Origin of the sequence: Ancylobacter lacus (genome assembly GCF_018390635.1) — a bacterium.
GTDB lineage: Bacteria > Pseudomonadota > Alphaproteobacteria > Rhizobiales > Xanthobacteraceae > Ancylobacter > Ancylobacter lacus.
This window is the reverse complement of record NZ_JAHBGE010000034.1, coordinates 1-57,627: the sequence shown is the minus strand read 5'-3', so window position 1 is coordinate 57,627 and position 57,627 is coordinate 1. Positions and strand designations below refer to the sequence as shown.

Below are 57,627 nucleotides of genomic sequence, written 5' to 3'. Positions count from 1 at the left end.
CCGGCCCGGCCGGGGCGGTCGCCGCCGCCTCGTCCGCGGCGGGCGCGGCCTGCGCCACCGCGACCGGCGCGGCGCGGGCGGGGGCCGGCGCGGCCGGGGCGCCCTCCTCCTCGTCCTCGTCCTTCCCGCCGAACAGCGCGGCGAAGATGTTCTTCTTCGTGCCCTTCGAGCCAAGGCCGGCAAAGGCGGCGCCGGCCCCACCGGGCTCGCTGCCCCGCGCCTCGATCTCGGCCAGCGCCAGCGCGTAGCCCGGCATCGGCTTGCCGTCGGCGGGGATGTGCACGGTCTTGCCGGTGGGGAACACCCGCGCAAGCTGGTCACGGGTCATGCGCGGCCAGTGCCGCACGCCGCCGGTGTCGAGATGGACGAAGGGCGAGCCCGAGGTGGGGTAGAAGCCGACGCCGCCGCGCTGCAGCCGGAGGCCGGCCTCGCGGATCTTCGCCAGCGGCACGCCGGGGATGTAGAAATCCATCGCCTTGCCGCGCATGTGCTGGCTGGTCTGGGCGACGCCGCGCGAGCGGGCGCGGAGCATGGCGTTGGTCTCCGGCGAGCGATAGCCGCCGATCACCTGGATCGGCCCGGACGCGTCGACCTCGCGGTAGACCTCCCAGATGATGTCGAACAGCGCCGGGTCCATCCGGGTGGATTCCTTCCGGCGCCAGTCCTGCAGCAGCACGTTGAGCTGCTGCAGCGCGGCGGGATCGTAGCGGCCGTTGCGCTTGAAGGTGATGGTGGCGCTTTCGCCGGAATGCACATGGTGGAGGCTGATCGTCCGCGTGTCGCCATTGGCGACGGCGTCCTGCAGCATGCTGGTGCTGCCGACCGAGCCGGTCACCGCGAGGGCGAAGGCCGCCAGCCGACGATGCCTGAGGAGCGTCCTGATGATGCGCACAACCTTCAACCCGCGACCAATCGTTTCCTTGAGGCGGCACGGCCCGGCCGGGTCGTGACGGACATGGTCAACTTAGTCTTGCCGGGTTTGGTTAAGGCAGCGTTAGCGAGCCAAACCCCCATCCCTGAAGGATTGGCTAAAGGTCGAGTGTGGCGGAATAGTGCCTCACGATAAAAAACGCGTCATCCACATGTTCAGCGCGATATCTTGGAATTGCCGTGGTTTTTACGCAACGAACCTGCAGCAACGATCCACGGTGAAGGCGGCCGCCTGCGATGAGGCGCGCGTGAATACCACCACGCACCGCGACAGCCGGCCGCGACCGTTGCGGCAGCCCGAAAATACCGCGCCCGCCGGCAGGGCGCAGGGCGGGCGGGAACGACGTCAGCGGGATGGGGCAGACGGGCGCGGCGCCCGGTCCATGGCATCCTCCCGGACACACGGACCACACCGTCACGCCCGCAGGAGAGGCCCGTGGCTCAGGGGCGCACCGTCTTGCTGCCGCGGTCGGCAACCTGGCGGGCACCTTCCAGCCCCAGCATGCTCTGGGTCTGGGCGTCGATGCCGTAGATGTCCTCGCGCGTGACCAGAGCGCCGGCCTCGTTCACCCAGGCGTTGAAATAGGCGAGGTGCACCGGGAAGCGCTGCTTGAGGTTCACATAGCGCTCGCTGCCGCCGAGCAGCTTGGAAATGCGGGCCTCGTTCCAGGTGTCGGCCGGCATGCCGAGCTCGAAAATGACCTCGGCGAATTTGAGCGGCTCGAACACCCGCACGCAGCCATGGCTGAAGGCGCGCCGGTCCTGCGCGAACAGCGCCCGGCTGGGCGTGTCGTGCAGATAGACCGAGTGCTTGTTGGGGAACATGAACTTGATCTTGCCGAGCGCGTTTCGCTCGCCCGGCGGCTGGCGGAACGAATAGCCCTGGGTGCCGCGGCTCCAGTCGACGGCGCCGGGATCGACCACCTTGCCGTTGCGCACCACGTCGATGCCCTGGCGGGCGAGGAAATAGGGATCGCCGGCCAGCCGGGGCAGATATTCCTTCCGCGCAATGCCGGGCGGCACGTTCCACGAGGGGTTGACGACGAGATACTCCATGTCGTGCGACAGCAGCGGCGTCGGGTTCTCCGGCTTGCCCACCACCACCCGGGTCTGATGCACCACATTCCCGTCCTTGTAGATGCGGACGAGGAATTCCGGGATGTTCACGAACACGTAGTTCGGCGCGACGTCGTGGGGCAGCCAGCGCCAGCGCTCCATGTTGGAGATGATGAGGTTGATGCGCTGCTCGCCGGTGCCGTTCAGCGCCGCGATGAGGCCCTTGCCGACGATGCCGTTCGGGGTCTGGCCGAGCTTTTCCTGCATGGCCTTCACCGCGTCGACCAGCTCCGCGCCGTAGACGAGGTCCGCCGGGTCGCCCTTCACGCCCAGCCGTGCCCGCAGCAGCGGCACCCGGGCATCCCTCATGTTGGGCCGCAGCACCGGGCCCGAGGGCACCTGCAGCGTGGGCGGGCCGTCCTGCTGGCCGCGCAGCTCCGCGAGCTTGGCCTTGAGCGCGGCATAGCCGGGATACTGCGGCGCGTGGGCGGCGAGCGCGGCGCGGGCGTCCGGCCCGGCGGCGACGGCCGCCAGCACCGCCGCCGGGTCCGGCGGGGTCAGCAAAGGATCGACATCGTCGGAGATGCGGCCGGGCCGGAAGCGTCCGGTCTGCAGGTGGCGGGCATAGAGCAGGGTCGCCGCGGCGATGCGCAGCTCGGCATCGGCGAGCGCCGCGGGCGCCGCCCCCGCCGCCGGCGTGGCGACGGCATAGTCCGAGGGGGTGAGACCATCCTGCGCGGCCGTGGCGAGCTGGGCCATCACGGCCGTGCCCACCGGCGAGAGCGCCCCGCCCGCGGTGAAGACGGGCCGGTCGGCGCGGCCGGCGTAGAAGGCGATCACCGCCTCCTGCTCGGCCTTCACCGGGAGGTAGCGCGAGAGATCGGGGCCGCTCAGAAGCGCGGCGAGGCTCTGGGCCACCGGGTCTTCCGCCGGCTGCACGGCGACCGCCGGGGCGGGCTCCCCGGCGGGGGAAGGCGCGGCCGAGGGAGCGGGCGCGGCGAGAGCCGGGGCCGGGGTGGTGGCCTGCGAGGCGGGCGTCGCCGGCTCGTCGTGGCCGGCACCAGGGCCGGGGTCCTGGGTCAGCGGCGCTTCCAGCACGTCGTCCGGCCTGGCCGGGGTTGCGTGGGTCGCGACCGGCGCCATCCCGCCATCGTCGGGGCCGAGGCCGTCGCCGGTGCCCATGCCGGCCTGGGTCCGCGGGGTATCGGCGGGAATCGTGCTCACCGCCAGCTCGGTCGGCGCCGCCGCGGCGAGGGTGGGAAGCGCGGCCATGCCCGGCAGCAGCAGCGCCAGCCCGAGGCCCCGCGCCGCGCCGGCCATCAGCGCCGCGCGCAGTGTCGCCTGCAGGGCGCCGCGATGATCGCCGTTCCGCTCGTGAAGCCGCTTGGTCATGGCCGTCTCGTTCCCGTTGCGCACGCCTGGAAAGCCGCCCACGAATCCGCGCTCCATCCTGCGGGGCGGAAGGGGTCGACATCAATTCAAGAAGAGACGACCCGCGCCGGTTCCTTCCGCACGCGGCACCGATGCCACAGGCCGGCGGGCCTGCGGCGCGACGACCGCAAGAGGGGAAGAACCGAAGCAGCGACTCTGGCCTACAGTGTCCCCGGCGACGAATTAATGTCTGATTAACGAAACAAAAGCCGGCTGGGGACACCGTGGACGGACCTTCCGGCCTTGCCGCGGAGGCGGCGATTCCTATAATCCGCGCCTCTTTTTCCAAGCGAAGGACGCGAGATGAACGCCTCGACGACCGCCGGTGAGCGGCCGGTGGCCATCATAATGGGCAGCCAGTCGGACTGGGAGACGATGCGCAACGCCGCCGAGACGCTCGACGCGCTGAACATCGGCTACACCGCCCGGATCGTGTCCGCGCATCGCACCCCGGACCGGATGTACGACTTCGCGCGCGGCGCCCGTGCCGCCGGCCACCGGGTGATCATCGCCGGGGCGGGCGGCGCCGCTCACCTTCCGGGCATGGTGGCCGCGCTCACCTCGCTTCCCGTCTTTGGCGTGCCGGTGGAGAGCAAGGCGCTGTCGGGCCTCGACAGCCTGTATTCCATCGTCCAGATGCCGGCCGGCATTCCCGTGGGCACGCTCGCCATCGGCAAGCCCGGCGCGGTGAACGCCGCCCTGCTCGCCGCCGCCGTGCTCGCCACCACCGATGACGCGCTGGCGGCGCGGCTCGACGCCTGGCGCGCGGCCCGCACTGCCGCGGTGACGGAGTTCCCGGTCTGATGTCCCACGCCGCCATGCTGCACCCCGGCGCCACCATCGGCATTCTCGGCGGCGGCCAGCTCGCCCGGATGATCGCGCTCGCCGCCGCGCCGCTCGGCCTCAAGGCCCACATCTTCGCGCCGGAGCGGGAGAGTCCCGCCTTCGACGTCGCCAGCGCCCACACCTGCGCCGCCTATGACGACGCGGCCGCGCTGGACCGCTTCGCCGCCGCCGTCGACGTGGTGACCTACGAGTTCGAGAACGTGCCCGTCGCCACCGCCGAGCACCTCGCGGAGAAGGTGCCGGTGCACCCCGGCACCCGCGCGCTCGGCATCACCCAGGAGCGGCTGGTCGAGAAGAGCTTCGTCGCCGGGCTCGGCATTGCCACCGCCCCCTTCGCCCGCGTCGACACGCTGGAGGAGCTGGAGGCCGCGCTCGCCACGATCGGCACTCCGGCGGTGCTGAAGACCCGCCGCTTCGGCTATGACGGCAAGGGCCAGACCCTCATCCGCCCCGGCGACGATGCCGCCGCCGCCTTCGCCGCCATCGGCCGTCACCCCGCCATCCTCGAAGGCTTCGTGCCGTTCCTGCGCGAGGTGTCGGTGGTCGCGGCCCGCCGCGCCGACGGTGCCTTCGCCGCCTATGAGGTGACGGAGAACGAGCACCGCCACCACATCCTCTACCGCTCCACCGTGCCGGCCGACGTGACCCCGGCGGGCGAGTCGGCGGCGCAGGACATCGCCCGCCGCATCGGCGACGCGCTGGGCTATGTCGGGGTGTTCGCGGTGGAGCTGTTCGTGGTCGGCGAGGGCGAGGACCAGCGCATCGTCGTCAACGAGATCGCCCCGCGGGTCCACAATTCCGGCCACTGGACGCTGGACGGCGCCGAGACCAGCCAGTTCGAGCAGCATGTCCGCGCCATCGCCGGCTGGCCGCTCGGGCTCACCGCGCGGCGCGGACGGGTGGAGATGACCAACCTCATCGGCGACGAAGCCGGCGCGTGGCACCGCCTTCTCGAGCAGCCCGGGGCGCATCTGCATCTCTACGGCAAGGCCGAAGCCCGGCCCGGCCGCAAGATGGGCCACTGGACCCGCATCCTGCCGGAATGACCGGCCGCGGCGCCCGGCGCACCGGGCGTTCACGGGAAGTTGCGCGCGGGCGGCGTGACGCCGGCGCGGGCGGGAACGAAGAAGGCTCGTCTGTCCTCCCACCCGACCCGCGATGGCCATGACCTTCCTGCGCGAACGCTCCGGGCGCCTGAGCCCGGAAAAGATCCTCGCCCTCCTCCTCGCCCTGCTGCCGCTCGGCTGGCTGCTGTGGCGCGCGCTCTCCGGCGATTTCGCCGGGGTCCGCTTCGGCGGCGGGCTCGCCGCGCCGGACGGCGCGGGGCTCGGGGGTGCGGGGCTAGGTGGCGCCGGCCTCGGTGGCGCCAGCCTTGGCGGCGCCGGCCTTGGCGGCGCGGCGGCGCTCGGTGCCCGCCCCCTCACCGAGGTGATCCGCTTCATCGGCGACTGGACGGTGCGGCTGCTGCTGGTGACGCTCGCCGTCACCCCGGCCCGGCGGCTGTTCAACGCGCCGAAGCTGCTGCTCGCCCGCCGCACCCTGGGCCTGGCGGCGCTCGGCTATCTCCTGCTGCATGTCGGGCTGTACGTCGCCGACGTGGGCGGCGACCTCGGCCTCGTGGCGCGGGAGATCGTGCTGCGGGTCTATCTCACCATCGGCTTCGTCGCGCTCCTCGCCTTCCTCGCGCTCGGCGCAACCTCGACCGACGCCGCCCTGCGCCGGCTCGGGGCCGAGCGGTGGAACCGGCTGCACGCGCTGGCCTACCCCGCCACCGCGCTCGGCATCCTGCACTTCTTCATGCAGCAGAAGCTGGACGTGACCCAGCCGACCCTGATGGCCGGCCTGTTCGTGTGGCTGATGGGCTGGCGCTGGCTGCAGCGCCGCGCGCTCGGCACCAGTACCCTCGCGCTGCTCGGCCTCGCCGCCGCCTCGGGCCTCGCCACCGCCGCGATCGAGGCGGGATGGTATGGCCCTCGCCACCGGCATCGACCCCGCCCGGGTGCTGGCCGCGAACCTCGCCTTCGACTATTCCATCCGCCCGGCGTGGTGGGTGTTCGGCGCCGGCCTTGCCGTCACCGCCGCCAGCGCTCTCGTGCTGCGGTTCCGGCCGTTGCCGGCGCGGCGGCCCGCCCGGGCCTGACCGCGCAGCGGGTGCTCGAAGGATCGCCTCAGCCGAACGCCGCGCGCAGCAGGCCCGCCGCTTCCGCCGGCGTGGCCACCTGCCAGCCGGCGAGCTGATGGCGGAACCAGGTTTCCTGCCGCTTGGCGTAATGCCGGGTGTCGAGGATGCCGCCCTCGGCGGCGGCCTCCAGCGTGATCTCCCCGGCGAGATGCCGCGCCAGCCACGGCACGCCATGCGCCTTCAGCACCGGCCGGTCGGCGGCAAGCCCACGCGCGAGAAGGCGGCGCGCCTCCTCCAGCGCGCCCTGCGCCAGCATGGCGTGGAAGCGGGTGGCGATGCGGGCGCGCAGCGCCTCCCGGTCGGTGGCGAGGAACAGCCGGACCGCCTCCACCCCCGCCAGCACCGGCGGTGCCGGCGGCTGCTCCTGCCAGCGCGCCAGCGGCCGCCCGGTGGCCTCGAACACCTCCAGCGCCCGCAGGATGCGCTGGGTGTCGGAAGGGCGCAGCCGGCCGGCGGTCTCCGGGTCCAGGGCGGCGAGGCGGGCGTGCAGCTCCGGCGCGGTCTCCGCGCTGGCGCGCACGCGCTCGCGGATGTCCGCCGGGATGGCCGGGATCGGCGAGAGCCCTTCGGTGAGGGCGCGGAAATACAGCCCGGTGCCGCCGATCACGATGGGCAGCCGCCCCTCGCGGCCGCAGGCGGCGATCACCTGCCCCGCTTCCTCCGCCCAGCGGGCGGCCGAATAATCCTGCGCCCCGTCGACATGGCCATAGAGCCGGTGCGGGGCGCGCGCCTCCTCCTCCGGGGTGGGGCGAGCGGTGAGAACGCGCAGGTCGGCATAGACCTGCATCGAGTCGGCATTGATCACCACGCCGTCGGCGCGAGCCGCCAGATCGAGCGCTAGCGCCGACTTGCCGCTCGCCGTCGGCCCTGCAATAAGCACCACGCGCGGGGCCACGCACCGCCTCCTCTGCCGGGCGCCGGCGCCGCGCGCCCGATCGCCTCTCCTCCCCTTCTTGCCCGCCCGCGCCGGCGCGGCAAGCCCCCGCGGGATGCGGCCGCCCGGCCGCGCCCAGGCCAGGCCGGAACCCGATGTCGAACACGCCCTCCCCCGCCTCCCATGTCGCCGTGCTCATCTGCGATCCCGCGCGCCCGGCGCTGGACCACGCGGCGCTGGACGCCGCCCGCAGCGCCCTGCCGGCGCCGGGCGCGACGCGCTGGCTGGCGGAGGGTATCGCCGCCGAGATCGACTGCGCCGCCGGCGCCGACGTCAGCGCGCTGCGCGCCGCGCTCGGCGGAGCGGCGGTGGATGTGGCGGTGCTGCCGGCGCAGGGCCGGCGCAAGCGGCTGTTCCTCGCCGACATGGATTCCACCATGATCGGGCAGGAATGCATCGACGAGCTCGCCGATTTCGCCGGGATGAAGCCGCGCGTCGCCGAGATAACCGAGCGCGCCATGCGCGGGGAAATCGCGTTCGAGCCGGCGCTGCGCGAGCGGGTGGCGCTGCTTCGCGGGCTGCCGCTCTCCGTGGTCGACGCGGTGATGGCGGAGCGCATCCGCCTCACCCCCGGCGGCACCGCGCTGGTGCGCACGCTGCGCGCGAGCGGCGCGGTGACGATGCTGGTGTCCGGCGGCTTCACCGTCTTCACCAGCCGGGTGGCGGCGATGATCGGCTTCCACGACCAGCGCGCCAACCGGCTCGACATCGAGGACGGGCGCTTCGCCGGCACCGTCGCCGAGCCGATCCTCGGCCGGGAGGCGAAGCTCGCCACGCTGGAGGAACTGCGCGCCCTCCATGGCCTGCCGCATGAAGCGACGCTGGCGGTCGGCGACGGCGCCAACGACCTCGCCATGATCGGCGCCGCCGGGCTCGGCGTCGCCTACCACGCCAAGCCGCAGGTCGCGGCGGCGGCGCAGGTGCGGATCGACCACGGCGACCTCACCGCCCTGCTCTACCTGCAGGGCTTCCGCCGCGACGACTTCGTCGAGAACTGACAGCTCCCGCGCCGCCGCCCGATGTCAGGGCGCGGCGGGCTGGGTCAGCGCGTCGGGCTGCATCAGGAAGGGCGGGACATAGGGAGTCTCGCTCGCGCCGGACGGCGCCGCCGGGGTCGTCGTTGCGGGCGGGGCGAGCTGCGGCACTGGCTGGGTGCGCAGCGGCGCCGGCTGCAGGATCAGCGGCGAGGTGGTCTCGGTGGAGCTTCCCGCGCCGATCCGCGGCGTCTCGGTGCGGGCCGGCGAGGCTGGCGCGGGGGTCGCCGGCTGCGCGGGCGCGGGCTGCGGAGACGCCGCCGGTGCGGCCTGCTGGGGAACGACGACCGGCGATGCCGCCTGCGGCGAAGGATCGGCCGGCGCGGCCGGGCGAGGGGCGCGGCCATATTGCTGTTCCAGCCGCTTGGTCTCCCGCTCCAGCGTGCGCATGTTGATCGCGGCGTTGAGGGCGGTGATATCCAGCCGGCGCTCCGGGCTGGCGAGCGGCCCCCGCCAGCTCACCACCGCACCGGGCGGGGCGGTCGCGGCGGGATCGGTGGCGTCGTCGAGATCGACGGTGGCGTCGAAGGCGAGGCGCGGCAGGTCGAGACTACCGTCCAGCGCGACACGCTGGCCGCCCTCGGCATAGCGCGCGGTGCCGGTGCGGACCACGCCGTTCAGCACGCTCAGCGACACGTCGAGCCGGGGGATGCGCAGCGGCCCGCGCGCGAGGCCCTGCTCCAGCATCTCGGCGATGCGGGCGCTCTCCTGCGGCGGCAGGCGGTCGGTCGCCAGCATGGTCTGGCGCAGCGCGGCGGGGTCGAGCCGGCCGATCTCCAATCCCTCCACCGCGAGGCTGCCCTGCCCCGCCAGCGTCTGCACCAGCGCGGCGACCGAGCGGCCGCGGCCGGCGAGGTCCAGCCCCAGCGCGATGCGGCCGCGCAGCGCCGGTGCGGCGACATAGGGCGCGAGAAGCTGCGGCAGGTCGGCACCGGTGAGGGTAAGGTGCCCTTCCATCTCGGCGACATCGCCGCGGCGGCGCAGCTTGCCGCTGGCGTTCAGCCGGCCGCCGGCAAGGCCGCCGGCGATCTCCTCGATCACGGCCTGCCCGTCGGCCATGCGGGCGCGCAGCCGGGCGTCGGTCAGCGATGTGCCGTTCGGCAGGTCGAGCCGGCCGAGGGTGAGCGCCGCGCTGCCGGCGATGCCGGCCAGCGGCGCCGGGGCGAAGCGCGCATCGGTCCAGGCGACGCCGGGGCCCGGCAGCACCCGCCCCGCCACCAGCGCCAGGGCCCGGCCGAGGCTCCAGCGGTCGAGCCGCAGCTCCAGCGAGACCGGGTCCGGGCGATCGGCGCCGTAGAGGGCGCTGCCCTCGATCCGCTGGCCCGCGAGGGTGCCGGCGAGGCCCGCGAGCCGCCAGGCGCCGTTCGCCTCCGGCGGCCGGGTGAGCGTGCCGGTGAGGGCGAGCGGCACCGCCGTGCCGGGATCGGCCGCGTCCGCCACCAGCGGCAGCAGCCGGGCGAGGTCGTCCGCCTGCGCCTCGATCTGCAGGTTCGGCCGCGGCCCGCCCTCGGCGTCGAGACCGGGGTCGCCGCGCGCCGCGACATGGGCGCCGCCCAGCATGAGCTCGGCGTCGAGATCGGGGGTGAGGCGCAGCAGCAGCCGGGCCGGGCCGAGTCCGGCGCGCAGGCCGGGAACGCCGAGCCGGGTCAGCACCGCCGCGCCGTCCGCCATGTCCAGCGTCGCCGAACCCGTGGCGGCACCGGCGCCGAACGCCATCTGCGCCTGACCCGACAGCGGGCCGGCGCTGCCCTCCAGCGTCAGGCTGGAGCGGTCGTCGGCGCCCTCGAGCTTCAGCCGCACATCGAGCGGCTGAAGCAGCGGGGCGAGCCGGACCATGGCGGTGTCGGCGGCGTCGGGGCGCAGCAGCCGGGCCAGCGCCGCCAGCCCCTCGCCGGCCGCGCCGGTGAGCCGCGCCTCGAAGCTGCCGTCGCGCAGCGTCTCCGCCCCCGCCAGCCGCCCGGCGCCCTCCACATCGAGCCCGCCGAAACCCTTCAGCGCCAGCCGCTCCACCGCCACGCCGGGCTTGGCCGGGCCGGTGGCGAGCTTCACTTCCACCTGCTGCACCGGCAGACCGGAAAGCCGGGCATTGCCGGCCGAGAAGGCCAGGGCGACATCGAAGGTCTGCCCGCCCATGGCGAGCAGCCGCCGCGCCGGGGCGACCAGCGGATCAAGCTCGGCGCCGTTGGCGGCGAGGCGGGCCTCGATGCGCGTCGGCGCGCCCTCCGGGCTCGCCACGCTCAGCCCGCCGGACAGGGCGAGCCCCGCCGCGCCCGCCGCGACGGGGGGCAGGACCAGCCGGGCCTCGTCGAGCGAGACGAGGCCGGGCGTGGCGGCGACGGTGCCGCGCAGGCTCGCCGCGCCGGGCGGCAGGCTGGCCACCAGCCCGACCGCCCCCGGCAGCGCCCAGCTCGCGAAGGCCGGCACGTCCTCGGTGTCGAAGGCGAGCGTGCCGGCGAAACCGGCGGGCGCCGCGGCCGCAGCCGCGGCTGCGGCAGCCGGACTCATCTCGCCGGAGAGCCGCAGCGACGAACGGCCGGGCAGCTTGGCCTGCAGCGCCTTCACCTGCCAGAGCGGGCCATCCCAGCCGAGCTCGGCGCGCAGCTCGCGCATCTGCGCGCCGCCGACCAGCACGGTGTCGCTGGCGAGCCCGATGCTGCCCGAAGGGGCGACGCCCGCCAGCGGCGCCAGCGCGCCGCCGATCTCCATCATCACCGCCAGAGGCGCCCCGCCGGCGGTGGCGGCGTTGAGGTCGATCTGCCGGGCGGATAAGGCGAGGTCCAGCCGGGAACGCCCGCCGGCATAGGCGAGCCGGCCGGAACCGGTGAGCTCGACCGGGCGCTCGGCATTGCCGAGGCTGAGCGCCAGCTCGCCCGCCTCCACCAGCGTCCGGCGCGCCCGCACCGTACCGGTGAGATTCCAGCCCGCCCGGGCGAGCGGCGAGGCGGCGGTGGCGTCGGCCCGCATGGCGAGGCTGGCGCGGCCGTCGAAGCCCGGCGTGCCGCCGGCGAGCGAGAAGGTGCCCTCCGCCGTGAAGGCGCGGGGCGAGGACAGCCCCTGCAGCGAAAGCCGCCCGCGCGAGACCCCGCCGGAAAAACTGCCGAGCGAGAGCCGCACCCCCTCGCGCACCCCGCCCTGCGCGACCTCGCCCTCCAGCCGGAACGGGCCCTGCGGTCCGCCGACCTCGCCGCGCAGGTCGACATCGTCGAGGTGGAACAGAACGCCGCTCGGGTCCACCAGCTCGACCGTGCCGTCCTCCACCTCCAGCGCGGCGATGGAGAAGCCGCCGGGCCGGACGGCGCCGCGCGGGGCCTGAACCGTGCCGTCGGCCCCCAGCACCAGCCGGGCGCGCGGCTCGACGAGGCGGATGTCCTCGATGGCGATCTCGCCGCGGATGAGCGCGCCCAGCGACAGGCTGCCGCGAAGCTCGCCCACGATCATGCCGGTGCCCGCGGGGTCGCGGCCCACCACGACGTTGCGCAGCAGCACGCGCGGCACGGGAAGGATTTCGGCCTCGATCGACCCGCGCAGCGCCACCGGCGCGCCGATGGCGCGGCCGATTTGCTGCTCGAAATGGCCGCGCCACTGCCCCCAGTCGACATAGGCCGGCGCCGCGAACGCCGCGACGATCGCCAGGATGACGGCGGTGGCAAGGGTGAGCAGGAAGGTCTGCACGCATCCTCTCCGGCAGGCGGCCCCGCGCAACCGAGCGCGGGAAGCTCACGCCGAATGCGGCATCCGGGCGAGCAAGTCCAGATGTTACGGCAGAATCTTGCCGGGGTTCATGATGTTCTGCGGGTCGAGCGCCGCCTTGATGGCCCGCATCGCGTCCAGCGTCTCGCGGCCGTGCTCGGCTTCGAGATATTTCTTCTTGCCCTGGCCGACGCCATGCTCGCCGGTGGCGGTGCCGCCCATGGCGAGCGAGCGGTGCACCATGCGCTCGATGAAGATCTTCGCCTTGGCGACATCCTGCGGGTCGTCCATGTCGACCAGCGTGACGGTGTGGAAATTGCCGTCGCCGACATGGCCGACGATCGGCGCCAGCATGCCCATCTCCTCGATGTCGCGCTTGGTCTCGTCGACGCAGTCGGCGAGGCGCGACAGCGGCACGCATACATCGGTCGCCAGCGCCTTGGCGCCCGGCTTCAGCGGCAGGCAGGCCCAGTAGGCATCGTGGCGGGCCTGCCAGAGCCGGGTGCGCTCCTCGGGCCGCGCCGTCCAGGTGAAGGGCCCGCCGCCGAATTCGGCGGCGATCTCGCCGAAGCGCTCGGCCTGCTCGTGGACGCCGGCCTCGGTGCCGTGGAATTCGAGGAACAGCAGCGGCTGCTCCGGCAGGTCGAGCTTCGAATAGGCGTTGCAGGCGCGCACCTGCACCTCGTCCAGCAGCTCGATGCGGGCGACCGGCAGCCCGGACTGGATGGTCATGATCACCGCGTCGCAGGCCGAGCGGATGGTCGGGAACGGGCACACCCCGCCCGAGATCGCCTCCGGCAGGCCGGAGAGCCGCAGGGTCAGGCTGGTGATGATGCCGAGCGTGCCCTCGGCGCCGACGAAGAGGCGGGTGAGATCGTAGCCGGCGGAGGATTTCTTCGCCCGCCGCGCGGTGGTGATGACCTCGCCATTGGCCAGCACCGCGGTGAGGGCGACGACATTGTCCTTCATGGTGCCGTAGCGCACCGCATTGGTGCCGGAGGCGCGGGTCGAGGCCATGCCGCCCAGCGAGGCATCGGCGCCCGGATCGATCGGAAAGAACAGGCCGAGATCGCGCAGGTGCTCGTTGAGCTGCTTGCGGGTGACGCCCGGCTCGACCACGCAGTCGAGATCCTCGGCGTGCACCGCGAGCACCCGGTTCATGCGGGAGAGGTCGATGCAGATGCCGCCCTTCGGGGCGTTCACCTGCCCCTCCAGCGAGGTGCCGGTGCCGAAGGCGATGACCGGCACGCCGTGGGCGGCGCAGGCACGCACGACCTGCTGCACCTCGGCGGTGTCCTCCACGAAGACCACCGCGTCCGGCGGCTCGTTGGCGAGCCAGGTGATGGTGTTGGCGTGCTGCTCGCGCAGGGCGCGCCCGGTGGAGAGCCGGGCGCCGAAAGGCTCGGAAAGCGCCTCGATCACGGCGGCGACACCGCCGCTCGCGGGCAGCCCTGCCCGCTCCGCCCCGATCGCTCCGCCCATCGCTGCCTCCCTGTTCGCCGTCACCGCACCGTCGTTCCTCCGGGGTATACTCCATCCATGGCGCCACCGTCTCCCCCGATGCCGCCATGCCCTTGGCGGCGGCATCGGCCGGCCAGCGCGGGCGGGCGGAAAGCCGCATGAATCTTAATTTTTGCGTAATTCTAGGCTTTCTTTTGCTGCCATTCTGGGAGACGATTGCTTGTCAAAACGGCAGAGTGCTTCTGAATAAGGCAATACCATCTCCGGCAAAATCAGCGGGGTCGCGTCATGCTGGACGGGATCGATTTTGAACCCGTGTTTTTTGCCCCCTTTGTCTCGTCCGTTATGACGGTCGAAGCGAGCTGGGTGGACTATAACGGGTTTCTCAGTGCGGCCAGTCACGGGCTGCTGTTCGACCGTGCGGTGGACGAGGCGGTATTCCTCGTCGGCCTCGCCGCGCTCGATCCGCGTCCGCGCACCACCGGCTTCCAGACCACGGAATCGCACCAGCGTTTCCTGCGCGAGCTGCGCGCCGGGCACGAGGTGCGCGTCACGCTGCGGCTCATCAATTATGACGAGCGTCGCGTGCACCTGTTCCAGGAGCTGCACCATGCCCGCGAGGGCTGGACCGCCGCGACACGCGAGCAGATGGCGACCCATGTGGATGCCGTCTCCCGCCGGTCGACCCCGTTTCCCGACGAGGTGCTGGAGCGGCTGGCGCTGATGCGGGCGGCCCATGGCGCCCTGCCCGAACCGGATGGCCTCGGCCGCCGCGTCGACATGCCGGTAAGGCTTTCCTGAATCGGGGAGCCTGACCCCGCGGCGCCGGGCTGCGGCCCGCCGCCGGCCTCACGGGCCATGCCCAGCCGCCGGCAACCCGCCGGCTGACGTCAGAGGCGGCATTTGCCTTGTGCGGCTGCCCGCCCCCCGCCCGGCCTCAGCGCCGGGCCTGCGGCGCCTTGGGTCGGTGGACGCGGGCGGCGAGTTCCAGCGTGGTCCAGCCGGCGATGCTTCGCCGCCGAACGAGGCGCAGCCCCTGCGCGCGATAGGCCGCCAGCGCCGCGTTGGCATGGCTGTCCAGCAGCCCGGAAAGCACAACGCGCCCCTCCCGCGCCAGCAGCGGCCGCATCGGCTTGGCCAGCCCCTTCAGCGGCGCCAGCAGGATGTTGGCGAGGATGAGGTCGAACGGCGCCCCGGCGCGGAACGGCCCCGCGCCCAGCCCGGGCGCATGGAGGAAGCGGATTTCCGGCGCAGCCTTGTTGGCGCGCGCATTGGCCCGCGCGGTCGTCACCGCGACCTTGTCGATGTCGCTCGCCAGCACCGGGCGGTGGAACAGCCGCGCCGCCGCCATGGCCAGCACGCCGGTGCCGGTGCCGACATCCAGCGTGCGGGCCGGCCGACTGCGCTTGCCGATGGAGTCGATCGCGGCGAGGCAACCCTGGGTCGTGCCGTGGTGGCCGGTGCCGAAGGCCAGCGCGGCCTCGATCTCGATGCCGATCGCGCTCGGGCCGACGCTGTCGCGGTCATGCGCGCCGTGGACGACGAAGCGGCCGATCCGCACCGGGGCGAGCCCCTCCAGCGAGGCGCTGACCCAGTCCTTCTTCTCCAGCGTGGAGAACACCGCCGCCGCGGCCGCGGCCGGCGAAACCAGCGCCACCAGCTCGCGCACCTCGTCCTCGTCCGGCGGCTCGCCGAAATACACCTCCACCGCCCAGCCCGACCCCTCGGCCCGGTCCTCGATCTCGAAAGCGGAGGTGGCGACCTCGGCGGGATCGAAGGTCTCGCCCAGAAACTCGGCAATGGCGCGCGCCTCCGGCTCCGGCGCGTCGACGCGCATCATGTGCGATGCGCCATTGGGCGGCAGACCTTCAAGCATGGCGACCTTGGGTGAAAACAGGATGGCGCGCTGGTTTACGCAAGCACGCCGCAGAATGCCAGCCTCACCATGGCCGTGTCATTCGACGAGGGCAGGCCGTCGGGCTTCGAATGGGACGAGCGCCACGAGGTGGTTGCGCAGATCGGCGGTGACATCTGGGTCGTCCCGCAGCGTGGCAAGGCTGCGGGGTGGCGGCAATGTACGGCCCTCCGCCGCGAGCGCATCGGCGAAAGGGCGACCGCTTCCGCCGCATTGCGCAACGCCTCGTCGAGATCGTCTCCAGCGGAAAAGCAGCCCGGCAGGTCAGGAAACCACGCCCCCGCCGCTGTCGTGGGGCCGGCATCTTCGACGATGGCGATGTAGTGCGTCATGCAGGTTCCGCTTCGTCCACTGCCCAGCCGGCCGCCTTGTAGATGGCCCGCACCAGACCCGCGCCAAGGTCCTTCTTGGGATCATGAATCACCGGCCTGCATCGGACATATCGTCAGCTGATGCATACCGTTGGCGCAGCGCAACAGGGTCGTGGCAAGAGCCGCTGACGGGCAATCAGCTGCTAACAGGCCCCAAGTCCTTGTCGCAAGCCAATGACGTTCCCCATGCACGTTCCTGCATTTATCCCCAGCAAAGGATCACGTCGCCTGCAGGAAACTGTCCAGCACGTGCTTCTCGCCGGCCTTGTCGAACTGCACGGTGAGCTTGTTGCCTTCCACCGCCATCACCTCGCCATAGCCGAACTTCTGGTGGAACACCCGCTCGCCCTGCCGGAAGGGGGACGGCGCGCCGGTGGACTTGGCGATGAGCTGGCCCTCGATGACCGGGCCGCCGCCGCGCGTGGGGGCATAACGGCCGGCCGGCTCGGAGAAGCCGCCGCCCCGGCCGGAGCCGCCCGGCGAGCCGCCGCCGGACGAGCCGGACCGCGCCGCCTGCGCCCGCTGCCAGCCCGGGGTGGAATAGGACGAGCCGAAGGTGCCGGCGCTGTCGAAGCGGCTGGGGCCGTAACCGTAGCGCCCGGCCTGGCCGCCGCCCCAGCCCTGGCCGCCGCGCGATTCGGTGACCTCGACATGGCCGTCGGGCAGTTCGTCGAGGAAGCGGCTCGGCACGCTGGACTGCCACATGCCGTGGATGCGGCGGTTGGAGGCGAAGAACACCTTGGCGCGGAAACGGGCGCGGGTGAGGCCGACATAGGCGAGGCGACGCTCCTCCTCCAGCCCGGCGCGGCCCTGCTCGTCCAGCGCGCGCTGGTGGGGAAACAGCCCCTCCTCCCAGCCCGGCAGGAACACCGTGTCGAATTCCAGCCCCTTGGCCGAATGCAGCGTCATCAGGCTGACCGCGTCGCTGCCGGCGCCGCCTTCGGCGTCCATCACCAGCGCGACATGCTCCAGGAAGCCGGTGAGGTTCTCGAACGGCTCCATCGAGCGCACGAGTTCCTTGAGGTTGTCGAGCCGGCCGGCGGCATCGGCGGAGCGGTCCTTCTGCCACATCTCGGTGTAGCCGCTCTCATCCAGCACGATCTCGGCGAGCTGGCTCTGCGCCATGCCGTTCATCTGGCCGCGCCAGCGCTCGAAGGACTGCACCAGCTCGCGCAGGGCGAGCCGCACCTTGGGCTTCAGCGCATCGCCCTGGGCGAGCTGGCGGGCGGCTTCCTGCAGCGGCAGGCCGAGCGCCCGGGCATGGTCGTGGATCTGGCGCAGCGCGGCATCGCCGAGGCCGCGCTTGGGCACGTTGACGATGCGCTCGAAGGCGAGGTCGTCGGCGGGCTGGGAGATGCAGCGCAGATAGGCCAGCGCGTCGCGGATCTCCGCCCGCTCGTAGAAGCGCGGGCCGCCGATGACGCGGTAGCTGAGGCCGAGCGTGACGAAGCGCTCCTCGAACTCGCGCATCTGGAACGAGGCGCGCATCAGGATGGCGACCTGGTTGAGCGGGTGGCCGTGGTGCTGGAGCTGCTCGATCTCCTCGCCGATGGCGCGGGCCTCCTCCTGGCTGTCCCAGGCGCCGGTCACCGTCACCTTCTCGCCGGCGACGCCCTCGGAGAACAGGGTCTTGCCAAGGCGCCCCTCATTATGGGCGATGAGATGGCCGGCGGCGCCGAGAATGTGCCCGGTGGAGCGGTAGTTGCGCTCCAGCCGGATCACCTTCGCGCCGGGAAAATCGCTCTCGAACCGCAGGATGTTGTCCACCTCGGCGCCGCGCCAGCCATAGATCGACTGGTCGTCGTCGCCGACGCAGCACACATTGTGCGAGCCCTGCGCCAGCAGCCGCAGCCACAGATACTGCGCGACGTTTGTGTCCTGGTATTCGTCGACGAGGATGTAGCGGAAGCGGCGGTGATACTCCGCCAGCACGTCCGGGTTCTCCCGCAGCAGGCGGATGCCCTCCAGCAGCAGGTCGCCGAAATCGGCGGCGTTCAGCGCCTTCAGCCGGGCCTGATAGGCGGCGTAGAGCGCCTTGCCGCGGCCATTGGCGAAGGTCGCGCCCTCGCCCGCCGGCACCGCCTCCGGGGCGAGGCCGCGATTCTTCCAGCCGTCGATGGTGTTGGCCAAGAGCCGGGCCGGCCAGCGCTTCTCGTCGATCTGCTCGGCCTGCAGAAGCTGCTTCAGCAGGCGTATCTGGTCGTCGGTGTCGAGAATGGTGAAGCCGGACTTCAGCCCCACCAGCTCGGCGTGGCGGCGCAGCATGCGCACCCCGATCGAGTGGAAGGTGCCGAGCCAGGGCATGCCCTCCACCTCCTCGCCGACCATGCCGGCGATGCGCTCCTTCATTTCGCGCGCGGCCTTGTTGGTGAAGGTCACCGCGAGGATCTGCGAGGGCCAGGCGAGGCCGAGATGCAGGATGTGGGCGATGCGGGTGGTGAGCACGCGCGTCTTGCCGGTGCCGGCGCCGGCCAGCACCAGCAGCGGGCCTTCGACCGTCTCCACCGCCTCGCGCTGCTCCGGGTTCAGCCCGGCGAGATAGGCCCCGCCCGGGGCGCGGCGGGGGCCGGCCATGGCGCGGGCGCGCTCGGCGATGCCGCCGGCGCGGGGCACGTGGCCCGCCCGCACGTCGTCGCCCACGCCGGAGGGCGCGTCGGGAAGTGCGGAGTGGGGCTGCTTGACGGGTTCGGCCAAAGGTTCGCTCGGTTCTCGCTCGGGGATGTGCCGGTCGCGCCCGCAGGCGCGCGCCGATTCTGACGCGAACAAAATGGCATCGGCATGGTCGTTTGGCGAGGGCGGCGGCATTGGCCGGCCTCGCGCGGCGGCGGCGCGGGAGGCGGCACGCCGCGGCTCAGAAGCGGGGCATGACCCGCCGGGTGGAGGATGCCGGGTCCGGTGGCTGGCCGAACCAGCGCTCGTGGATCGCCTCCAGCGTGCCGTCTTCCTTCATGAGGCCGATTGTCCGGTCGACCGGCCCGGTCAGCGGCGATCCCTTGGCGAGCACCATGCCGTAGCGGTCACCGGTTTCGGTCCGCGCGATCACGGCCAGTTCCGGCCGCTTGAGCAGGGCGTAAAGCAGCGCCGGCAGGTCGCCGAAATAGGCGTCCGCCACGCCCCGCGAGAGATCGTCCAGCGCGTCGGCGACCCCGTTGGCCTCGACCGTTCCGGCGAAGCCGTAGCGGCTCGCATTCTGCCGCAGCCACGCCTCGTTGGTGGTGCCCGGCGTCACCGCCACCACGCGCCCGCGCAGCCCCATCAGGCTGTGGATGCCCGCGGTCTTGAGCACCGCCACGCCTTCGGCGGAATCGTAATAGGGCTGGGTGAAATCGAAGTCGCGCTGGCGCGCCGCCGTGATCGTCACCGAGCAGGCGACGATGTCGAACTCGCCCGCCGCCAGCCCCGGCAGCAGCGCCTTGAACGGCTTCGCCACGAATTGGGGCGTCATCCCGAGGTCGCGGGCGATGCGCCTGATCATGTCGGCCTCGAAGCCGACGACCTCGCCACCGCGATCGCGAAAGGCCCAGGGCTGGTTGTCGAGGAACGTTCCCACCCGCAAAACCGCCTGCTGGGCGTGGGCTGGAATGGCCAGACCGGGAAGCACCAGCCACAGGCAGGCGAGAACACCGGCGACCGCTCTCCTCATCGTCGCTCATCCCGCCCCGCAGTCCCGAATTGACGGAACCGCCCCACGCATAGAATGCTGCGGCATTCACCGCGCGGCGTCCAGCCGTTCCGGCGCGCGCTCCCTCCTGCTTGCGGAAATGTGACATGTCCACCGGGCTCTTCGCCATGACCGCGCTCGCCGGCGCGCTTTACGTGCTCTCGCCCGGCCCCGCCTTTCTCGCGCTGTTCTCGCTGGCCGCGACCCACGGCCGCCCGGCCGGCGCCCGCTTCGTGAGCGGGCATCTGGTCGGCGACCTGTTCTGGACGGCGCTTGCCTTCGCCGCGATCATCGGGGTGAACCAGCTCGGCCCGCTGCTGTTCGACCTGCTGGGGCTGTTCTGCGGGCTTTATCTGCTCTGGCTCGGCGCCAAGGCGCTGTTCAGCCGGGGCGGCACGGCGACCCCGGTCGGCTCGGCCCGCCCGCTCGCCACCGGCGTTCTGTTCGGCCTCACCAATCCCAAGGCCTACCCGGTCTCGGTGGCGATGTTCACCGCCCTCACCGCCCGCTATGCCTCCGGCCTGTCGTGGGATGCGGCGCCGATGCTGCTGGCGGCGGCGCTGGCGGGCTTCGTCGCGGCGGACATCCTGCTGGTGTGGATGGCGGGCCTCGCCCCGGTGCGGCGCTTCTTCCTGCGCCATGGCGGCATCGTCACCCGCTGCGTCGGGGTGATGTTCATCGCCTTCGGCGCGAAGTCGCTCTACGACGCCGGACGCGGGCTCGCCGCCCGTTCGTGAGCATGGGAAGCCGTGCCTGAGCTTTGAAGCCTTGCCTGAGCATTGAAGCCGGCCTGACCATCGGCACCATTGCGGCCGGAGCAGCGGGCTTCTAGGCTCGCGCCCCATGTTCGACGCCAGATTCCAGACCTTCACCGACGCCGCCGCCCCCGAGCAGGGCACCCGCCACCTCGCCCTGCTGCGGGCAGAGCTGGCCCGCCGCCAGCTCGACGGCTTCATCGTGCCCCGGGCCGACGCGCACCAGAACGAATATGTGCCGCCCTGCGCGGAACGGCTCGCCTGGCTCACCGGCTTCACCGGCTCGGCCGGCGTCGCGGTGGTGCTGGCGGAGGAGGCCGCGATCTTCGTCGATGGCCGCTATACCCTGCAGGCCGCCGCGCAGGTCGACACCGCCTCGTTCGCGGTGGTTCCCTCCTTCGAGGTGACGCCGGAAAAATGGCTGCAGGCCCACCTGCCCGCCGGCGCCCGCTTCGCCTATGACCCGTGGCTGCTCACGCTGGACGGGCTGGAGAGGCTGCGCCAGGCGGTGGCCTCGGCCGGCGGCACGCTGATCGCGACCGACTACAACCCGGTGGATGCGGTGTGGCTGGACCGCCCGCCCGAGCCGACCGCCCCGGTGACGCTGCGCGACCCCGCCCTCGCCGGGGAGGCGACGGCCGACCGGCTGGAACGGCTGCGCGCCGCGCTGAAGGCGGAAAAGCTCGACGCCCTCGTCATCTCCGATCCCCACACCATGGCGTGGGCGTTCAACATCCGCGGCGGCGACGTCTCCTTCACGCCGCTGCCGCTGGGCTGGGCCATCCTGCCGGCGGAGGGCCGCCCGACCCTGCTGCTCGACGGCCGCAAGCTGCAGCCCGAGGTGCGCCGCGAACTCGCCATCCATGCCGAGCTGCTGGAGCCGGTCTATTTCGACGACGCGCTGGCGCTGCTGGCCTCGTCCGGCGCCACGGTGCGGCTCGACCAGGCCACCTGCCCGGCCCATGTCGCCGCCCGCATCGAGGCTGCCGGCGGCAAGGTCTCGAAGGGGCCCAGCCCGGCGGCCCTGATGCAGGCGACCAAGAATGCCGCCGAGATCGCCGGCATGCACGCCGCCCATCGCCGCGACGGCGCCGCCCTCGCCCGCTTCCTCGCCTGGTTCGCCACCGAGGCGCCGAAGGGCGCGCTGACGGAGATCGCCGCCGTCTGCGCGCTGGAAAGCTTCCGCCGCGACACCGGGGCGCTGAAGGACGTGTCCTTTCCCACCATCGCCGGGGCCGGCCCCAACGGCGCCATCGTGCATTACCGGGTGAGCTTCGCCACCAACCGCGCCATCAGCCCGGGCGAGCTGTTCCTCATCGATTCCGGCGCGCAATACGAGGACGGCACCACCGACGTCACCCGCACGCTGGCGGTCGGCACGCCCACGGCGGAGATGCGCGACCGCTTCACCCGGGTGCTGAAGGGCAACCTCGCCATCGCCCGGGCGGTGTTTCCGCGCGGCACCTCCGGCGCGCAGATCGACCCCTTCGCCCGGCAGTATCTCTGGGCGGCGGGGCTCGATTTCGAGCACGGCACCGGCCATGGCGTCGGCGCCTATCTCTCGGTCCATGAGGGGCCGGCGCGCATCTCCAAAGTCGGCACGGTGCCGCTTCAGGCCGGCATGGTGCTCTCCAACGAGCCGGGCTACTACAAGACCGGCGCCTTCGGCATCCGCATCGAGAATCTCCAGCTCGTGGCGGAACGGCAGGTGGAAGGCGCCGAGCGCGCGCTGCTCGGCTTCGACACCCTGACTCTCGCCCCGTTCGAGCGGGCGCTGATCGAGATCGCCCTTCTCACCTCGGAGGAACGGGCCCAGATCGACGCCTATCACGCACGAGTCCGCGCCGAGATCGGCCCGCTGGTGGAGACGGACGCGGCGACGCGCCTCTGGCTGGAGGCGGCCACCGCCCCGCTGTGAGCGGCGCCGGCCGGCCCCACTCCCCTCGCCTTCCGAAATAGCGCGCCCGCGGCGCAGCGAACCGTTCGTCGTGAGCGGCGGCAGGAACCAAGGCCTGCGTGTCGCGTTACCTCGCCAGCAAGCAAGCTGGGACTGGAGGGCTGCCGATGACCACGATTCTTCTCATCATTCTCGTGCTGATCCTGGTGGGGGCGCTGCCGAGCTGGGGCTACAGCCGGAACTGGGGCTATGGCCCGAGCGGGATCGTCACCATTCTGCTGATCGTGCTGATCGTGATGATGCTGACCGGCCGGCTCTGACGCCCGCGCCGCCTTTGTGACGAATCATCCCCGGAGCGGCCCGCTCCGGGGATTTTTCTTGTGGCGCCTCAGCCGCCGGCGCGCTCCAGCCACTCCGCCTCGGTCAGCACCGCGACCCCCAGCTCCCGCGCCTTGGCGAGCTTGGAGCCGGCATCGGCGCCGGCCACGACGAAATCGGTCTTCTTCGACACCGAGCCCGCCACCTTGGCGCCGAGCCGCTCGGCCATGGCCTTGGCGCCGTCCCGCGTCATCTTCTCCAGCGCCCCGGTGAACACCACCGTCTTGCCGGTGAAGACGGAGGAGGCCGGCACGGCGGCGGTCTCCACCGGCTCGACGCTCACCTCCTCCAGCAGGTCGCGCAGCAGCGCGCGGTTGTGGTCCTCGGCGTGGAATTCGCACAGCGATTCCGCCGCCACCGGCCCGACATCGGGCAGCGCCGCCAGCGCGTCGAAGGCCGGCCCCGGCCGGTCGCGGCGGGCCTGCAGCAGGCCGGCGACGATGCCGCGCTCGTCGCCATAGGCCTCGCGCATCGACTTCCACTTCGCGCCCGTCATCCCGGCGCGAGTGAACACCTCGCGCACCGCCGCCTCCGGCTCCAGCGCCGCGGCATCGACCTCGTCGAGTGCCTCCATCAGCCGGGCCCAGCTTTTCTCGCCCACATTCGGCACCGTCTCCAGCCGCTGCCAGCCCTCGCCGGGGCGGGAGGCGGCGGCGGCGTCGAGCGCGGCCAGCAGGGCGTCCACGCTGCGATAGGCCCTGGCCAGCGATTTCGAGGTCACCTCGCCGACATGGCGGATGCCGAGCGCGTAGACGAACCGGGCGAGGCCCACCTGCCGCCGGCTCTCGATCGAGGCGAAAAGGTTGTCGACGCCGATGAACTGGCGCTCCTCCTCCGCCAGCACCTTCTTGCGGGCCTGCCCGCTCTCGATCTCGCGCAGCCGGGCGCGCTCCTCGCGGGCGGCGAGGAAGGCGCGGCGCACCTCCTCCCCGCGCCGGTGCAGGCGGAAGATATCGGCCGGCGCGCGCAGCAGGCCCGCCTCGAACAGGAGCTGCACGTTCTCGTCGCCCAGCCCCTCGATGTCGAAGGCGTCGCGGGAGACGAAGTGGCGGATGCGCTCCACCGCCTGCGCCGGGCACACCAGCCCGCCGGTGCAGCGGCGCACCGATTCGCCCTCCTCCCGCACGGCGTGGGAGCCGCAGGCCGGGCACAGCGTGGGGAAGGCGTAGGCCACCGCCTCCGGCGGCCGGCGCTCCAGCACCACGTCGACCACCTGGGGGATGACGTCGCCGGCGCGCTGGATGCTCACCCAGTCGCCGATGCGGATGTCGGTGGCGCGGAAGCGGGCGCCGCTGCTGTTCAGCCCGGCGATGTAGTCCTCGTTGTGCAGCGAGGCGTTCGCCACCACCACCCCGCCCACCGTGATCGGGGCGAGCTTGGCGACCGGGGTCAGCGCCCCGGTGCGGCCGACCTGGATGTCGATGTCGAGGAGCTGCGTCACCGCCCGCTCGGCGGGAAACTTGTGCGCGATCGCCCAGCGCGGCGAGCGCGAGACGAAGCCGAGCTCGCCCTGCTGCGCGAGGCTGTCGACCTTGTAGACGACGCCGTCGATGTCGTAGCCCAGCGCGGCGCGGTCGGCGCCGATGCCGCGGTAATGCGCCAGCAGCTCGCTGGCGGAGCGGCAGAGCACGGTGCGCTCGTTCACCGGCAGGCCCCAGCGCCGGAAGGCGGCGATGACGCCGTGCTGGGTGTCGGCGGGCAGGCCGCCGGGCGTCACCTCGCCCCAGGCATAGGCGAAGAAGCGCAGCGGGCGGCTGGCGGTGATCTTCGGGTCGAGCTGGCGCAGGCTGCCGGCCGCCGCGTTGCGCGGGTTGGCGAAGAGCGGGCGGCCCGCCTCCTGCTGCCGCGCATTGAGGGCGGCGAAGGCGGCGTGGCTCATATAGACCTCGCCACGCACCTCCATCACCGGCGGCACGTCGGGCTGCGTCAGCCGCTCGGGTATGTCGGCGATGGTGCGGACATTGGCGGTGACGTCCTCGCCCTCGAAGCCGTCGCCCCGGGTGGCGGCGCTCACCAGCCGGCCCTCCTCGTAGCGCAGCGAGCAGGACAGCCCGTCGATCTTCGGCTCGGCGGTGATCGCCACCTCGGCATCAGCCGGCAGGCCGAGGAAGCGGCGGACGCGGGCGACGAACTCCTCGACATCCTCATCGGCGAAGGCGTTGCCGAGCGAGAGCATCGGCACGGCGTGGCGGATCTTGGCGAATTTGACGGAAGGCGCGGCACCCACCCGGTTCGACAGGCTGTCCATGCCGCGCAGCTCGGGGAACTGCGCCTCGATCGCCTCGTAGCGCCGCCGCAGTGCGTCATACTCAGCGTCGGAGACGGTGGGGGCGTCGTCCTGATAATAGCGCCGGTCATGGCCGGCGATCTCGTCGCCCAGCCTTGCATGCTCGCGGGCGGCCTCGTCCGCGGTCAGCGCCGCCACATCCTCCGGCACGGCGACGGCCGGCACGACGGCATCCGACGCCGCGGGCGCGGAAGCGGCGGACGGCGTGGGCGTGGGCGTGGGCGTGGAATCTGCGGACATGGCGCTCACCGCTTCCGACTGAGAAGGTGCCCCGGACAACGGCGCCGGCCCCTTGCGGGTCCCGGCGGGGCATCGCGGGCGGCATCCCTTCCCAGAAAACCGCGAAGGGCTCAAGACCCGCCGCCGCCCGGCGCGGCGTCATCCACCCGGCGCGGGCACGGGCGGCAGCTCCACCCGGTAAAGCCGCACCGTGGCAAGCTCCACCTCATCGAACCGGCGTGACACCGTGCCGAGCGGGGCCAGCGGACCGAGCGCGGCGCGCAGCTCGTCCTCGCTGCGATTGGCGGCCACCACCAGGGCCGGACCGGCCGTCGCGAGCGGGTCGGGCTCGTCGAGGAAGCGGTAGCGCGCGCGCTCATTGTACTGCGCCACCCGCACCCCCGGCAGCTCCCGGCGCAGCATGGCGGCGAGCTGGTAATTGTCGGTGAGCAGCAGCCCCGCCCCGGCCTCGCGGCGGCGGGCGTCGATCTTGATGGCGAAGGCGGGCCAGCCCTGCGTCATCCGCACCACCGGGTCGCGCAGCGGCGCGGCGGCGGGCGGACGGACCAGCGCATAGGCCGCGAGCCCCAGCACGAGGCCGAGCGCCACCGGCACGGCGAGCCGGCGCATCCGGCGCAGATGCAGGTTCGCCGTGCCCGACAGCGACAGCAGCCCTGCCGCGGCGGCGATGGCGAGGAGAGGATAGAGGAAGCCGAGCCAGTTGCCCTCCACCCGGCTGCGCAGCGCATGGACGGCAAAATAGGCGAGCGGCACCAGCAGCATGAACAGCAGCAGCGCCCGCCCGGGCCCGGGGCGGAACTGCCGCGCCGCGCGCGGCAGCAGCCCGGCCACCCCGAACAGGAACACCAGCGGCGTCGCCAGCGCCACCTGCACCGCCACCAGCTCGCCGAGAAAGCGCGGCCGCAGCAGCGCGTGGGCCGTCACCCGGCCGCCCTGCTTGGTGAAGGTTTCCCAGCCATGCATCTGGTTCCAGGCGAGATTGGGCAGGAACACCAGCAGGGCGAGGGCGAGCGCCAGCCACGGCCACGGCCGCAGCAGCTCCCGCCGCAGCCCCGGCAGCGCCAGCACGCCGAGCGCGAAGCCGCCCGCCAGCATGGCGGCGGAATATTTGGCCTCCAGCGCCAGCCCGGTGGCGAGCCCCATGGCCAGCCACCAGCCGGGGCCGGGCGCCCGCGCCAGCCGCGCGGCGCAATACACCATGGCGGCGGAGAACACCGCCAGCGGCGCGTCCGGCGTCGCCAGCGTCATGCCGAGGAAGCCGAAAATGGTGACGTTGAACAGCACCGCGGCCAGCGGCCCGGCGCGGCGGTCCTCCAGCAGCAGGCCGGCGGCCCGCCAGATGCAGGCGCTGGCCGGCACCACCGCCAGGATCGTGACCAGCCGCACCCCGAACGGGGTATCCCCGGCCAGCATCTGCCCCAGCCGGATGAACACCGCGATCATCGGGGGATGGTCGAGATAGCCCGGCGAGAGGCTCGTCGCCCACAGGGCATAATAGGCCTCGTCCGGCACCAGCGGCATCCCGGCCGCCAGCACCAGCCGGAGCAGCAGAAGGGCTGCGATCAGCGCCAGTGCGGCCGCGTTGCTGGCGCCGAACAGCGGGTCCGGCGCCGCCGTGCCGGGCGAGGGCACGGCGGCGGACTCAACGGCAGACGTGGCGCTCACGACGGCTCCCTCCAGACCAGCGCCTTGCTGACCCCGTAATTCCACACCGCGCCGATACAGGCGCCGGCGACGCCGGCGACCCACCAGCGCGAGGTCTGGTAGAACATCCAGCCGGCAACGCCGACATTGGCCGCCGCCCCCAGCCCGCAAATGGCATAGAAGCCCGCGAGACCCGGCAGGATCGCCCAGCCCCGGAGCCGGCGGTCACGGTAGGTGGTGGCGTTGTTCAGGAAGAAGTTGAAGGTCATCGCGACCAGCGTCGCCACGGCCTGAGCCACCTCGAAGCGGGCGCCGAATCCGAGGCCGAGCCGCAGCGCCAGAAGGTGGACCCCGAGGCCAAGCGCACCCACGGCGGCGAAGGAGAGGAAGCGCAGCGAGACCGCGCCGCCGGTGGCCTTGGCGAGGATAAGCCCGGCAAAATCCACCAGCACCCGCATCTGCAGCTTGCTCTCCCCGCTGTGGCGCACGCCAAAGGTGTAGGTCAGCTCCTCCACCCGCACGTCCCGGCCCGCGGTGGCGAGGATGTCCAGCAGGATCTTGAACCCCTCGCTGGAGAGCTTCGGCGCCAGCCGCTCCACCAGCTCGCGGCGCAGCATGAAGAAGCCGCTCATCGGGTCGCTGGAGCGCACCCCCAGCAGGCGGTGGGCCAGCCCGTTGGCGAAGCGGCTGCCGAAGCCGCGCAGGGCGCCGAAGCTGGAGGCCTCGCCACCGGGCGCGTAGCGGGTCGCCACCACCACGTCCGCCCCGTCGCCCATCGCGGCGAACATGCGCGGCAGCAGGGTCTCGTCATGCTGGAGATCGGCGTCCATCACCGCCGCAACCGGCGCCTGTGCCGCCAATATGCCCTCGATGCAGGCCCCGGCGAGGCCGCGCCGGCCGATCCGCCGGATGCAGCGGATGCGGGAATCCCGCCGGCCCGCCTCGCGCAGGGCGTCGGCGGTGCCGTCGGGCGAATTGTCGTCGACGAAGATCGCCTCCCAGCGCAGCCCCGCCAGCGCCGTCTGCAGCCGGGCGATCAGCGGCGCGATGTTGCCGGCCTCGTTGAAGGTGGGAATGACCAGGGTGAGTTCCGGCGCCGGCGCGGGCGCGGGCGCGGCGCCGGCCGGCGGCCGATCCGCCGGGGCCGGCAGCTCCGCATTGGCCGCGGGGGGCTGGGCGCTCATCGCCGCACCAGGCGGCGGCGACCGGCCGGCCGCGGCATCGGAGAAAGGCATGTCGATGTTCCGAAGCTGGAGCTGCGCCTGCGGGCGGCGACTATGGCCGCAACCGGACACCGGCGCCAGACGGCACCGGTCGGCGCCGGAGGCCGGCCCGGCGCGGGACGGAGAAGGAGGAGGGGGACGAAGGTCACCGGCGCATGACACGGCACCGCGGCATCACTCCGCGGTCGCCGCTCCCTTCAGCAGCCGCTCCGCCGCCGCCCGCGCCTCGCTGGTGACCTCGGCGCCCGAGAGCATGCGGGCGATCTCCTCCCGCCGCTTCTCCGGGGCAAGCGAGGCGACCCGCGTCGCGACCTGGTCGAGGTCCGGCAGCGCTTCCTTGGCGATGCGGAAGTGGCTCGCGGCCCGCGCCGCCACCTGCGGGGCGTGGGTCACCGCCACCACCTGCACCCGGCGGCCGAGCCGCGCCAGCCGCGCCCCGATGGCATCCGCCACCGCCCCGCCGACGCCGGTGTCGATCTCGTCGAAGACGAGGGTCGGCGCCGAGCCCTTGTCCGCCAGCACCACCTTGAGGGCGAGCAGGAAGCGGGCGAGCTCGCCGCCCGAGGCGACCTTCATCATCGGCCCCGGCCGGGTGCCGGGATTGGTGCGGACCCAGAACTCGATCCGATCATACCCATCGGCCTGACCATCCGCCTCATCGGTCTGAACATCCGTTATGAAACGGGCCCGTTCCAGCTTCAGCGGGCCGAGCTCGGCGTTCACCGCCGCGTCGAGCGCGGCGGCCGCGGCGTGCCGGCGGGCCGAGAGAATCGCGGCCTCGGCGCGGTAGTCCCGCTCCGCCGCCGCGACCTTCACGTCGAGCTCCCTCAACCGCTCCGCGCCATGGTCGAGCGCGTCGAGCTGGTCGGCGAAGCGGGTCGCCACCGCCGGCAAGTGCTCGACACTGCACATATATTTCCGCGCGGCGGCGCGCAGGGCGAAGAGCCGCTCCTCGATCCGCTCCAGCTCGCGGGGGTCGTAATCGGCGCTGGCGAGCGCCGCCTCGAGGTGAAGCCGGGCCTGCTCGATGGCGTTGAGGGCAAGGTCGATCGCCTCCACCGCCGGCCGCACCATCGCCTCCGCCTCGCCCGCCCGCCGCTCCAGCCGCCGGACCGCCGCGGCCAGCCCGGGCACCGGGGAGGCATGGCCGGCAATCGCCTCCTGCGCCTCTGACAGATCGGTGGCGATCTTCTCGTAGCGCATCATCTCGGCGCGCCGCTCGGCCAGCCGGCCTTCCTCGCCGGGCTCCGGCGAAAGCGCCTTAAGTTCTTCTACCGCATGGCGAATATAGTCCGCCTCGCGGGCCGCCTCGTCGAGCCGCGCCCGCTCCGCCCCGGCCTCCTGCCTGAGCGCGCGCAAGGTGCGGAAGCGCGCCGCGACCTCCGCCACCAGCGGGCCAAGGCCCTCATAGGCGTCCAGCAGTGCGCGGTGGGAGGCAGGGTCGACCAGCGCGCGGTCGTCGTGCTGGCCGTGAATCTCCACCAGCCGCCGCCCCAGCGCCCTCAGGGTCTGCGCCCCGACGGGCTGGTCGTTGATGAAGGCCCGCGTGCGCCCGTCGGCATGCTGAACACGGCGCAGGACCAGCGGCCCGTCCAGCTCGATGCCGGCCTCGTCGAGGCTTGCGAGCGCGGGATGGCCGGGCGGCAGGTCGAATTCGGCAGTCACCTGGCCCTGGCTCGCGCCCTGGCGCACCAGCGAGCCATCACCCCGACCGCCCAACGCCAGCGTGAACGCATCGAGAAGGATCGACTTGCCCGCGCCGGTCTCGCCGGTGAGCACCGTCAGGCCGGGCTGGAAGGTGAGGTCCAGCCGTTCGATGAGGACGATGTCCCTGATCGACAGGGCGGCGAGCATGGGTGAAGCTCCAGAACGAATCCCCGGCAGGCCGAGTTCCAGACCCTTCTATCAGCCAAGGCCGAGATTCTTGAATGCCTTGCTGATCCAGGACTCCTTGTTTTCGACCGGCTCAAGCCCCTTCGACTGAACCAGCTTGTAGGCGTCCTTGTACCAGGAACTGTCCGGGAAATTATAGCCGAGAACCGCGGCCGAGGTCTGGGCCTCGTTGACGATGCCAAGCGACATATAGGCCTCGGTCAGGCGGTACAGCGCCTCCTCGACATGCCGCGTGGTCTGGTATTTGGTGACGACGACCTTGAAGCGGTTGATGGCGCCGATGTAGTTGCGCTGCTCCAGGTAGTAGCGGCCGATCATCATTTCCTTGCCGGCGAGCTGGTCGCGCGCGACTTCCAGCTTCTTCTTGGCGCTGACGGCATATTCGGTGTTGGGATATTTGCGAACCACCTCGTCCAGCGCGTCCATGGCGCGCTGGGTACGGGCCTGGTCGCGCGAAATGTCCGGAATCTGGTCGAAATAGGAGGCCGCGATCAGATACTGCGCGTAGGCCGCATCCTCAGTGCCGGGATGAAGCGCGAGATAGCGCTTCGCCGCCGAGACGCACTCGTCGTACTGGCCGCGGGTGTAATTGATGTAGGCGATCATGATGAGCGCCTTGCGCGCCCATTCGGAATAGGGGTGCTGGCGGTCGACGTCCTCGAAGCGCTTCAGGGCTTCGGTGTCGTCGTTCTTGGCCGACAGGGTCAGGCCTTCATTGTAGATTTTCTCGGCGGGCTCGTCGGAGATGACGAGATCGTCGTCCTTCTTGTCGAACATCCCGGCACAGCCGGCCAGCGAGAGGCCGACCAGCACCAGCGCTGCCAGCCGCAGGGGACCACGCCCCGCGGGCGCGACATCGCCGGTGCGGAGTGGGCTGTGCAGGTGAGTGAAAAGACGCATCAGCAAGTGTCCCGATTCCGCGTGGCGCTCGTCCCGTTACGCCCGCTCTCGCCGGCACGCAGGCACGACGTCCGTCGCAAGGCCCGAGGATCAGCGGCTAAAGAGGCTTTCCGACCGGAATAAGGCGCCGGAGGCTGCGAGGGTTACGCGACCCCCGGCCATCTGGCAATGCGCCCGCCGCGTGTCGGCGGCGCAACGCTCGTGACGCAGGGATCAGAGGTCCGGCGCGTAGGCCGGGGTCGCGACGGCGACACCGGCAAGACCATGAAGGGGGCGGCGCGCCGGCACTCGGGCTTCCACGATCTCATAGGCCGAGCGATCGGAGAGCAGCGCGTCGACCACCGCGAAATTCAGCTTGTGGCCGCCGCGATAGGAGCGGTAGCGGCCCATGAGCGGCAGGCCGGCAATGGCAAGATCGCCCACGGCGTCCAGCGCCTTGTGGCGAACGAACTCGTCGGCGAAGCGCAGGCCGGTCTCGTTCAGCACGCCGTTGCCGTCGAGGCAGATGGTGTTTTCGAGCGAGGCGCCCAGCGCGTAGCCCGCCTGCCAGAGCCGCTCGACATCGGCCACGAAGCCGAAGGTGCGGGCCGGGGCGAGCTCGCGCCGGAATACGTCCGGCGACAGGGTGGCGGCATAGCGCTGGCGGCCGATGGCGGCATGATCGAAATCGATCTCGACCTCGATGCGCAGGCCGGCATCGTACGGCAGCAGCTCGCCGAAGCTCTGGCCGTTCTCGATGCGGATCGGCTTCAGAACCTTGAGATAGCGGCGGGCACGGTCGGTCTCGACCAGGCCGACGTTTTCGAAGGCCGAAACGAAGACATCGGCGCTACCATCGAGGATCGGCACCTCGGGCCCGTCGATCTCGACATGGGCGTTGTCGATGCCAAGGCCGGCGAAGGAGGCCATCAGATGCTCGACCGTGGAAACGGCCGGGCCGTTCTTGTCGCGGAGCACGGTGGCGAGATCGCTGCCGCGCACCGCGGAGCGGCCGGCGCGGACGGACTGCTTCGAATCGGAACGGTGGAAGACGATGCCGGTGTCGGAAGGGGCGGGAGAAACCGAAAGCTGAGACAATGCGCCGGAGTGAACGCCGACGCCGCTGAGCGTCACGCTATCTGCCAGGGTCTTCTGCCTTACAGCATTCATCCAGATCAAAGAGCAAGGTCACCCGAAACGGAGTGGATGCCTGTCTCTCCCCCAAAAAGCCCCTAAACCACCAAGATCGACCGTCATTTTTCAGGCTGGCGCCAGAATCGCGGCCGTCGCTTCTTATGTGGGGCAAACTAGCCACCGCACCGTGGCATGCCAAATCACTCTTGCTTACCGTCTGTTACCGTGGTGCACCCGACGGCAGCGTGGCAAAAAATCGTTTAAAACCAATTAAATAGAAAAACGGCGCGGCACCCCTGGGCTGGGGATGCCGCGCCGCGGAATCGACTTTGTTACGCCGTGTTTCAGGCTCGCGGCGGCGGATCGCCGCCCGCCTCAGCCCTGCCGGCGCAGGAAAGCGGGGATGTCGAGGTGATCCTCGTCCTGCGGCCGGGCACCGGCGGGCCGGCCATAGGGATCGGCGGCGCGATGAGCCGGACGCTTCGCGAACTCGGACTCCGCCTCCGGCCGCATGTCGTTCAGCGAGCGGTTCTCGCTCGGCTGCTGCGCCCGGCGAACCGCCGGACGCATATCAGCCGGGGGGTCGCCGGCGTCCTCCTCTTCCCGGCGGCCGAGGCCGACGCTGGCGAGGCGCTGCAGCAGCGTCATGCGCTTCTTGTCGGCATGGGCATGCTCGGTCGGCTCGCCGCGGGCGGCGCGGATCTGGTTCTGCGCCGGGATCGGCAGTTCCTCGACACGCGGCATGCGCGGCATGCGCTGGTCCGGCCGCTCCGCCGCCGGCGGAATGAAGGGCTGGTGCCGGTCGTCGGGCTGCTCCTCATAGACCGGCTGGGGCTCCGGCTCGACATAGAGCGCCGGCTTGGGCGCCGCCGGGCGGATGGTGACGTCGTCCACCGAAGCCGCCGGGGCGGGCTGCTGATAGGACGGCTGATAGGCATGGGCCGGCTGCTGGTAGGCCGCCTCCGGCTGGTAGACGTGCTCGCCGCGGGCGGGGGCCGCGAAGGCGGGCTCGTAGCTGTCGGCCGGCTGCGACTCGGTCAGCGCCGAAGCGACGGAACGCAGGGCGGCGTCGCGCTTGGCCTCGACCGCGGCGCGGCCGGCATTGGAAACCCGGCGGCCGCCGAGGTCCGGCAGGTTCGACAGGCCATGGCCGATCTGCTCGGGGATCACCGCCGGGTCGATGCCGGTGGCGACGACGGAGACGCGGACCAGACCGTCCAGCGACTGATCGAAGGTGGCGCCGAGGATGATGTTGGCGTCGGGATCGACTTCCTCGCGGATGCGGGTCGCCGCCTCGTCCACCTCGAACAGGGTGAGGTCCTTGCCGCCGGTGATGGAGATGAGGAGGCCGCGGGCACCGCGCATGGACACTTCGTCCAGCAGCGGGTTGGCGATCGCCGCCTCGGCCGCATGCAGCGCGCGCTGCTCGCCGGAGGCCTCGCCGGTGCCCATCATCGCCTTGCCCATCTCGCGCATCACGGCGCGGACGTCGGCGAAGTCGAGGTTGATGAGGCCTTCCTTCACCATCAGGTCGGTGATGCAGGCGACGCCGGAATAGAGCACCTGGTCCGCCATGGCGAAGGCATCGGCGAAGGTGGTCTTCTCGTTGGCGACCCGGAACAGGTTCTGGTTCGGGATGACGATGAGGGTGTCGACACCCTTCTGCAGCTCGTTGATGCCCATCTCGGCGATGCGCATGCGACGCTGGCCCTCGAAGTGGAAGGGCTTGGTCACGACGCCGACGGTGAGGATGCCGAGTTCGCGGGCGGCGCGGGCGATGACCGGCGCGGCGCCGGTGCCAGTGCCGCCGCCCATGCCGGCGGTGATGAACACCATATGCGCCCCGGCGAGGTGGTCGCGGATCTCGTCGAGCGCTTCCTCGGCGGCGGCACGGCCGACTTCGGGCTGCGAGCCGGCGCCCAGGCCCTCGGTGACGGCGACGCCCATCTGCACGATGCGCTCGGCCTTGGAAAGGCTGAGGGCCTGCGCATCGGTGTTGGCGACAACGAAATCGACGCCGGTCAACCCGGCGGTGATCATGTTGTTGACGGCGTTGCCACCGGCGCCACCGACGCCGAACACCGTGATCCGGGGACGGAGTTCGCGGATATCTGGAACCTGAAGATTGATGGTCATTGCTGTTGTCCCCTTACGCCGGCGGGCCGAAGCCCTGTCCTCATCCCTGCAGTGCCGGTTCCGCCGGCGCGGATTTGTGTGATCACGTCAGAAGGCCTCCCGCAGCCAGTTTCCGACGCGTGAAAGGTAGCCGTCGGCGCCATGCGACCCGCGATGCCGACGGGCTTCGAAATGCTCGAGGCCGGCGACCTGCGGGTAGACCAGAAGCCCGGCCGCCACCGCGAAGGGCGCGCCGCGCGCGGCCTCGGGCAGGCGCGAAATGCCGAGCGGACGACCCACACGGACCTGCGGCCCGAGAATCTTTCCCACGATTTCCGGCAGGCCCATGAGCTGGGCGGCGCCGCCGGTGAGGACGATGCGGCGTCCCGCCTCGGCGGCATGGCCGGAGGCAACGAGGCGGTCGCGCACCAGCTCGACCGTCTCCTCGATGCGCGGGCGGATGATGTGCAGCAGGCGCGACTTCGGCACGGCATGCGGCAGGTCGCGGTCGTCGTCCGAAATGGCCGGAACGGTCAGCATCTCGCGATCGTCCGCCGCCACCGCCATCACCCCGCCATGCAGGGTCTTGAGCCGCTCGGCGTCGACGAGGCGGGTCGAGAGGCCGCGGGCGACGTCGTTGGTGATGTGCTGGCCGCCGAGCGCGACGCCGTCGACATAGACGCAGTGGCCCTGCGACACCACCGCCACCGTGGTGGTGCCGGCGCCGAAATCGAGCAGGGTGACCCCGAGCTGCGCCTCGTCGTCGGCAAGGGTCGACAGGGCCGCGGCATAGGGCGCCGCCACCATCGCCTCGACGCCGAGATGGCAGCGCTCGATGCACAGCAGCAGGTTCCGCGCCGCCGGCACATCGGCGGTGATGACGTGAAGATCGACGCCGAGGCGCCGGCCGAGCATGCCGCGCGGCTCGGAAATGCCGGTCACCGCGTCGAGCGCATAGCCCACGGGCAGCGCGTGCAGCACGCAGCGCCCGTCGCCGACCGCGAAGGTGGAGGCGGCGTCCAGCACGCGGCGGATATCGCCTTCGGCCACCGCCGGATCGGGCAGGTCGACCTCGGCAACGTAATGCTCCGACCCCAGCCGGCCGCCGGACACCGCGCAAACCACGGAGGCGATCTGCACACCGGCCATCCGCTCGGCTGCGTCGACCGCGCGGCGGATCGACTGTTCCGCCCGCTCCATGTCCACCACCGCGCCGCCCTTCATGCCGTGCGAGCGGGTATGGCCGATGCCGAGGATTTCGACCGCATGGGTGCGGCTGCGCAGCGCGTCGGTGGCATTGCGCGGCTTCAGCCGGGCGATCAGGCAGACGATCTTGGAGGTGCCGATGTCCAGCACGCCCACCACCGCGCTGCGGCGGGGCGGCACCGGCCGCATCTTGGGGGCGATCTCGAAGGGGGCGCGGGGCTTCACGTGTTGCCCCCCTTCTTGGCGGCCTTGGCCTTCGCCTTGAGATCGGCCTGCCGCGCCTCGTAGGCGGCGTCCGAGAGTCGGACGGTGACGCGGTCGGCGAGGCGCAAATCCACCACGATGATGTCCCGGGAAAGCAGTGATTTGTCACGATCCAGAACGGCGAGCGACGCCAGGGCGCCGTCGACGCCGGTCTCTGGAAGGCGAACGTCGATTCCGTTGCGAAGTTTAAGGGTCCAGCGGCGATCAGCCACGCGAATCGCTGCCCTTACTTGATCGCGCACGCCGGGAACGAGATCAAGGGCCTCAACGATCTCAACGACATGGGCCTCCGCGCCTTCACCCACCACGATAGGGAGCTTCACGTAGCGCGGGTCGTCGGAATAGGGGGCGATGATGGTGCCGTCGCGGGCGATGACGTTGATTTTCCCGTCTTTCTGCCACAGCGCGTAACCCTCCCGCTCCACCACCTGGATGTCGAGCCGATCGGGATAGAATTTTTGCACCGTCGCGCGCTTGATCCAGGCGAGTTCCTCCAGCCGGGTGCGGGCGGCCTCGGCATCGAGGAAGGGCAGCGATGAGGTCGGCTTGACCCCGGCGGTCGCAAGTATCTCGCCCGGCGTGACGTGGTTCTGCCCGGCCAGATTGACGGTGCGGATCTTGAAACCGGCGACGTTGGCGGCCGCATCGGCGATGTCCCGGCCGGATTCGACCACCGCGGGCACATGGCCGCCGACATGCACGCCATAGGCCGCGGTGGCGCCGTAGAAGGCGGCCAGCAGCCAGATACCCCCGCCATTGGCGAGCCGCGAGCCGGACAGCGCGACCATCAGGCGCTTGGCGCCGATGACGAAGCGGTCTGCGGCGCGCGGTCGCTCCTCGCGCCACGACGTGCTTCTCCCCGCCCCTTCCGGCGCCTGCCGGGGGGTTACCGATCGAGAGAAGCGTCCTCCACCATCCATCTCACAAGCTCGCCGAACGAGAAGCCCGCATGGGCCGCGAGTTCCGGCACAAGCGACGTCTCGGTCATTCCGGGCTGCGTATTGACCTCCAGACAGACCAGGCCGGATTCGTCTCCGGTCCGGTCGTCATAACGGAAGTCCGATCTGCTGATGCCCCGACAGCCGAGCGCGCGGTGCGCCGTGAGGGACAGCATCCGTACCTTTTGGTAAACATTCGGTAAAAGCGGTGCCGGCAGAATGTGGACGGAACCGCCGGGAGCGTATTTTGCTTCGTAGTCGTAGAACCTTAGCTCGGAGCGAATTTCGATGACGCCGAGCGGCTCGTCCCCCATCACCGCGCAGGTCAGCTCCAGCCCCGGTATGTAGCGTTCGGCCAGCAGCCGCTCGCCATGAGGCCAGTCGTCGCGGAAAAGCTCCTGCGGCGGGTGCTCGGCGTCCTCGCGGACGATGAACACCCCGACGGACGAGCCTTCGGCGACGGGTTTCAGCACATAGGGACGCGGCAGCACATGGCCGCGCGCCGCTTCGGCACGCGAGACCACGAGACCCTCCGGCACGGGAATCCCGGCGGCCGCCATCACCACCTTGGCCAGCGCCTTGTCCATGGCGAGGGCGGAGGCCAGCACGCCGGAGTGGGTGTAGGGGATCTGGAGGATCTCCAGCACGCTCTGCACCATGCCGTCCTCCCCGGGTCGGCCGTGCAGCACATTCAGCGCTGCGTCCGGCCGCAGCCGGCCCAGCACCTCGGCGAGGTCGCGGCCGACATCGACCCGCGTCACCCGGTATCCCACGCTCTCCAGCGCCCGGGCGCAGGCGGCCCCGGAGCGCAGGGACACTTCGCGCTCGGCCGACCAGCCGCCCATCAGGACGGCGACATGCTTGGACATGGCATTCTCCACTGCGGCGGTTCAGGAAGCCGGCACGCCGATCCGCTTGATCTCCCATTCCAGCTCGACGCCGGAGGTGGCCTTCACCCGCGCCCGCATCTCTTCGCCGAGACCTTCGATCTCGGCGGCCGTGGCGCCCCCGGTGTTGATCAGGAAGTTGCAGTGCATCTCCGACACCTGGGCGCCTCCCCGTCGCAGGCCACGGCAGCCGGCGGCGTCCACCAGTTGCCACGCCTTGTGGCCGGACGGATTCTTGAACGTCGAGCCGCCGGTCTTCTCCCGGATCGGCTGGGACGCCTCCCGGGCGGCGGTGATGCGGTGCATCTCGGCGAGGATGGCAGCGGGGTCGCCGGGACGACCCTGATAGAGCGCGCTGGTGAAGACGAGGTCCGTCGGGGCTTCGGAATGGCGGTAGGAGAAGCCGAAATCGGCATGCGACAGCACATGCACCCGCCCCTGCCGGTCCACCGCACGCGCCTCCAGCAGCACGTCCCGCGTCTCGCCCTGGTGGGCGCCGGCATTCATCCGCAGCGCCCCGCCGATGCCGCCGGGAATGCCCCGGTAGAAGGCGAGGCCGTCGATGCCGGCCTCGGCGGCCGCCCGCGCGAGCTTCACATCCGGCACCGCCGTGCCCACACGCAGACGACAGCCCTCCTCCACCGCTATGTCCCCGAACCCGCGGCCGAGCCGGATCACCACACCCGGCACGCCGCCGTCGCGGACGATGAGGTTGGAGCCGAGCCCGATCACGGTGACGGGGATGTCCGCCGGCAGGCCCGCGAGGAAATAGGCAAGGTCGGCCTCGTCGGCCGGGGTGAACAGCACCTCGGCCGGTCCACCGACGCGGAACCAGGTGAGTTCCGCCAGCGGTTGGCTGGCGGTCAGGCGGCCGCGCAGCTCCGGCAGCCGCGCGGCAAGATCGGCCGCGAGCTCTCCGCCGCTCACGCCGCCAGCTCCTTGGGCAGCGCGTAGGCCCATTGGGTGATGTTGCCGGCCCCGAGCAGCACGACATAATCGCCCGGCTTCACCAGCCCGCGCACCAGCCCCGCCAGTGCCTCCGGCCCTTGCAGAGCCGTCACCGAGCGATGACCGCGGGCGCGCAACGCCTCGACCAGGTGGTCGCGATCGATGCCGGGGATCGGCGCCTCGCCCGCCGGGTAGACATCGGCCACGATGACATGGTCGGCGTCGTTGAAGCAGGTGGCGAACTGGTCGAACAGCGACTGCAGACGGGTGAAGCGGTGCGGCTGCACGATGGCGACGACCTGTCCCTCGGTCGAGGCCCGCGCCGCCCTCAGCACCGCCGCGATCTCCACCGGGTGGTGGCCGTAATCGTCGAAGACCGACACCCCGTTCCATTCACCCGTCAGGGTAAAGCGGCGCTTCACCCCGCCGAAGCCGGCGAGCGCGGCGCGGATCTGTTCGTCCGGCACACCGAGCTCATGGGCGACCGTGACCGCCGCCACCGCGTTCAGCGCGTTGTGGTGGCCCGGCATGGGCAGCACGAGATCGCGCAGCTCGTGCACCACCGCGCCGTCGCGGTCGCGGAACAGCACGCTGAAGCGGCTGCGGCCGCCGCGCAGATCGATCTCGGTCAGCCGCACATCGGCCTGCGGATTGGCGCCATAGGTGATGACGTGGCGGTCCTGGATATGGCCGACCAGCGCCTGCACCACCGGGTGGTCGGTGCACATGACCGCGAAGCCGTAGAAAGGCAGGTTCTCGACGAAGGCGCGGAAAGCGTCCTTCACGGCGTCGAAGGTCTTGAAGTGGTCGAGATGCTCGGGGTCGATGTTGGTGACGATCGCCACCTCGGCCGGCAGCTTGAGGAAGGTGCCGTCACTCTCATCCGCCTCCACCACCATCCAGGTGCCGCCGCCGAGCCGGGCATTGGTGCCATAGGCGTTGATGATGCCGCCATTGATGACCGTGGGGTCCAGTCCGCCGGCGTCGAGCAGCGTGGCGACCAGCGAGGTCGTGGTGGTCTTGCCATGGGTGCCGGCGATGGCGACGCAGCTCTTGAGCCGCATCAGCTCGGCGAGCATCTCCGCCCGCCGCACCACCGGCAGCCGCTTGGCCCGGGCGGCAACCAGCTCGGGATTGTCGCGGCGGATGGCGGAGGAGACCACCAGGACCTGCGCGCCCTCGATGTTTTCGCCGGCATGGCCAATCAGCACCTTCACCCCGAGCCCGGCGAGGCGCTTGACGTTGGCGTTCTCGGCGACGTCCGAACCCTGCACCTGATAACCGAGATTGTGCAGCACCTCGGCGATGCCGCTCATGCCGATGCCGCCGATTCCGACGAAATGAATGAGACCGAGGGAGAGCGGGAGCTTCATGGGGTCGTCGTCCTTGGCGGTTCGGAGGCAGGCACGGCGAAGGCGGCGCCCGAAAGCGCGGTGGTGACGCAGCGCGCCAGCGGCGCGGAGCAATAGACGACGCCGCAGGCGGCGTCATCCCCGGCCGACCCGGCGCTAAAGGCCGCCCAGCTCGGCGACGAGATCGGCCAGCCGCTCGGCGGCATCGGGCCGGCCAAGCCGCCGTGCTGCCGTGGCCATGGCGAGCAGGGGCTCCGGCGTTGCGGCCACGCGCTCCAGCTCCGCCGCCAGTCGCTCCGGGGTGAAGGTGCTCTGGGGCACCAGCAGCGCCCCGCCGGCATCGGCCAGCGCCCTCGCATTGGCGAGCTGGTCCTGGTCGAGGGCATGGGGCAGCGGCACCAGCAGCGAGGGCCGCCCGATCACGCAGAGTTCCGCCACGGTGGAGGCGCCGGAACGGGCGACGACGAAATCCGCCCGGGCCATGCGGGCCGGCAGATCGGCGAAGAAGGGCGCCAGCTCCGCCCTTACACCGAGTTCGGCATAGGCCGTCTCGACGCGGGCGAGGTCTTCCTGCCGGCATTGCTGGACGATGGAGAGCCGGGCCCGCAGGGCGGGCGCGAGCCGCGCCACCGCCGGCGGGACGATCGCGCTCATGACGCTGGCGCCCTGGCTGCCGCCGAAGACCAGCAGATGGAAGGTCTCGCCCGCCATGGGGGCGAAGGGAACGCCCGTGACCGCCAGCACCGCCGGACGCACGGGATTGCCGGTATGACGCGCCTTGGCGGCAAGCGCCGGCCGGGCCGCGAGAATATCGGGATAGCCGGTGGCGATGGCGGTGACGCGCGGGGCGAGCAGCGCATTGGCCCGCCCCAGCACCGCATTGGCCTCGTGGATGAGGGTCGGCCTGCCCCCGATGACGCCGGCGAGAATGGGAGGCACCGTGGGATAGCCGCCGAAACCGACCACCACCGCCGGCCGCAGACGGCGCATCAGGCCGACGCCCCTCGCAATGCCGGAGCCCAGCGACAGCGCCGTGCGCGCCAGCGCGAGAGGGCTGCGCGAACGCACCGTGTCGGCGGGCAGTATGTGAATCTGCCGCGCCGGGAAATGCCCGGCATAGCGGGCGGCGCGCTCGTCCGTTGCGAGGTCCACCACGATGCCGCGTGCCGAGAGGGCACCGGCCAGCGCCTCCGCCGGGAACAGGTGCCCGCCGGTGCCGCCTGCGGCGAGAAGAACGACCGGGGTCACTCCCGGCTGCGAGGATGCGCTCATGCCCGTGCCCCGCTCATGCCGCCGTGGCCGGAGCCGGCGCCGAGGCCGCCGGCGCCGAGGCCGCCGCCTTGGCCCGGGCGCGGCCGGCGCTGTGGCGCTCCAGCTCCGCCAGCGTGGCGCTGCGCGGCCGCCGGCGCGTCAGCGCGATCAGCATGCCCATACCATAGGCCAGGGAGATCAGCGAGGAGCCGCCATAGGAGACGAAGGGCAGCGTCATGCCCTTCGCCGGCATCAGGTGCAGGTTCACCATCATGTTGATGGCGGATTGCAGCCCGAACAGGATGGCGAGGCCGGAGACCGCGAACCGCACGAAGGGGTCCTCGTCGCGCAGCGCATGGGAGAGCGCGCGCAGCACGATGAAGGCAAACAGCCCCAGCAGCATCAGGCAGAGCAAGGCGCCGAACTCCTCCGCCGCCACGGCGAAGATGAAATCGGTGTGGCCGTCGGGCAGGATGCGCTTGTAGGTGCCCTCGCCCGGCCCCTGGCCCAGCCAGCCGCCATGCAGGAAGCTGTCGGTGGCGACGTCGATCTGGTAGGAGCTGCCGGAATCCGGGTCCATGAAGCGGTCGATGCGCTTCGCCACGTGCGGCACCGTGTGATAGGCGATGAGCAGCCCGACGGCGCCGATGCCGCCCAGCGCGAACACCGCAGCGATGCGCAGCCCCGCCAGGAAGAACAGGCTGCCCCAGACCAGCGAGATGAGGATGGTCTGGCCGAAATCCGGCTGCAGCACCAGCGGGGTAATCACGACGCCGAGCAGCCCGAAGGCGATGAGCTGACCCGGCATCTCCGGCCGCCGAACGCTTTCGGAGAACAGCCACGCCGCGATGATGACGAAGGTCGGCTTCAGGAATTCCGAGGGCTGCACCGTGATGCCGGCGATGTTGAGCCAGCGATGGGCGCCCTTCACCTCGGGGCCGGCAACGAGCGTGGCGAACAGCAGCGACAGGAACACGAAGAACAGCACAAGCGCCAGACGCCGGATGCGCCGGGGCGAGAGGAACGAGGTTCCGATCAGCACGAACAGCGCCGGCAGCAGGAACACCACCTGGCGGTTCACGAAGTGGAACGGATCGGCGATGCCCAGCCGCGCGGCCACCGGCGGGCTCGCCGCCAGCGCCAGCACGATGCCGATGATCATGAGCGCGGCGAGCGCCCCCAGCAGCAGCCGGTCGACGGTCCACCACCATTCGCCGACCACCGTCCGTTCGGCACGCGAGATCATGGACGCCCTTCTCCGCTCGACACCACGCAGCTTCGCCGCAGTATCGGACGGTTAAGGTTGACGCGGCCTTAATGCGCCGGGCAGCCTCCCCGGCTGGGGAAAAGCGGAGGCGGGTTCAGCCCAGCGCCTGGGCCAGAGCGCGGAAGCGGTCGCCGCGGACCTCGAAATTGGGGAACTGGTCGAAGCTCGCGCAGGCGGGAGAGAGCAGCACCACCGCCGGCCCCCCGACCGCGGCCGCGTCACGGGCGGCGGCGGCAACCGCCACCTCGAGCGTGTGGCTCAACTCATGCGGCACGGCCTCGCCGAGGGTGGCGGCGAAGTCATCTGCCGCGACACCGATGAGATAGGCCTTGCGAACCCGGTCGAACCAGGGCGCCAGCGGGGCGATGCCGCCGGCCTTGGGCTTGCCACCGGCGATCCAGAAGATGTTCTCGAAGCTGGACAGCGCCCGCTCCGCCGCATCCGCATTGGTGGCCTTGGAGTCGTTGACGAAGATTACCTCGCCGATCCGCCGGACCTCTTCCATGCGGTGGGCAAGGCCGGGAAAGCTGCGCAGGGCGTGGATGATCACTTCCGGCGCGAGGCCCAGCGCCCGCGCGGCGGCGAAGGCCGCTGCCGCGTTCTGGGCGTTGTGGGTGCCGCGCAACGCGTTGATGCCGGCCAGCGACACCGTCTGCACCCGGATGCCCCGCTCGCTCACCACCAGAAGCCCGTCCTCCAGGAAGATGCCGTCCTCCAGCGGGCGGCGCATCGACAGGCGCACCACATGGGTGCCCGCGGCCTCGATCCGGTCGGCTATGGCGGCGCACCACGCGTCATCGACCCCTACAACCGCCGTGCCCCCGGCCTCGATCCCCGCCACCAGGCGCTCCTTCACCTCGGCGTAGTGCGCCATGGAGCCATGGCGGTCGAGATGGTCGGGCGAGAGGTTGAGCAGGATACCGACAGAGGGGTCGAGCGAAGGGGCGAGGTCGATCTGGTAGGAGGAGCATTCGATGACATGCACCCGCCCCGCCCGTGACGGCTCCAGCGACAGGATCGCCGGCCCGAAATTGCCGCCGATCTGCACATCCCGGCCGCCGACCCGCATGAGATGGGCCAGCAGGGCGGTCGTCGTCGACTTTCCGTTGGTGCCGGTGATGGCGGCGAGCGGCGAGCGGCGCGGCGCCAGCCGCCGCTCGCGGCAGAACAGCTCGATATCGCCGATCACTTCCACACCGGCCGCCTGGGCCAGCCGCACGCTCCAGTGCGGCTCCGGATGGGTGAGCGGTACGCCGGGCGCGAGCACGAGCGCCGCGAGCGACGACCAGTCGAGTCCCCTGAGATCGGCGGTCGGGATTCCCTCCTCCGCAGCCCGCGCGACCGAGGCCGGGGCGTCGTCGAAGGCCGTGACCTGCGCGCCGCCGGCCATCAGCGCCCGCGCGGTGGCAAGGCCGGAGCCGCCGAGTCCGAACAGGGCGACGGAACGGTCTTTCAGGGAAGTCACGGGAATCATGGCGATCAGGTTCCTGCCGGGCGTGCTGCCTTGGCTAACCCATTTTCAGGCGGGGCGGAATGTGGCTTCCGGCGCTTCACGCCGGGCCGGGGCGCTGTATGCTGCCGCGCGGCATCCGGGAAGACGATGGCGGGGCGGTAGGAAACATGGCGAAGATCGAACTCGGCAGCACCCTGCGTGTGCTGGAGCCTTATCCTGGCATCCTCGCCTTCTATGACGGGCGCATTCCCGGCGTGCGCGCCTGGTCGGACGCGCCGAACTGGCTGGATGACGGGGCCTTCGCCCTCGGCTGCGCCTCCTATGCCGTGATCGACGGCGAGGAGGCGCTGGTCTACGACACCCACATCTCTCTTGCTCACGCCACCCTGATCCGGCGGCGGCTGGAGGCGGCGGGCGTTACGCGCATCCGCGTCGTCCTCAGCCACTGGCACGACGACCATGTCGCCGGGAACGAGGTCTTCGCCGATTGCGAGATCATCGCCCACCGCCTGACGCTGGAGGCGCTGCTGGCCAACCGGGCCGCCATCGAGAGCGCCGATCCGCCGATCCGGCCGCTGGTACTGCCCAACCGCACCTTCGAGGGCTCGCTGTCGCTGGAGGTCGGGCGGCTTGCGGTTGAGCTGCACCCGGCGGACATCCACAGCCATGACGGCGTCGTGCTGCTGGTTCCCGCCCACGATCTGCTGCTGGCCGGCGACACGCTGGAGGAGCCGATCACCTATGTCGCCGAGCCGGAGCGGCTCGAGGCCCATCTGGCGGACCTCGCCCGGATGGCGGGCCTGCCGTTCCGTCGCATCCTGCCCAATCACGGCGCCGAGGCGGTCATCGCCGCCGGCGGCTATGGCCGCGAGCTGATCACGGCGACCGAACTCTACGTCCGCCGCCTGCTGCTCTGCCGGGCCGAGCCCGACCTCGCGACCCGCACGCTGCGCGACTTCGCCCCCGACATCTTCGCCCTGCCGGGCATCAGCTATTTCGAGCCGTATGAAGCGGTCCACGCCGGGAATGTGGCGAAGGTGCTGGCCCGTGCCGGCACCGTCAGCGCAGCTTGAGGGTCGACAGGCCGATCAGCGCCAGCACGACGGCGATGATCCAGAACCGGATCACGATCTGCGGCTCGGTCCAGCCGAGCTGCTCGAAATGGTGGTGGATCGGCGCCATCTTGAAGACGCGCTTGCCGGTGAGCTTGAACGAGATCACCTGCACGATGACCGACACCGCCTCAAGCACGAACAGGCCGCCGATGATGGCGAGCACGATCTCATGCTTGGTCGCCACCGCGATGGTGCCGAGAAGGCCGCCCAGCGCCAGCGAACCGGTGTCGCCCATGAAGATCTGCGCCGGCGGGGCGTTGAACCACAGGAAGCCGATGCCCGCACCGATGATGGCGCCACAGATCACCGCGAGTTCGCCCACTCCCGCGACGTAGTGAATCTGGAGATAATCGGCGAACAGCACATTGCCGGAGAGGTAGGAAATCACCCCGAAGCTGCCGGCGGCGACCATGACCGGAACGATGGCGAGGCCGTCGAGCCCATCCGTCAGGTTCACCGCGTTGCCGGCGGAAACGATGACGAAGGCGCCGAAGATGACGAAGAACCAGCCGAGATCGATCACCAGGTCCTTGAACAGCGGGAAGGCGAGCGAGCTCGACAGCGGCGCCCGGCCGGCGTGCATGATCACCACCACCGCGGTGCCGGCGATCAGCGCCTCGATGGCGAGCCGGGTCCGGCCCGACAGGCCGTTATGGGTCTGCTTCGTCACCTTGAGATAGTCGTCGTAGAAGCCGATCAGCCCGAAGCCGATGGTGACGCACAGCACCACCCACACATAGACATTGGCGAGGTTGGCCCACAGCAGCGTCGCGACCATCAGCCCCGAGAAGATCATCAGGCCGCCCATGGTGGGCGTGCCCTTCTTGGTCAGCAGGTGCGACTGCGGCCCGTCGGTGCGGATCGGCTGGCCCTTGCCCTGCTTCAGCCGCAGCAGGGTGATGATCGCCGGCCCGCACAGGAACACGAACAGCAGCGCCGTGATGATGGCGCCGCCGGTGCGGAAGGTGATGTAGCGGAAGACATTGAGGGCCGGCAGGCTCTCGTGGAACTGGGCAAGCCATTGCAGCATCGGTTCAACCTTCCGCGCCCACGCCGCCCTCGGCATGGAACCGTTCGATCAGCGCCTGGGCGAGCGCGCCCATGCGGCTGCCATTGGAGCCCTTCACCATCACCACGTCGTTGCCACGCAGCGCGCTCGCCACCGTCGGCACCAGCGCGGCGGCATCGGCGGCCCAGCCGCCACGCCGGTTGGGCGGCAGCGCCTCGTAGAGCATGCGCATCAGCGGCCCGGCGCAGAACACCAGATCCGCCGCCTCCGCCGCATCGGCGGCGAGGCCGCGGTGCAGGTCCTCCCCCACATCGCCCAGCTCCAGCATATCGCCGAGCACGGCGATGCGGCGGCCGCGCGCCCCGACCGGGGTGTTGCCGAGCACCGCCAGCGCCGCGCGCATCGAAGCGGGATTGGCGTTGTAGCTCTCGTCGATCATCAGGGCGTCGCCACCCTTCACATGCAGAACGGTGCGCACGCCCCGCCGCGGCGGCGGCGCCAGCGCGGCGAGGCCCAGCGCGGCGAGGGCGAGGTCGGCGCCTGCGAGCCTGGCGGCGGCGAGCACCGCCAGCGCGTTCTGCACGATATGGCGGCCCGGCAGGCCGAGCTTGAAGCTCACCGTCTCGCCCAGTATGTCCGCCGTCGCGGCCGAGCCTTCCGGCCGCAGCGCCACGCTCAGCAGCCGGGCCTCGGCGCCCTCGGCCTCGCCGAAGCCGACGACATGGCCGATGCCGGCGGCGCGGGCGGCGCGCTCCAGCCGGCCGAACTGCGGATTGTCGCGGTTGAGCACGGCCGCCCCGCCCGGCTCCACGCCGGTGAAGATCTCGGCCTTGGCATCGGCGATCCCCTCGATGCCCGAGAAATGCGCGATATGCACCGGCTCGATCGTGGTGATGATCGCGATGTGCGGGCGCACCATCGCCGTCAGCGGCGTGATCTCGCCCGCATGGTTCATCCCCAGCTCGAACACGCCGTAGCGGCTTTCCGCCGGCATGCGTGCCAGCGAGAGCGGTACGCCCCAGTGATTGTTGTAGGAAGCGGCAGAGGCATGGGTCGGACCATCCGCCCCGAGCGCCAGCAGCAACGATTCCTTGGTGGTGGTCTTGCCGACCGAGCCGGTCACCGCGACGATGCGCGCGGCCGTGCGGGCACGGGCGGCACGACCCGCCGACTCCAGTGCCGTGAGCACATCCTCAACGACGAGGAGCGACGCATCAGCGGGCAGCCCGGCGGCGATGCGACTCTGGCCGTCGCGGGAGACGACGCAGAGCCCCGCGCCGCGCTCCAGCGCCGCGCCGACGTAATCGTGCCCGTCGGAGCGCTCGCCGGTGATGGCGAAAAAGACATCACCAGCCTTCAGTGTGCGGGTATCGATGGAAACGCCGGACAGAACCTCGGCGCCGTGGCCGGCACGCTCGCCCCCCGTCGCGGCAGCCAGGGCCTCCGGCGTCCACAGCACCGGGCCCGTTCCGCCCCCGTCCGACCTCGCCATTCTCACTCCCTCCCGAGCGCCGCCACCGCGCAGTCGCGGTCGGAGAACGGCAATGTCTGTCCGCCGACGATCTGGCCCGTCTCATGCCCCTTGCCGGCGATCAGCAGCACGTCGCCCTCGGCAAGGAGATCGACGGCGGCGCGGATCGCTTCCGCACGGTCGCCGATGTCCCACGCCCCGGGCGCCGCCGCCAGTATTTCGGCGCGAATTGCGGCGGGATTTTCACTGCGGGGATTATCGTCGGTGACGATCGCGATGTCGGCGTCGCGCACGGCGATCCCGCCCATGATCGGCCGCTTGCCGCGGTCGCGGTCGCCGCCGCAGCCGAAGACGACGATGAGCCGGCCACGCGCATAGGGCCGCAGCGCGGCTAGCGCATTGGCGAGCGCATCCGGCTTGTGGGCGTAGTCCACGAACACCCCCGCGCCGTTGCGGGTGCCGACCAGCTCCAGCCGTCCCGGAACCCCTTCCAGCCGCTCCAGCGCCGCGAAGGTTTCGCCCGCAGGCGTGCCGGTGAGCCGGGCGAGGCCGGCCGCGACCAGTGCGTTCGCGGCCTGGAACGCGCCCACCAGCGGCAGCCGAAGGACATGGCGGCGCCCCTCGTGCTCCACCACGAGGCGCTGGCCAAGGCCGTCATCGGCGCGCTCGAGCAGCGCGATTCCCGCCCCGGTCGTGCCGATGCCGAGCACGGCAAGCCCGTGATCGGCGGCGACGTCGGCGACATGGCCGCCTTCGGCCGTGTCGACCCAGACAGCCGCGCCGCCCCCGCGCGGCACCAGATCGCGGAACAGACGCAGCTTGGCGGCGAGATAGGCTTCCATCGTGGGGTGGTAGTCGAGATGGTCGCGCGAGAGATTGGTGAAGGCCGCCGCCGCAATCCGCACCCCGTCGAGGCGGTGCTGGTCGAGGCCATGCGAGGACGCCTCCACGCACAGATGGTCAACACCTTCGCCGGCGAGCCGGTCCAGCGTGCGGTGCAGAGCAATCGGATCGGGCGTCGTCAGCGACCCGTACACCGCCCCGGAGGGTGCCACCACACCGAGGGTGCCGAGGCTGGCGCTGGCATGGCCAGCCCTCTGCCAGATCTGCCGGACGAAGGCGGCCACCGACGTCTTGCCCGAGGTTCCGGTGACAGCGGCGATGACGCGGGGCTGACGCGGAAAGGCCCGGGACGCCGCCAGCGCCACGGCGCGGCGGGCATTGCCGACCCGGACGAAGCCGATGGCAGGATCGAGCCCTGCCGGTCTCCCGCCCTCGGCCACGACCGCCACCGCCCCGCGCGCGACCGCATCGCCGATGAAGCGGGAACCGTCGAGCTTTTCCCCCGAAAGGGCGAAGAAGACGTCGCCCGGCGCCACGACACGGCTGTCCAGCGCCGGTGCCCGCACCGCGCGCATCGGGTCGGCACCGGCATAGTCGGCATCCTCACCGACCAGATCGGCGAGCGTGCGCTCGGCGCCCGTTGCGGCCGCTGTCCCGCCGGCTACCTCGGCCATGACCTCTCCCCCCATTGCCGACCGGGGTGCCAGCGCCCGCGAGGGGTGGAGGCAACCGGCGAAGCCTGCGCACTGTCGACATCGCGGACGCCGGCCCGGCGCACGCGGAACCGGCGCCGAATCGCTACTGGACCTGCGCCACCTTGTAGCCGCTCAGCAGGCTGTCAACCGGCGGCACCGTGCTGCGCGGCATCTCGCCAAGCAGGGGCGCGATCCGGCTGATGATCTTGCCGGTGGTGGGCGAGGCGTTCCACCCGGAGGTGGCGAAGCCATAGGTGCCCGGCACCGCCTGCGGCTCGTCCAGGATGACCAGAACCAGATAATGCGGGTCGTCCATCGGGAAGACGCCGGTGAAGGTGGTCAATAGCCGGGTCTTGGAATAGCGGCCGTTGATGACCTTTTCCGCCGTGCCGGTCTTGCCGCCGGGATAATAGGGTCCGGCGATCTCGTTCATCTTGCTGGCCGAGCCCTTCTCGGCATTGACCCGCAGGAGATAGCGCATCTTGGCGCTGGTCTCCGGCTTGATGACGCGCTGGGCGAGCTCCTGCGCCTCCTCGGGGGTGCGCTTCATGAAGGTCGGCGGAATGAGCCAGCCACCGTTCACCAGTGCGTTCACCGCCATCACCGCCTGAAGCGGCGCCACCGCGAGGCCATGGCCGAAGGCGATCGTGGCGGTGTTCAGCTCGCCCCAGTTACGCGGAACGATGGGTGCGGCGCTCTCCGGCAGCTCCGTGCGCAGCCGGTCGAGCTGGCCCATCTTCTTGAGGAACGCCTTGTGGGCGTCCACGCCGCACATCAGCGCCATGCGGGCGGTGCCGATGTTGGAGGAATAGGTGAACACCTCCGGCACGCTGAGCGCCCGGTTCTGGGCGTGGTAGTCGTGGATCTTGAACCGGCCGAAGGTCAGCGCGCCGCGGGCGTCGATCGAGCTGTTCAGGGTGATCTTGCCGCTGTCCAGCGCCATGGCGAAGGTGAGCGCCTTGAAGGTCGAGCCCATCTCGAACACGCCGGTGGTCAGGCGGTTCAGGTTCTTCGGGTCGAGTGCCATGGCCGGCTGATTGGCGTCGAAGTCCGGCAGCGAAACCATGGCGAGGATCTCTCCGGTCCGCACGTCGACCACGGTGCCGGCGGCGGCGATCGCCTTGAACTTCTCCTTCGCCTCCGACAGTTCGTCACGCATGACGTGCTGGACCCGCAGGTCGAGCGCGAGCTGCACCGGCTGCTGCTGGCGGTCGGTGGCGAAGCCGGCGAGGTGCAGCTCGGCGAGCCCGCGGCTGTCGACCCATTTCTCGATGCCGGCGATGCCCTGATTGTCGATGTTGGTCGTGCCCAGCACATGGCCGGCGAGGCTGTTGCCGGGGTAGACGCGCCGGTTCTCGGTCATGAAACCGATGCCCGGCAGGCCGAGGCGGTGGACCTCCTGCTGCTGCTGCGGGGTGATCTCACGCTTCAGCCAGACAAAGCCACGCTTGGAACCGAGACGGTCGCGCAGCTCGCGGGCATCGAGATCCGGCAATACCGCGGTCAGCGCTTCCACCGCCTCGTCGACGTCGATCAGCCGGTTCGGCTCGGCATAGAGCGAAGCGGTCTTCACGTCGGTTGCCAGCGCCAGACCGTTACGATCGACGATGTCCGGCCGGGCCGAGGCCACCGCGTCCGAGTTCACCATGCGGCGCCCGAGCTGGCTGTCCGATGCCGAGGCGAACACCGCAAGCCGGCCGGCGATGACCACATACACCGTTCCGAACACCAGCATGCACACCACGATGCGGGCGCGAGCCACCGCGTTGGCGTCGGGCCGGCCCCGGTTCGAGGCGTTGCGGAGCGTCTCGCGAAGGCCGGTCCAGAGGCGGCGCGGCAGGGCGAGCAACCAGCGCCCGGCGGCACCGGGCGCCCGGGCGATGCGGGTGCCGAGGCTCGACAGGCGGGTGTGCAGGGCGCTGAACATCACGAAACTCCCGACAGTCTCACTCGCCCACGCTGCCGGGCGGCAGCAGGGGCACGGCAGAGGTCACCGGCGCGGTCATCAGGGGACCGGCGGCAGGGGCGGGCATGCGGCCGATCCCGCCCGGCGCCATCACGCCAGCCGGGGGAACCGCGGAAAGCGGGAGAGGTGCCCGCACGGCGCCGGTGCTCGCCGGACGCGCCGCGACCGGCTTTTCCGCCGGCTTCTCGGCAGGCCGGTCGCCGCCCTTCGGCAGCGCGCTGGTGACGATCGGGCCGTCCACCAGCGCCTCGATCATGCCGCCAAGGGCGTCGCCATTGGCTTCGGCCTTGGCGGGAAGCTTGTCGAGCGTGTCGAGGTGGTCGACGTCGAGCGGCTGCATGTCGAGGTGATGTTCGGCCAGCGACTGGATGCGTTCCGGCGAGGTGCGCCGCGCCCATTCGGCGTTGAGGATCGCGATGCGGTCGCGCTCGGCGCGGATGTCGTCGCGCAGCTTGGCGATCTTCTGTGCCTCGAAGGCGGAGGAATACTTCACCTGGTAGACCGCGCCGGCGGCGGCGAGCAAAGCGAGGACGGAGACGACGTTCAGAATGCGGAACATGGCGCAGACCTCACCGCCGGGCGTCGGGATCGGGAAGCGGCGGCAACAGCCCGGCGAGATCGGCGAGATCGCGCGCCGGGGCGTCGAGCCGCTCGGCCGCGCGCAGCTTGGCGGAGCGGGCGCGCGGATTGGCGGCGGTCTCTTCCGCGCTCGGCTCCACAGCCCCCTTGGCGACGAGCCGGAAGCTTGGCGGCGCCTGGCGCAGCTCGGGCAGATGCCGCGAGCCGGCGGCGGGACGCGCCCGCGCATTAAGGAAGCTCTTGACGATCCGATCCTCGAGCGAATGGAAGGTGACGACCACGAGCCTGCCGCCGGGCTTCAGCACGCGCTCGGCGGCGCCCAGCGCGCGGGCGAGCTGGCCGAGCTCGTCGTTCACCGCAATGCGCAGCGCCTGGAAGGTGCGGGTGGCCGGGTGGGGCTCGTGCGGCTTCGCCCACACCACGCCGGCAACGATCTCGGCAAGCTGCAGCGTGCGCTCGATCGGCACGCTCGCCCGCGCCTTGACAATGGCCCGGGCAATGGCACGGGAATGGCGTTCCTCGCCGAAGCGGAAGATCAGGTTGGCGAGCTCGGTTTCGGAAAGCTGCGCCACGAGATCCGCCGCGGAGACACCGGAACCGGACATGCGCATGTCGAGCGGCCCGTCGCGGCGGAAGGAAAAGCCGCGCGCGCCCTCGTCGATCTGCATCGAGGAGACGCCGATGTCGAGCACCACGCCGTCCACCGCCGCGGCACCCTGGGCGGCGGCGACCGCATCGAGATTGCCGAACTCGTCTTCCACCACGACGAGCCGGCCGGGATGGGCCAGAACCAGCGCGGCCGAACCGGCGATCGCGGTGGGGTCGCGGTCGATCGCGATCACCCGGCAATCGGCCGCCGCGAGCAGGGCCCGGGTGTAGCCGCCGGCGCCGAAGGTGCCGTCGACATAGGTGCCGGCATCCTTCGGCCCGAGATGGGCGACGACTTCGCGCAGCATCACCGGCAGATGACGCGCCGGCTCGCCGGCGGGATCGGCCTCCAGATCACCGCGACCCGCCATCATGCCTCCTTCTCGCGGAACTCCCGCGTCACCCCATGGTCGCGAAGCGCCTGCCGGCGGGCGCGCGCCGTGGCCACGGCGTTCGCCAGACAGGCCCGGTGTCCCGGCCGTGACGCGCTCCACGCCCGAGCGCGCCATAAGGCACCCTTCCCAGCGTCGATCGAGCTCATGAGGCGGGATGATCTGCGGTGACATGGGCCTGCTTAGGCGTCAATGGAACGGCGGGGACAAGGCCACGACGCGCCGCCGCGATTCCCTCGCCCACGGCGGATTAACGCTCTCTGAACCTTAAGATTCGGTTGAACCCGGGCGCGCGGGGGTTTAGCTGCCGGGCGCAAACCCGTGCAGGCGGCCTCCCGAATGACCCTTGACGATGCCGGCTCCAAGCCGGATTCACCTCTCGCCACCGAATGGCGCGCCTCCCCCAACCATGGCCCGCGCCAGGGTGTCGACCGGCCGGACCTGCTGCTGCTGCACTACACCGGCATGGCCTCGACCGACGAGGCGATCGAGTGGTTGTGCGATCCCGCCCGTGGCGTCTCCGCGCATTATGTGGTGCGGGAAGACGGCCGCATCCTCCAGCTCGTCGCGGAATCCCGCCGGGCGTGGCATGCCGGGGTTTCGAGCTGGGCGGGGGTGCAGGACATCAATTCGCGCTCTATCGGCATCGAAATCGCCAATCCCGGGCATGATCACGGCTATCCCGCCTTTCCCGAGGTCCAGATCGCGGCGGTGATCGCCCTGTGCCGGGACATCGTCGCCCGCCATGCCATCGCCCCGGCGCGAGTACTCGCCCATTCCGATGTCGCGCCGCTGCGCAAGAGCGACCCCGGCGAGAAATTCCCATGGGACGCCCTGCACCGCGCCGGAATCGGCCATCTGGTCGCGGAGGAACCGCCCACGGATGGGCGCTACTTCATGCGCGGCGAACACGGCCAGCCGATCGAGGCGCTGCAGGCCATGCTGGCCTATTACGGCTATGACGTACCGGTGAATGGCAGCTTCTGCGCCCACACGGAGGCGGTGGTCACGGCCTTCCAGCGGCATTTCCGCCGGTCGCGGGTGGACGGGATCGCCGATGTCTCGACCCTCGCCACGCTCTACCGGCTCTGCGCCAGCCGCACCGGCAGCGCGCCGCCGGATGGGGCGTGAGGGAGCGCCGCCCTCCCTCGGCGGCCCGGCTTCCCGGCCGCCTATGGGGTTGACGGAACCCTCCAACTCGCCCATTGCTCCCGCGCCAGCCGGCCGGACGGCCGCGTCGTCCGCAAGGGCGCCGAGGAAAGTCCGGGCTCCACGGGGACACGGTGCCGGATAACGTCCGGCGGGGGCGACCCCAGGGAAAGTGCCACAGAAATCAGACCGCCGCGGGTGCGCCCGCGGCAAGGGTGAAACGGTGCGGTAAGAGCGCACCGCGCGTCCGGCAACGGAAGCGGCAGGGCAAACCCCACCGGGAGCAAAGTCGTATAGGGGTGGCGCGAGGCTTCGCCTCAGGTCCCGTCTCCGGACAGCCGCCCGGGTTGACTGCTCGAGGCGCCGGGTAACCGGCGTCCCAGAGGAATGGCCGTCACGCGGGAGCGATCCCGCCATACAGAACCCGGCTTACAGGCCGGCTGGCACCCGACCTTCAACGCCTGCCGGCGCCGGCATCCGCCGGAGCCCGCGGCGCTGCCGCGCGAGCCGAGGGGATTGACCGATCGGACGGATTCAATCCGATCGGATCGCCCTCTAGACTGCGCGTCTCGCCAAGGGAGTCGTCCATGACCATCCGCATTCTTCTCTCCGGCGTCACCGGCTGGACCGGCAGCGCCCTTGCCCACGGCATCCTTGCCGCCCCCGATCTCGAACTGGCGGTGGCGGTGTCCCGCAGCGCCGCGGGGCGCGACCTCGGCGAGGTGCTGGGGGTGGCGCCGAACGGCATTCCGGTCGTCGCCACCCTCGCCGAGGCGCTCGCCGTGCCGTCGGACGTGGTGATCGACTACACCCGGCCGCATCTGGTGAAGGACCATGTCTTCGCCGCGATCGACGCCGGCCGCCACGTGGTCGTCGGCACGTCCGGCCTCGGCGCGCAGGATTATGACGAGATCGACGCCCGGGCCCGGGAGAAGGCCGTGGGCGTCCACGCCGCCGGCAATTATTCCATCACCGCCACGCTGATGAAGCGCTTCACGCTCGAGGCGGCCAAATATGTCGATGACGTCGAGGTCATCGACTACGCCTATCAGGGCAAGCCGGATGCCCCCTCCGGCTCGGGACGCGAACTGGCGGAAGCGCTCTCCGCGGTTCGCCGCCCGGCGACCAGCGTGCCGGTCGACCAGGTGACCGGTCTTCGCGAATGCCGCGGCGGCGCGATCGGCGAGGGTCCGCGCGAGGTCCGCATCCATTCGGTGCGGATGCCCTCCTTCGTCTTCTCCATCGAATCGATCCTCGGCGCGCCGGACGAACGGCTGCAGATTCGCCACGACGCCGGCAGCTCCGCCCGGCCCTATGTGGCGGGAACGCTGCTGGCGGCCCGCAAGGTCTCGGGCTGGACCGGCGTGAAGCGCGGCCTCGACAGCGTGCTGGACTGAACCACCCTGAACCCGGTGGCGCGGCGCCCTGAGCCCTCGCGCGCCCGCGCCGGACCTAACCCTCGCGCGCCGCCCGCGCCAGCGCGTGGGCGACGAGGCGGTCGAGAAGCTCGGCATAGCCGACGCCGCTGGCGGCCATCGCCTTGGAATACATGCTGATGTCGGTGAAGCCGGGGATGGTGTTCAGCTCGTTGACGAGGATGCGCTCGGGCGTGACGAAGAAGTCCACCCGGGCCATGCCGTCGCAGCCGACCGCACGGAAGGCCGCCGCCGCCATGGCCCGGATGTCGCTTTCCAGCGCCGGCGGCAGCTCCGCCGGCACCTTCAGTGCGGCACCGTCGGCATCGATGTATTTGGCCTCATAGGTGTAGAAGCCATGGCTCTCGGCCGGCACGATCTCGCCCGGGCGGGAGACGAGGAGGCTGCCCTCCGGGTCTTCCAGCACGCTGCATTCGATCTCGCGCCCCGGAACGAACTCTTCGGCCAGCAGCTTGCGATCGTGGCGGAAGCCCTCGGCCAGCGCGGCGGCATAGGTCGCCTCGCCCGTCACCTTGCTGACCCCCACGGACGAGCCCTGCCGGGCCGGCTTGATGAACACCGGCTGCCCCAGCGTCGCCTGAAGCTCCGCGAGCGAAGGGGTCGCGCCGGGGTGAAGGGTGACGGCCCGCGCGACGGGAAGCCCCGCCTGCGCCAGCAGCCGCTTCGCCACGTCCTTGTCCAGCGCCGTGGCCGAACCGAGAATGCCGCAGCCGACCAGCGGCACGCGGGCGACCTGCGCCAGTCCCTGCACCGCGCCATCCTCGCCGTGAAGCCCGTGCAGCACCGGGAACAGCAGGTCTATTTTCGGCCGCTCGCAGGGCGCCCCGCCCGGGGGAAGGGCGATCAGGCGGCCCCCGCCGCCGGGCAGCAGGCAGAGTTCGGTCTCTTCCGGCGGCAGCGACAGGGCGCCGGCGACAAAGCTGGCTTCCAGCCAGCGCCCGTCCCGCGCGACGAACACCGGCACGACGTCGTAGCGCCCGGGATCGAGCCCGCGCACCACATTGGTGGCGGACAGCACGGAGACATCGTGCTCGGCGGAGCGGCCGCCGAACAGGACCGCGATACGATGTCTCTCGGGGGCGGGGTTCATGGGCCGGGCATCCGCTAACGGGTCTGGAGAAAAGGCTGGAGTGCCGGGGACGGTCAATCCTCGCCGGCAACGGCTTCCGGCGGCTGGATCGGGGCGATGAAGCTGAACGGCTTGCGGGCCGGCGAGGCGGGCGCCTCCTCGGCATAGCCGCGGGCGGCGCCCGCCACCGAGCCCGTCGCGAGAGGGTCGGCGCCACGGTTGCGCACCATCGGGACGCCGGCCGGCGGCAGTGGCACGCCGTTCGGCGCGGGTCGGGAGGCCGGCGCGGGGGCCTGTTCCGGCGGGCGATAGCCCGTGGGATAGCCGGGATAGGTCGGCTGGGCCGGCCGCGCCTGCGCGGCAGCCGGGGGATAGGCCGGCTGGCCATAGGCGGGTTGGCCGGAGGCAGGCTGGGGCGACTGGTAGTTGGGATCGACACCGTGATTCCCCTCCGCCTCGCCGTCGCCGTCGGAAGGGGAGAGCTCGATCGGCGCGCCCACCGCCGGGGCACCGTAGGCCGGCGATGTGCCCATGCTCGCCGAGGCCGGCACCGGGGCGGGCGCGGCCCCGCCGGCCATGCCGGCGCCCGGCACGCCGCCCGCCGACAGTGGCGCTCCCCACTGCGGCGGGGGATTGGGCTGAGGCGGCATGATGGCGGTGGGCTTGCAGATGTTGCGCCCGCCCAGATGGCGCATCAGATCCACATGGATATGGTCGTAATGATAGATGTTGGAGCCGGGCGCCAGCACGGTGGCGAAGCGCTCGCAGGCGGTGGCCTGCACGGTGCGCAGGAAGCCCTGCTCGTCGCGCGCGCCCTTCCAGCCGGTCTTCACCGAGATCTCCCGGCCGTCCGCCAGCACGAAGCCGCCGATATCGAGTGCATTGCCAAAGGCATGCTCGGAAATCTTGCCGGTCGCCGCGCCGTTCATGTTGCGGCAGGAATAGGAGGACATCTGCTTCACCCGCACCACGGGCTGCCCGAACCAGGCGATGGCGGCGGGCTGCACCGCCTGCGTCAGCCACTGGTCCACCGCCGAGGTGACCGGGCAGGCGAGGGTCGCGGTGGGGGTTATCGCGACGCGGCCGTCCTCGAGGCCGGACACCTTGAAGGGGTGATCCATGCCGCAGGTGCCAGCCCCGTTGATCTCCCGGACCGGAGTGGTGTAGGCGGAGGGCCGCACGAGACCCTCCGCCAGACACCGTTCCTCAGCTTCCGAGCGCCAGGCTTCACGCTGGTCGAACAGCGAGAACCGGCAGGCGGAGAGGCCCAGAAGGACGAGCGGGGCTACGAGAAACCAGGAAACGCCGCGCGTCATGGCCACAGAATGCCGGCGTTTGGTTGACACCGGGTTAATGCGCCGCCACCCGTTCGCGGTGCTATCGCTTTAGAATGTCTTAACTATTGGCCCGCCCCGGCGAACCGGCGCGAGAGCGCGAGGGCGGGAGACACCGCTCGGCTCTCATGGGGATGCGTGGGTGCGCGAGGGGCGCCCGATCCCGCCGCCGGTGCCCGCGCGCGCCGGGTCGGGCGCCCTTCCGGGCGGCGAAACCACCGGTGTCGCAGCCGCTTCTTGATGGCGGGCACGCCGTCCCGCGCGATGCCAGCACCCGCCGCGGTCCTCCCCGGCGCACCTCCCGCCGCCCGCCCGGCGGCCCCGCATAGCGGGGTGGACGGAGTGGATGATCGGTGCGGTGAGGTGGAGGATGAGGCCGATCACTCCCGCCGATCCCGA

Annotated in this window: 43 protein-coding genes and 1 other RNA gene; 12 read left to right on the top strand and 32 right to left on the bottom strand. The window is 71.3% G+C overall.

All coding sequences use genetic code 11. From position 1 onward, the window contains the following. Together KHC27_RS06580 and KHC27_RS06575 are read right to left on the bottom strand one after the other, a co-directional pair. Positions 1-808, bottom strand: an 808-nt coding sequence (locus KHC27_RS06580) for a DUF882 domain-containing protein (RefSeq protein ID WP_213336562.1), incomplete at its 3' end; no start/stop codon positions are given. A gap of 563 nt (positions 809-1,371) precedes the next feature. Further along, positions 1,372-3,378 (bottom strand): L,D-transpeptidase family protein, encoded by a 2,007-nt coding sequence (locus KHC27_RS06575; protein WP_246519703.1) that lies wholly within the window; start codon positions 3,376-3,378, stop codon positions 1,372-1,374. A gap of 342 nt (positions 3,379-3,720) precedes the next feature. Here KHC27_RS06575 and purE point away from each other — a divergent pair, with 342 nt between their 5' ends. The 3 genes from purE to KHC27_RS06560 all read left to right on the top strand — a co-directional run bounded on the left by purE (position 3,721) and on the right by KHC27_RS06560 (position 6,501). After that, positions 3,721-4,221 (top strand): 5-(carboxyamino)imidazole ribonucleotide mutase, encoded by a 501-nt coding sequence (gene purE, locus KHC27_RS06570; protein WP_213336547.1) that lies wholly within the window; start codon positions 3,721-3,723, stop codon positions 4,219-4,221. After that, positions 4,221-5,309: a 5-(carboxyamino)imidazole ribonucleotide synthase gene (locus KHC27_RS06565; protein WP_213336545.1), complete on the top strand. Its 1,089-nt coding sequence runs from the start codon at positions 4,221-4,223 to the stop codon at positions 5,307-5,309. The genes purE and KHC27_RS06565 overlap by 1 nt, the downstream gene beginning before the upstream one ends. A 112-nt stretch (positions 5,310-5,421) precedes the next feature. After that, the gene (locus KHC27_RS06560; protein ID WP_246519702.1) at positions 5,422-6,501 is read left to right on the top strand and encodes a protein-methionine-sulfoxide reductase heme-binding subunit MsrQ; all 1,080 of its coding nucleotides are present in this window, start codon (positions 5,422-5,424) and stop codon (positions 6,499-6,501) included. Here KHC27_RS06560 and miaA read toward each other — a convergent pair. Continuing rightward, the gene (gene miaA, locus KHC27_RS06555; protein ID WP_213336542.1) at positions 6,432-7,340 is read right to left on the bottom strand and encodes a tRNA (adenosine(37)-N6)-dimethylallyltransferase MiaA; all 909 of its coding nucleotides are present in this window, start codon (positions 7,338-7,340) and stop codon (positions 6,432-6,434) included. The genes KHC27_RS06560 and miaA overlap by 70 nt on opposite strands. 134 nt (positions 7,341-7,474) lie before the next feature. Here miaA and serB point away from each other — a divergent pair, with 134 nt between their 5' ends. After that, on the top strand, positions 7,475-8,377 hold the full coding sequence (serB, locus tag KHC27_RS06550) for a phosphoserine phosphatase SerB (protein ID WP_213336539.1): 903 nt from the start codon (positions 7,475-7,477) through the stop codon (positions 8,375-8,377). A 24-nt stretch (positions 8,378-8,401) separates the two neighbouring features. On the opposite strand, the gene KHC27_RS06545 is transcribed toward serB, so the two are convergent. Further along, on the bottom strand, positions 8,402-12,085 hold the full coding sequence (locus KHC27_RS06545) for an AsmA family protein (RefSeq protein ID WP_213336536.1): 3,684 nt from the start codon (positions 12,083-12,085) through the stop codon (positions 8,402-8,404). An 84-nt stretch (positions 12,086-12,169) separates the two neighbouring features. Further along, complete coding sequence (locus KHC27_RS06540; RefSeq protein WP_213336533.1) at positions 12,170-13,585, bottom strand: FAD-binding oxidoreductase; 1,416 nt, start codon at positions 13,583-13,585, stop codon at positions 12,170-12,172. Between the two features lie 324 nt (positions 13,586-13,909). On the opposite strand from KHC27_RS06540, the gene KHC27_RS06535 reads away from it, so the two are divergent. Further along, entirely contained in the window at positions 13,910-14,365 is a 456-nt protein-coding gene (locus KHC27_RS06535) for a thioesterase family protein (protein ID WP_343210845.1), read from the top strand. Between the two features lie 136 nt (positions 14,366-14,501). On the opposite strand, the gene KHC27_RS06530 is transcribed toward KHC27_RS06535, so the two are convergent. The 4 genes from KHC27_RS06530 to KHC27_RS06515 form a co-directional block, all read right to left on the bottom strand. Next, on the bottom strand, positions 14,502-15,440 hold the full coding sequence (locus KHC27_RS06530) for a 50S ribosomal protein L11 methyltransferase (RefSeq protein ID WP_213336527.1): 939 nt from the start codon (positions 15,438-15,440) through the stop codon (positions 14,502-14,504). A gap of 35 nt (positions 15,441-15,475) precedes the next feature. Beyond that, positions 15,476-15,811, bottom strand: a complete 336-nt coding sequence (locus KHC27_RS06525) for a type II toxin-antitoxin system HicB family antitoxin (protein WP_343210844.1) — start codon at positions 15,809-15,811, stop codon at positions 15,476-15,478. 258 nt (positions 15,812-16,069) lie between these two features. Beyond that, positions 16,070-18,490 carry an ATP-dependent helicase gene (locus KHC27_RS06520; RefSeq protein WP_343210847.1) on the bottom strand — a complete coding sequence of 807 codons (2,421 nt, stop codon included), beginning with the start codon at positions 18,488-18,490 and terminating at the stop codon, positions 16,070-16,072. Between the two features lie 211 nt (positions 18,491-18,701). Continuing rightward, entirely contained in the window at positions 18,702-19,493 is a 792-nt protein-coding gene (locus KHC27_RS06515; RefSeq protein WP_213336524.1) for an ABC transporter substrate-binding protein, read from the bottom strand. A 125-nt stretch (positions 19,494-19,618) separates the two neighbouring features. Here KHC27_RS06515 and KHC27_RS06510 point away from each other — a divergent pair, with 125 nt between their 5' ends. The 3 genes from KHC27_RS06510 to KHC27_RS06500 all read left to right on the top strand — a co-directional run bounded on the left by KHC27_RS06510 (position 19,619) and on the right by KHC27_RS06500 (position 22,483). Continuing rightward, positions 19,619-20,248 (top strand): LysE family translocator, encoded by a 630-nt coding sequence (locus tag KHC27_RS06510; protein ID WP_213336522.1) that lies wholly within the window; start codon positions 19,619-19,621, stop codon positions 20,246-20,248. Positions 20,249-20,354: 106 nt separating this feature from the next. Next, entirely contained in the window at positions 20,355-22,184 is a 1,830-nt protein-coding gene (locus KHC27_RS06505; RefSeq protein WP_213336519.1) for an aminopeptidase P family protein, read from the top strand. A 146-nt stretch (positions 22,185-22,330) separates the two neighbouring features. Then, complete coding sequence (locus KHC27_RS06500) at positions 22,331-22,483, top strand: DUF3309 domain-containing protein (protein WP_213336516.1); 153 nt, start codon at positions 22,331-22,333, stop codon at positions 22,481-22,483. 68 nt (positions 22,484-22,551) lie between these two features. Here the strand turns inward: KHC27_RS06500 and ligA are convergent, their stop codons facing one another. From ligA to murD, 15 genes are all read right to left on the bottom strand, one after another. After that, positions 22,552-24,993, bottom strand: coding sequence for an NAD-dependent DNA ligase LigA (gene ligA, locus KHC27_RS06495; protein WP_425514863.1), 2,442 nt, complete (start codon positions 24,991-24,993; stop codon positions 22,552-22,554). A gap of 213 nt (positions 24,994-25,206) precedes the next feature. Beyond that, positions 25,207-26,733, bottom strand: a complete 1,527-nt coding sequence (locus KHC27_RS06490) for a glycosyltransferase family 39 protein (protein ID WP_343210843.1) — start codon at positions 26,731-26,733, stop codon at positions 25,207-25,209. After that, positions 26,730-27,896 carry a glycosyltransferase gene (locus KHC27_RS06485; RefSeq protein WP_213336510.1) on the bottom strand — a complete coding sequence of 389 codons (1,167 nt, stop codon included), beginning with the start codon at positions 27,894-27,896 and terminating at the stop codon, positions 26,730-26,732. Before KHC27_RS06485 ends, KHC27_RS06490 begins: the two co-directional genes overlap by 4 nt. 213 nt (positions 27,897-28,109) lie before the next feature. Next, complete coding sequence (gene recN / locus KHC27_RS06480; RefSeq protein WP_213336507.1) at positions 28,110-29,789, bottom strand: DNA repair protein RecN; 1,680 nt, start codon at positions 29,787-29,789, stop codon at positions 28,110-28,112. A 51-nt stretch (positions 29,790-29,840) separates the two neighbouring features. Continuing rightward, a complete protein-coding gene (locus KHC27_RS06475; RefSeq protein WP_213336504.1) occupies positions 29,841-30,728 on the bottom strand; it encodes an outer membrane protein assembly factor BamD in 888 nt (295 codons plus the stop codon). Between the two features lie 213 nt (positions 30,729-30,941). Beyond that, the gene (lpxC, locus tag KHC27_RS06470) at positions 30,942-31,877 is read right to left on the bottom strand and encodes a UDP-3-O-acyl-N-acetylglucosamine deacetylase (RefSeq protein ID WP_213336501.1); all 936 of its coding nucleotides are present in this window, start codon (positions 31,875-31,877) and stop codon (positions 30,942-30,944) included. Between the two features lie 339 nt (positions 31,878-32,216). Further along, a complete protein-coding gene (gene ftsZ / locus KHC27_RS06465) occupies positions 32,217-33,977 on the bottom strand; it encodes a cell division protein FtsZ (RefSeq protein WP_213336498.1) in 1,761 nt (586 codons plus the stop codon). A gap of 87 nt (positions 33,978-34,064) precedes the next feature. Next, positions 34,065-35,351, bottom strand: coding sequence for a cell division protein FtsA (gene ftsA, locus KHC27_RS06460; RefSeq protein ID WP_213336550.1), 1,287 nt, complete (start codon positions 35,349-35,351; stop codon positions 34,065-34,067). 32 nt (positions 35,352-35,383) lie between these two features. Then, complete coding sequence (locus KHC27_RS06455) at positions 35,384-36,214, bottom strand: cell division protein FtsQ/DivIB (RefSeq protein WP_246519699.1); 831 nt, start codon at positions 36,212-36,214, stop codon at positions 35,384-35,386. A 98-nt stretch (positions 36,215-36,312) separates the two neighbouring features. Then, entirely contained in the window at positions 36,313-37,233 is a 921-nt protein-coding gene (locus KHC27_RS06450) for a D-alanine--D-alanine ligase (RefSeq protein ID WP_213336493.1), read from the bottom strand. Positions 37,234-37,254: 21 nt separating this feature from the next. Continuing rightward, positions 37,255-38,178 (bottom strand): UDP-N-acetylmuramate dehydrogenase, encoded by a 924-nt coding sequence (gene murB / locus KHC27_RS06445; RefSeq protein WP_213336490.1) that lies wholly within the window; start codon positions 38,176-38,178, stop codon positions 37,255-37,257. Next, positions 38,175-39,572, bottom strand: a complete 1,398-nt coding sequence (gene murC / locus KHC27_RS06440; RefSeq protein WP_213336487.1) for a UDP-N-acetylmuramate--L-alanine ligase — start codon at positions 39,570-39,572, stop codon at positions 38,175-38,177. Before murC ends, murB begins: the two co-directional genes overlap by 4 nt. Positions 39,573-39,707: 135 nt before the next feature. Beyond that, positions 39,708-40,823 (bottom strand): undecaprenyldiphospho-muramoylpentapeptide beta-N-acetylglucosaminyltransferase, encoded by a 1,116-nt coding sequence (gene murG, locus KHC27_RS06435; RefSeq protein ID WP_213336484.1) that lies wholly within the window; start codon positions 40,821-40,823, stop codon positions 39,708-39,710. Positions 40,824-40,836: 13 nt separating this feature from the next. Next, positions 40,837-42,048, bottom strand: coding sequence for a putative lipid II flippase FtsW (gene ftsW / locus KHC27_RS06430; RefSeq protein WP_213336481.1), 1,212 nt, complete (start codon positions 42,046-42,048; stop codon positions 40,837-40,839). Positions 42,049-42,163: 115 nt separating this feature from the next. Then, positions 42,164-43,543, bottom strand: a complete 1,380-nt coding sequence (gene murD / locus KHC27_RS06425; RefSeq protein WP_213336478.1) for a UDP-N-acetylmuramoyl-L-alanine--D-glutamate ligase — start codon at positions 43,541-43,543, stop codon at positions 42,164-42,166. Between the two features lie 146 nt (positions 43,544-43,689). Here murD and KHC27_RS06420 point away from each other — a divergent pair, with 146 nt between their 5' ends. Next, complete coding sequence (locus KHC27_RS06420) at positions 43,690-44,595, top strand: MBL fold metallo-hydrolase (protein WP_213336475.1); 906 nt, start codon at positions 43,690-43,692, stop codon at positions 44,593-44,595. On the opposite strand, the gene mraY is transcribed toward KHC27_RS06420, so the two are convergent. The 6 genes from mraY to rsmH form a co-directional block, all read right to left on the bottom strand. Beyond that, positions 44,582-45,667, bottom strand: a complete 1,086-nt coding sequence (gene mraY / locus KHC27_RS06415; RefSeq protein WP_213336472.1) for a phospho-N-acetylmuramoyl-pentapeptide-transferase — start codon at positions 45,665-45,667, stop codon at positions 44,582-44,584. The genes KHC27_RS06420 and mraY overlap by 14 nt on opposite strands. Before the next feature lie 4 nt (positions 45,668-45,671). Then, on the bottom strand, positions 45,672-47,138 hold the full coding sequence (locus KHC27_RS06410) for a UDP-N-acetylmuramoylalanyl-D-glutamyl-2,6-diaminopimelate--D-alanyl-D-alanine ligase (protein ID WP_213336469.1): 1,467 nt from the start codon (positions 47,136-47,138) through the stop codon (positions 45,672-45,674). A gap of 2 nt (positions 47,139-47,140) precedes the next feature. Then, positions 47,141-48,634 carry a UDP-N-acetylmuramoyl-L-alanyl-D-glutamate--2,6-diaminopimelate ligase gene (locus KHC27_RS06405; RefSeq protein ID WP_213336466.1) on the bottom strand — a complete coding sequence of 498 codons (1,494 nt, stop codon included), beginning with the start codon at positions 48,632-48,634 and terminating at the stop codon, positions 47,141-47,143. Between the two features lie 124 nt (positions 48,635-48,758). After that, positions 48,759-50,582, bottom strand: a complete 1,824-nt coding sequence (locus tag KHC27_RS06400) for a peptidoglycan D,D-transpeptidase FtsI family protein (protein WP_213336463.1) — start codon at positions 50,580-50,582, stop codon at positions 48,759-48,761. Positions 50,583-50,601: 19 nt separating this feature from the next. Next, entirely contained in the window at positions 50,602-51,180 is a 579-nt protein-coding gene (gene ftsL, locus KHC27_RS06395) for a cell division protein FtsL (protein ID WP_213336460.1), read from the bottom strand. Positions 51,181-51,190: 10 nt separating this feature from the next. After that, positions 51,191-52,222, bottom strand: coding sequence for a 16S rRNA (cytosine(1402)-N(4))-methyltransferase RsmH (rsmH, locus tag KHC27_RS06390; RefSeq protein WP_425514862.1), 1,032 nt, complete (start codon positions 52,220-52,222; stop codon positions 51,191-51,193). 357 nt (positions 52,223-52,579) lie between these two features. Here rsmH and KHC27_RS06385 point away from each other — a divergent pair, with 357 nt between their 5' ends. The 3 genes from KHC27_RS06385 to dapB all read left to right on the top strand — a co-directional run bounded on the left by KHC27_RS06385 (position 52,580) and on the right by dapB (position 54,786). Continuing rightward, entirely contained in the window at positions 52,580-53,371 is a 792-nt protein-coding gene (locus KHC27_RS06385; RefSeq protein ID WP_213336454.1) for an N-acetylmuramoyl-L-alanine amidase, read from the top strand. 85 nt (positions 53,372-53,456) lie between these two features. After that, positions 53,457-53,837: RNase P RNA component class A (rnpB, locus tag KHC27_RS06380), an RNA gene on the top strand. Positions 53,838-53,976: 139 nt separating this feature from the next. After that, positions 53,977-54,786, top strand: a complete 810-nt coding sequence (gene dapB / locus KHC27_RS06375) for a 4-hydroxy-tetrahydrodipicolinate reductase (RefSeq protein ID WP_213336451.1) — start codon at positions 53,977-53,979, stop codon at positions 54,784-54,786. A 55-nt stretch (positions 54,787-54,841) separates the two neighbouring features. Here dapB and KHC27_RS06370 read toward each other — a convergent pair whose 3' ends face one another. Together KHC27_RS06370 and KHC27_RS06365 are read right to left on the bottom strand one after the other, a co-directional pair. After that, positions 54,842-55,915, bottom strand: coding sequence for a D-alanine--D-alanine ligase family protein (locus KHC27_RS06370; protein WP_213336448.1), 1,074 nt, complete (start codon positions 55,913-55,915; stop codon positions 54,842-54,844). A gap of 53 nt (positions 55,916-55,968) precedes the next feature. Continuing rightward, the gene (locus tag KHC27_RS06365; protein ID WP_213336445.1) at positions 55,969-57,210 is read right to left on the bottom strand and encodes an extensin-like domain-containing protein; all 1,242 of its coding nucleotides are present in this window, start codon (positions 57,208-57,210) and stop codon (positions 55,969-55,971) included. Positions 57,211-57,627 lie beyond the last annotated feature (417 nt).

Bases quoted from the DNA above. Each gene is read 5' to 3' on its own strand.
- ftsZ (WP_213336498.1), bottom strand. From the start codon at position 33,977: ATGACCATCAATCTTCAGGTTCCAGATATCCGCGAACTCCGTCCCCGG.
- KHC27_RS06400 (WP_213336463.1), bottom strand. From the start codon at position 50,582: ATGTTCAGCGCCCTGCACACCCGCCTGTCGAGCCTCGGCACCCGCATC.
- KHC27_RS06485 (WP_213336510.1), bottom strand. From the start codon at position 27,896: ATGAGCGCCCAGCCCCCCGCGGCCAATGCGGAGCTGCCGGCCCCGGCG.
- KHC27_RS06475 (WP_213336504.1), bottom strand. From the start codon at position 30,728: ATGCGTCTTTTCACTCACCTGCACAGCCCACTCCGCACCGGCGATGTC.
- murC (WP_213336487.1), bottom strand. From the start codon at position 39,572: ATGAAGCTCCCGCTCTCCCTCGGTCTCATTCATTTCGTCGGAATCGGC.
- KHC27_RS06540 (WP_213336533.1), bottom strand. From the start codon at position 13,585: ATGGGCGGAGCGATCGGGGCGGAGCGGGCAGGGCTGCCCGCGAGCGGC.
- KHC27_RS06565 (WP_213336545.1), top strand. From the start codon at position 4,221: ATGTCCCACGCCGCCATGCTGCACCCCGGCGCCACCATCGGCATTCTC.
- KHC27_RS06500 (WP_213336516.1), top strand. From the start codon at position 22,331: ATGACCACGATTCTTCTCATCATTCTCGTGCTGATCCTGGTGGGGGCG.
- KHC27_RS06515 (WP_213336524.1), bottom strand. From the start codon at position 19,493: ATGAGGAGAGCGGTCGCCGGTGTTCTCGCCTGCCTGTGGCTGGTGCTT.
- KHC27_RS06410 (WP_213336469.1), bottom strand. From the start codon at position 47,138: ATGGCGAGGTCGGACGGGGGCGGAACGGGCCCGGTGCTGTGGACGCCG.
- KHC27_RS06420 (WP_213336475.1), top strand. From the start codon at position 43,690: ATGGCGAAGATCGAACTCGGCAGCACCCTGCGTGTGCTGGAGCCTTAT.
- ftsL (WP_213336460.1), bottom strand. From the start codon at position 51,180: ATGTTCCGCATTCTGAACGTCGTCTCCGTCCTCGCTTTGCTCGCCGCC.
- KHC27_RS06385 (WP_213336454.1), top strand. From the start codon at position 52,580: ATGACCCTTGACGATGCCGGCTCCAAGCCGGATTCACCTCTCGCCACC.
- mraY (WP_213336472.1), bottom strand. From the start codon at position 45,667: ATGCTGCAATGGCTTGCCCAGTTCCACGAGAGCCTGCCGGCCCTCAAT.
- recN (WP_213336507.1), bottom strand. From the start codon at position 29,789: ATGCTCGCCGCCCTGTCGATCAGGGACATCGTCCTCATCGAACGGCTG.
- KHC27_RS06560 (WP_246519702.1), top strand. From the start codon at position 5,422: ATGGCCATGACCTTCCTGCGCGAACGCTCCGGGCGCCTGAGCCCGGAA.
- KHC27_RS06370 (WP_213336448.1), bottom strand. From the start codon at position 55,915: ATGAACCCCGCCCCCGAGAGACATCGTATCGCGGTCCTGTTCGGCGGC.
- rsmH (WP_425514862.1), bottom strand. From the start codon at position 52,222: ATGATGGCGGGTCGCGGTGATCTGGAGGCCGATCCCGCCGGCGAGCCG.
- ftsA (WP_213336550.1), bottom strand. From the start codon at position 35,351: ATGCGGCCGGTGCCGCCCCGCCGCAGCGCGGTGGTGGGCGTGCTGGAC.
- lpxC (WP_213336501.1), bottom strand. From the start codon at position 31,877: ATGAATGCTGTAAGGCAGAAGACCCTGGCAGATAGCGTGACGCTCAGC.
- KHC27_RS06510 (WP_213336522.1), top strand. From the start codon at position 19,619: ATGTCCACCGGGCTCTTCGCCATGACCGCGCTCGCCGGCGCGCTTTAC.
- KHC27_RS06405 (WP_213336466.1), bottom strand. From the start codon at position 48,634: ATGGCCGAGGTAGCCGGCGGGACAGCGGCCGCAACGGGCGCCGAGCGC.
- KHC27_RS06505 (WP_213336519.1), top strand. From the start codon at position 20,355: ATGTTCGACGCCAGATTCCAGACCTTCACCGACGCCGCCGCCCCCGAG.
- KHC27_RS06455 (WP_246519699.1), bottom strand. From the start codon at position 36,214: ATGGTCGCGCTGTCCGGCTCGCGGCTCGCCAATGGCGGGGGTATCTGG.
- KHC27_RS06450 (WP_213336493.1), bottom strand. From the start codon at position 37,233: ATGTCCAAGCATGTCGCCGTCCTGATGGGCGGCTGGTCGGCCGAGCGC.
- KHC27_RS06530 (WP_213336527.1), bottom strand. From the start codon at position 15,440: ATGCTTGAAGGTCTGCCGCCCAATGGCGCATCGCACATGATGCGCGTC.
- ftsW (WP_213336481.1), bottom strand. From the start codon at position 42,048: ATGATCTCGCGTGCCGAACGGACGGTGGTCGGCGAATGGTGGTGGACC.
- KHC27_RS06535 (WP_343210845.1), top strand. From the start codon at position 13,910: ATGACGGTCGAAGCGAGCTGGGTGGACTATAACGGGTTTCTCAGTGCG.
- KHC27_RS06365 (WP_213336445.1), bottom strand. From the start codon at position 57,210: ATGACGCGCGGCGTTTCCTGGTTTCTCGTAGCCCCGCTCGTCCTTCTG.
- murG (WP_213336484.1), bottom strand. From the start codon at position 40,823: ATGAGCGCATCCTCGCAGCCGGGAGTGACCCCGGTCGTTCTTCTCGCC.
- KHC27_RS06525 (WP_343210844.1), bottom strand. From the start codon at position 15,811: ATGACGCACTACATCGCCATCGTCGAAGATGCCGGCCCCACGACAGCG.
- serB (WP_213336539.1), top strand. From the start codon at position 7,475: ATGTCGAACACGCCCTCCCCCGCCTCCCATGTCGCCGTGCTCATCTGC.
- dapB (WP_213336451.1), top strand. From the start codon at position 53,977: ATGACCATCCGCATTCTTCTCTCCGGCGTCACCGGCTGGACCGGCAGC.
- KHC27_RS06575 (WP_246519703.1), bottom strand. From the start codon at position 3,378: ATGACCAAGCGGCTTCACGAGCGGAACGGCGATCATCGCGGCGCCCTG.
- murD (WP_213336478.1), bottom strand. From the start codon at position 43,543: ATGATTCCCGTGACTTCCCTGAAAGACCGTTCCGTCGCCCTGTTCGGA.
- purE (WP_213336547.1), top strand. From the start codon at position 3,721: ATGAACGCCTCGACGACCGCCGGTGAGCGGCCGGTGGCCATCATAATG.